This window comes from Nocardioides sp. JS614 (assembly GCF_000015265.1).
Classification (GTDB): Bacteria; Actinomycetota; Actinomycetes; order Propionibacteriales; family Nocardioidaceae; genus Nocardioides.
In genome coordinates, this window is sequence record NC_008699.1 from 2,208,236 (window position 1) to 2,263,738 (window position 55,503).

A 55,503-nucleotide genomic window follows, 5' to 3' on the forward strand; every position below is an offset into this window, starting at 1 on the left:
TCGGTGTCGGCCTGGTGCGGTCGATCCAGGTGGGGATCCCCTTCCGTGACCCGCACGGGGCGTTCCTGCTCAGCAGGGTCACGCTCACCGCCGCCATCTCCCTCGGGCTGGTGGCCCTCGACGGGCTGGTCCGTGCCGGCTGGCCCGTCGGGGTACGCCGCGTGCTCCTCGTCGTCCGGGACCGCTGGACGCCCCGGCGTACCGCCCTCGCGGCCGCGGCGCTGCTCGCCTACCACCTGACCTACTTCACCTACCACAACCTGAAGAGCTGGAACTCCTTCAACCGGCCGCGCGACGCGATGCTGCTGGGGTGGGACCGGTGGCTGTTCCTCGGCCACGACCCGGCGGTGTTGCTGCACGACCTGCTCGGCCAGCACCTGGCCGCGTGGGTGTTGATGGCGTGGTACGAGACGTTCCCGACGCTGGTGGTGGTGGCGTTCCCGGCCGCCGTCGTCCTGGCGCCGCGGCTGCGCGACGCCTTCGTGGGCATCACGGCCCTGGTGTGGGTGTGGATCCTCGGGACGGCGTCGTACTACGCGATCCCGTCGCTCGGCCCGTTCCACGCAGCGCCGCAGGACTTCGCCGGGCTGCCGCACATGATGATCCAGGACACCCAGGCCCGCTATCTCGCCGACCGTGCGCACCTGCTCGCCGATCCCGCGGCGGCCGGCGCCTTCGCCCAGGTCGCGGCGTTCGCCAGCCTGCACGTCGGCGTCACCGCGGTCATCCTCGGCATCGCCTGGTGGCACCGGCTCCGCCGGACCACGGCCGTCCTCGCGGTCTTCCTGGCAGGGACCCTGGTCGCCACGGTCTACCTCGGCTGGCACTTCGCCGTGGACGACCTCGCCGGGCTCGCCCTCGCGGCCGCGTCGTGGTGGCTCGCGCCGCGGACCGTCGGCGTCCGACGCCGCCCCTCCTGAGCGGCCGCGGCGCTTCATGAAGGCTTCATCCGGTGCGGCCTACGGTCCCGGCATGCACGCGGTCGCCGGCCAGCCCATCGAGGCCCGGTCCCTGGCGCGGACCTGGCGCCGGCTCCGCTTCGTCGGCTCCTGGGCACTCGCGCTCGGCCTGGTCGCGGTCGGGATCCCGCAGGCGGTCGACGTGTCCTGGCACGGCGTGCTGCCGGTGCTCCGGTCGCTGCACTGGCCGGCCGTCCTCGGCCTGGTGGTGCTGTGGTTCCTCGGCCTGGTCGTGCACTCCAGCGTGCTGACCGCCGCGGCGCCCAGCCTCACCCACCGCCGGGCACTGGCGCTGAACCTGACCGGCAGCGCCGTCGCGAACGTCGTCCCGCTCGGCGGGGCGGCCGGCGTCGAGCTGAACCGCCGGATGATGCGTGCCTGGGGCATCGACGGGCGCCGGTTCGCCGGCTACACCTTCCTCACCAACCTCGTCGACATCGGCGCCAAGCTGGTGCTGCCCGTGATCGCCGTCGTCGCGCTGGCGCACGCGGGCGAGTCGGTGACCGCGTCCCTGCGATACACCGCGGTGCTGGCCGGCCTGGCGTTCGTCGGCCTCGCCGCCTGCGCCGCGGCGGTGCTGGCCAGCCCCCGCTGCACGGTCGGCGTGGGCCGGGCCGTCGAGTGGGTCGCGCGACCGGTGCTGCGCGTGCTGCGACGCACCACCGACCTCGACGTGGCCGGGCCGCTGCTCGACGTACGCCGGGAGTGTGCGCAGGTCGTCTCCCGCGGCTGGCTGCGGATGTCGCTGGGCATGGGCGGGTACGTCGCGCTCCAGGGCCTCCTGCTCGGGCTGTGCCTGCACGTGACCCACAGCGGCGTCACCTGGACCGAGGTCCTCGCCGGCTTCGCCCTGGAGCGCACGCTGACGGTGCTGCCGGTGACCCCCGGCGGCGTCGGCATCGCCGACGTCGGCCTGGTCGGCATCCTGATGGCGCTCGGCGGCGACCCGGCCGGCGCTGCGGCCGGCGCGGTGCTCTACCGCGGCTTCGTCTTCGCCCTCGAGATCCCGGTGGGCGGTGGCACCCTGGGCGTCTGGCTGCTCGGCCGGCGCCGGGCCGCCCGGCGGGTGCAGCACCCGGCGCGGATCGTGGGGGCCGATCCGCGCCGGGTCGCGCACGTGACCGACGTGTTCCTGCCGCGGCTGGGCGGGATCGAGACCCACGTCGACGACCTGGTCCGGCACCAGCGCGCGCGGGGCGTCGACGCCGTCGTGCTCACGCCGACCGCGTCGGCGGGCCGCGACCCGGAATGGGTGCACCGCCTGCCGGCCGCCGCGGCCCGCCGGTTCGCCACCGAGTACGACGCGGTGCACGTCCACGTGTCGATGCTCTCGCCGTACGGCCTCGGGGTGGCGCGGGCGGCGCTCGCCGCCGGGGTGCCCACGCTGGTGACCGTGCACTCGATGTGGGCGGGCGTGGGCGGCCTGCTCCGGCTCGCGGCCCTCGCGCGGCTGCGGCGCTGGCCGGTCGTCTGGTCCGCGGTCAGCGGCGCCGCCGCCGAGACCTTCCGCGGCTCCCTGCACGGCGGCGACGTCGCCGTGCTCCCGAACGCGATCGACGTCGAGCAGTGGCGCCGGTCGCCGGCGCCGCCCCGCCCGGCGCGCCCGCAGGGGCCGGGCGAGGAGGCGCCGATCACGCTGGTGAGCGTGATGCGGCTGATGCCTCGCAAGCGACCGCTGCCGCTGATCCGCACGTTCGAGCAGGTGCGCGCGCTCGTCCCGGGCAGGGACGTCCGGCTGCTCGTCGTCGGCGACGGCCCGCTGCGCGGTCGGGTGGAGCGCTACGTCCGGCGCCGCGGGCTGGTCGGGTGCGTGCGGGTCACCGGGCGGATCCCACGGTCGGAGGTGCTCGGCCACCTGCTCTCCGCTTCCGTGTACGTCGCCCCCGCCCCGAAGGAGTCGTTCGGCCTGGCCGCGCTCGAGGCGCGGTGCGCCGGCCTCCCGGTGGTGGCGAACCGCCGCAGCGGGGTCGGCGAGTTCATCCGCGACCGGGTGGACGGCATCCTGGTCGCCGACGACGCCGAGATGGTCGTGGCGCTGGCCGACCTGGTCCTCGACCCCGGGCTCCGCGAGCGGATCGCCGAGCACAACCGGCGGGTGGCCCCGGCCTTCGACTGGTCCGACGCCCTCGACCGGACCGAGGCGCTGTACCGGCTCGCCGGCGAGCGGCTGGCCGCGCCGGCCCGCACCGCCGAGCCGCTCGTCCCGGCGCTGCTCGAGGCCCAGGCCTAGGCTCGAGCCGATGGCCACGGTCGTGTCCTTCCACGCCCACCCCGACGACGAGGCGCTGCTCACCGGCGGCTGGCTCGCCCAGCGGGCCGCGGCCGGGGACCGCGTGGTGCTGGTGTTCGCCACCGACGGGGGAGCGGGACTGACCTCCGCAGCGGGCCCGGTCGGCACCCTCGGCGTACGCCGTCGGGCCGAGGCGTACGCCGCCGCCCGCGCCCTCGGCGCTGCCGCCGTCGTCTGGCTCGGGTACGCCGACTCCGGGATGGCCGACGCCCCGAGCGGCCTGGTCGACCGGTTCGCGGACGCGCCGCTCGCCGACGCCGCCCGGCGGCTGGCCGCGGTCCTCGACGAGGAGGACGCCGACGTCCTGACCGGCTACGACGCGAACGGCGGGTACGGCCACCCGGACCACGTCCAGGTGCACCACGTCGCCCGCGCCGCGCAGGCCCTGGCCGCTCGGCCGCCGTACCTGCTGGAGGCCACCCGGGACCGGACCTGGCTGGCCCGCGGGATCGCCCTGCTCCGCCCGTTCGCCCGGGCGCTCCCGGGCCTCACCCTGCCGGGCCGCGACATCTACTCGGCGCGCCCCCGGGTGTCGTTGCGGGTCGACGTCCGCGACCAGCTCCCCGCGAAGCGCGCCGCCCTGGCCGCCCACACGTCCCAGGCCACCGGCGGCGTCCGCACCCTCGCGGTGCTGCGGCTCCTGCCGACCTGGCTCGCCCGCCGGGTGCTCGGCACCGAGTGGTTCATCGAGGTGCCTGGTCGGGCGGCCGGTGCGCCGGCGTCGAGCCCCTGACCGGGGCCTCATCCCTGCAAGTGACCTCTGTGTGCGCGGTTACAGAGCCGATCCTCAGGTGGGGGCAGGGTGGTGTCGACGGGCGGACTCGCCCCGAGTGTCCCCAGGTAGGGGCGGTACTTCCCTAGGAGAACAGGTGACCGGAACGTCATCCCACGGGCACCGCTCGGTGGCATTCGTCCGATGCAGTGCCCACGCCTGCCAGGAGTACGCGGCACCGTGGGCGCTCGTACTGGCTACGGTGGCCGATCATGCTTGACGCTCGGGTCCGTCGCGTCATCGCGCCGAGCCTCGACACGATCGCGGCCGGTCTCGACCGAGCCGGCGTCAAGCCGATGTGGCTCACCGTCGGGGGCCTCGGCGCAGGGCTGGGCGCGTGTGCTGCGGTGGCGACGGGCCAGTGGAGCGTCGGCCTGGTGTTGTGGCTGGTCAACAGGGTGTTGGACGGCTTGGACGGCCCCGTCGCCCGGAGGAACGGGGCCACCGAGCTCGGCGGCTTCCTGGACATCGTCTTCGACTTCACGGTGTACGGCGGCTTCGTGGTGGCGGTCGCTGTCGCGGTCCCGGAAGCGCGCTTTGCGGCACTGAGCCTGATGCTGGCCTACTACATCTCGGGGACCGCCCTGCTGTCGTTGTCCTCGCTGTTGGAGAAGCGTCGCATCGACGCAGGCCACGACGGCCGCTCGATCAGGTTCACCGGAGGCTTGGCCGAAGGCACCGAGACCGTTCTCGTCTACGTGCTCATCGCGCTGCTACCCGGTCGCGCCGAGACCGTGCTCTGGATCTTCACCATCGTGGTCACCCTCACCGCCGTGCAGCGCATCGCCTCGGGCATCCGGCTCCTCACGCTGACGGAGAGCACGGCGCCGGCCCCTGCTGGCGTCCCATCCCACCGCTGACACCGGACAAGGAGAACACCCCGATGCCAGGAATCACATTGCGGCCGAGCCGGCCCGTCCCGGCGCGCCGATCCCTGCGCTGGGCCGCCGTCGCAGCCGCCGCGACGTTGGGCCTGGCCGCCTGCGGCAACGGCGCCGCGTCGACGGCGCCGTCGGCGGGGGTGGACGCCACGGACTGGAGAAGCGTGGTGACGGCGGCCGACGGCCAGACCGTCAACTGGTACATGTGGGGCGGCGACTCCACTCTCAACGACTTCGTCAACGGGTACCTCTCCGACCAGCTCGCCAAGCAGGGCGTCACGCTGAACCAGGTCCCGATCGACGACACGGTGCAGGCCATCGACACCGTTCTCGGCGAGACCCAGGCCGGACGGGACGAGGGTTCGGTCGACCTCGTCTGGGTCAACGGCGAGAACTTCGCCACCGGCAAGCAGGCCGACCTGTGGTGGTGCCACTGGCCCTCCCAGCTGCCCAGTGCCAGCTTCGTCGACTTCACCGACGACGCGGTGACCCACGACTTCGGCGCGCCGGTCGAGGACTGCGAGGCTGCCTGGCAGCGAGCCGACTCCGCGCTCGTGTACCGGTCCGACCGGATCCGCGCCGCCGACGTGGCCTCGATCAGCGCGCTGTTCGACTGGGCCGCCGCTCATCCCGGAAGGTTCACCTACCCCGCGCCGCCGGACTTCACGGGCTCGATGGCGGTGCGCACGATCCTCTACGACACGATCGGGGGACCGGACAGTCTCCTCGGGGTGTTCGACGAGGACAAGTACGCGAGCGCGGCGCCGCAGCTGTGGCGGCGCCTGGACGACCTGCGTCCTTCACTGTGGCGGCAGGGGACGACCTATCCCCAGAGCCAGGCGCAGGTCGAGCAGATGTACGCAGACGGCGAGATCGACGCCTACTTCACCTACGGACCCGGAGCGATCGGGGACAAGGTCGCCAAGGGGATCTACCCCGCCGCGACCCGCGAGGCGGTTCCCTCGGTCGGCAACATCGGCAACGTCAGCTTCGTGGCCATCCCGAAGAACGCTGCGCACCCGGCTGCCGCGCTGGTGCTCGCCAATCTCCTGCAGGATCCGCAGACCCAGCTCGAGCTCTACCGCGCCACCGGGGCCTACCCCGCCGTCGACCTGGACAAGGTGCCCCCCGCCGTCCGGGCGGACTTCGCGGCCGTGCCGTCGAGTGAAGCGGTGCTGCCGCTGGACGAGCTGAGCGCCCGCGGGCAGCCCGAGCTGGCCAGCGACTACGTCACCAGGCTGGAGCGGGACTGGAAGACCGAGGTGCTGCAGAGGTGAGCTCCCAGGTCGGCAGGACCGCCCTGGCGATCCGGCTCCTTCCGGCGCTCGCGGTCATCACGGTCTTCCTCGGCGCGGGCATGTGGTTCGCCGTCGCCCAGAGCCTGGGCTACCAGCCCTACCTGCCGACGGTCCGCGGCGAGGGGCTGACGCTCGCGGCGTACGTCGACCTCCTCCACGACCCGGCCGTGGGGCCCGCCATCGCGCTGACCTTGCGGGTGGCCGTCGCCTCGACGTTCACGGCAGCCGTCCTGGGCACCGGTCTGGCCCTGCTGATCTACCGCCTGGGGCGGGGCCGGGTCTGGGCGGCCCGGCTGGTGCAGGTCAACCTCGCGACCCCTCACGTCGTCGGCGCACTGGCCATGCTGCTGCTGCTGTCTCAGACCGGGCTGGTGTCGCGCCTGTCCCACTCCGTGGGGATCGTCGGTTCGCCGGCGGGCTTTCCCGAGCTCACGTCCGATCGGCTGGGCCTCGGGATCGCCCTCGAATACGTCTGGAAGGAGACCCCGTTCATCTCCCTGCTGGTGCTGGCCGCCCTGGGCCGGGCGTCGGACGAGCTCGGCCGCGCCGCACGGGTGCTCGGCGCGCGACGCTGGCAGCGATTCCGGCACGTCACCCTCCCCGTGATCGCGCCCTCGCTGATGGCGGGCACGGTGCTGGTGTTCGCGTTCGCCGCCGGCTCCTACGAGGTGCCGCGTCTGCTCGGCCGCCCCTACCCGGCCACCGTCTCGGCGCTCGCCTACGAGTACTACACCGACGCCGACCTGGCCGCGCGTCCGCAAGCCATGGCGCTTGCCATGGTCGCGACGGTGATCAGCGTGGCGGGTGCGGCGGGGTACGTCTTGCTGTTCACCCGCCTCGTGCGGAGACCACTGTGACCACCGCCTCGCCATGGCGGGGTCGCGTCTGGGTGCTGGGAGCGGTCGTGCTGCTCTGGGCGCCCTTCCTCCCGCTGCTGCTCCGGGCCGTCGCCGCGAACTCGCCCTATCCCGAGGTCGTCCCGTCCACGTTCACCGGGCGCGGGCTGGTGCAGGCCTTCGCCCCCTCCGGGCGGGTGCTCGAGGGGCTGGTGCTCTCCGTGCTGACGGCGAGCGTGGTGGCCGTCCTGGCGTGCGCCGTCGCCTGGCCGGCCGGTCGCGCCCTGGGGCAGCACCGGTTCCGTGGCCGGGGCTTCATCAAACTGCTGCTGCTCGCGCCGGTCGTCGTGCCACCGATGGCCGCGACCATGGGTCTGCAGGTCTTCTTCATCCGCCTCGGTCTCGCCCACACCCCGTTCGGCGTGGCGCTGGTGCAGCTGGTCCCGGCGCTTCCCTACGCGATCTTCGTCCTCGAGGCGGGCTTCGCGAACTTCGACCGCTCCTACGAGCGGCAGGCCCGAGCGCTCGGCGCCCGACGGCTGCGCCGCTGGTGGTCACTGACGCTCCCGCTGATGCTGCCCTGGCTGGTCGCTGCCGCCGTGCTCGCCTTCCTCGTCTCCTGGAGCGACTACACGCTGACCCTGCTGGTGGGTGGGGGACAGGTGCAGACCCTGCCGATCCTGCTGTTCGCCGCTGTGGGTTCGTCCGACACGACCCTGGCTGCGTCGCTGGCGCTGCTGGTGATGCTGCCGCCGATCGTGCTGACCGCTGCCGCGGCCAGGCAGCTGTCCGGGGGGGCTCCTGCCGAGATCGCGATCGGAGGTCTGGGATGACCGGCGCGGTGATCGGCGCCCGGGTGCGCCTGGCCGGCCTGTCGAAGACGTACGACGGCGTGTGCGCCGTCGAGCAGGCGGACCTCGAGCTCGCACCGGGCTCGTTCACCGCGCTGCTCGGACCCTCGGGCTGCGGCAAGAGCACGCTGCTGGCGATGGTGGCCGGGCTGGAGCGGCCCGACGCGGGTGAGGTCATCCTCGATGGTGCGCAGGTCACCGCCGCGCCGGCGGAGTCCCGGCCGATCGGGCTGGTGTTCCAGAAGCCGCTGCTGTTCCCGCACCTCACCGCCGTGGACAACGTCGCCTTCGGGCTGCGGATGCGCCGCGTCCCCCGGCGCCGAGCACGTCAGCTGGCTCACGAGATGCTCGAGCGCGTTCAGCTCCGCGATCTCGGCCACCGCCGCGTGGGCGAGCTCTCCGGCGGACAGGAACAGCGGGTAGCTCTTTCGCGCGCGCTGGTGCTGGAACCGCGGCTGCTCCTGCTCGACGAGCCGTTCTCCCAGCTCGACGCGGTCCTGCGCGAGCAGATGCGGGCGATGGTGCGGGAGCTGGCCAGCGAGCTCAAACTCACCACGCTGTTCGTCACCCACGACCGGGCCGAGGCGCTCGACGTGGCTGACGAGATCGCGCTGATGCTCGACGGGCGGGTCGCCGGGCAGGCGCTGCCGGAGGTCTTCTACACACGTCCGCCCAGCCTGGCCGCGGCCAGGTTCTTCGGCGTGACCAACGAGCTGACCGGCCGCGTGGAGGCCGGGGTCTTCCGGGCGCCGGGCGTCCGCGGTGGGCTGGCGGTCGACGACTCGACACCGGGGGGCCCCGCGGTGCTCGTCGTGAGGCCCGAGCGGCTGCGGATCACCTCGGGCCCGGCACCCGATCGGGCTGTGGCCTCGAGGGGCGTCACGACGACGGGGATGGTGCTCGGGACTCGGTTCGCGGGTACTCACCAATTGGTGGACGTGCAGACCGACAGCGGAGCCGCGCTGGTCGCGCACCACCCGGTCGAGCTGCCCGTACTGGCGGGGAGCACGGTGACGATCGGGCTCGACCCCGGCGCCGGCTCCGTCTTCGCGGTGGGCCCCGGGTGAGCAGGGGCGTTTGGCTGCGCCTCGGGCTGCTCGTCAGCCTGATCGGGCTGCTGGCGGCGGCGACACTCCTGACCGACGCGCCGACCATGAGCCAGATCCATGATTGGACGGATGCGGCCGGTTGGGCGGGGGTGTTCGTCTTCGTGCTGGTCTACGTCGTCTTCGCGCTGATCCCGGTCCCGAAGGCGGTGCTCACCTTGGCCGCGGGGGCTCTCTACGGTGTGCCCCTGGGCGCCGCCCTCGCCCTGGTCGGCGCGACCACGGGGGCAGGCGTGGCCTTCGGCGCGGCTCGGCTCCTGGGCCGGGACGCGGTGACTCGGCTCGAGGGACGACGGCTGGCCTGGCTCGACGACGTGCTCGCGCGCCGCGGCTTCCTGGCGGTCCTGGGGCTGCGGCTGGTGCCGCTGGTGCCCTACACCGTCCTGAACTACGGCGCGGGCGTGACCGGGGTCCGCTGGCGGTCCTACCTGCTCGCCACGATCCTCGGCATGAGCCCCGGCGCGACGCTCTACGCGACCCTGGGCGCACATAGCGACGAGCCCGCGTCCTGGCCGTTCGTCCTGGCGGGCGCGGGGCTGGCGGTGCTCTCCGTGCTCACCGCTGGGGTGGCCTGGTGGCGGCCACGGAGGGGAACGACGAGTGGAGCCGCCGTCGCTCCGGCGGACCGCGAGTGACCCGGCGCGACCGTACGCCCGCCGCGGGCCGGGCGTCCGACCGGGCCACCACGTCCGAGGAGATTCCCATCCAGCAGAGCGTCACCGTGTCCGTCGACCTCGTCCGCTCCGACTCGTTCGGCCGGCCGGTGCGTCTGGGGGACGTCCTGGCGGGTCATCATCGGGCGACCGTCGTCGGAGGATCGGCGGACTACCAGGCTCGCTGGCTGTGCGAGGAGAAGGGCGTCACGATCCCGCTGCTGCTCGACTCGGGCCGGGCGGTCGCCTACGCCGTTCTCCGAGGTGCGAGCCGTGGCCGAGTCGCCGGGTTGATCCTGAGCCGGCGCCGGCTGGTGCCCTCACCCGATCGGCAGGTCGCGCAGGGCGTCCTGGATCCCGCGGTGGAAGGTCGGGTAGGCCCAGATCATGTGGCGCAGCTGCTCGACCGGCACCCGGCCGTGGATGGCGACCGCCAGGGCGCCGAGCACCTCGCCGCCGACCGGACCCGCGGACGTGGCGCCGACCAACAGCCCGGTGTCGGTGTCCATGACCAGCTTGATCAGGCCGTGGCTGCCGGCCTTGTGCAGCCAGCCCCGGGCGGTGTGCTGCAGGTTCGCGGTGCCGACCGCGACCGCCAGGCCCTGCTCGCGGGCCTGTGCCTCGCTCAGGCCGACCGACCCGACCTCGGGGTCGGTGAACGTCACCCGAGGCAGCGCGCGGTACTCCGCCTCGGGCGTCGGACGGCCGAGGACGTCGGCGACGACGAGGTCGGCCTGATAGGTCGCGACATGGGTGAAGGCACCCTTGCCGGTGACGTCGCCGACCGCCCAGACCCCGTCCGCGACCCGCATCCGCTCATCGACCGGCAGGGCCCGCAGGCCCGGTTCGAGCTCGAGGGCCCGGAGCATCTCGGGTGCGACCTGCGGCCGCCGGCCGGTGGCGACCAGCAGCCCTTCCGCGGTGACATCGTCACCGTTGTCGAGCCGGATCGCGAACGTACCGCCGGCGTAGCCGACCTGGGTGGCAGCTCGGCCGGCAAGGACGGTGATCCCCTCGGATCGGAAGGTGTCTGCCAGCAGCGCGGACACCTCCGGCTCCTCGGCCGGCAGGATGCGTTCGGCTGCCTCGACGACCGTGACCTCCACCTCGAACCGGGCGAAGGCCTGGCCGATCTCCACGCCGATCGCGCCGCCGCCGAGGACGACGAGGGAGGCGGGCAGGTCCTTGGCGCTGACCGCCTCGCGGTTCGTCCAGAACGGCGTGTCCGCCAGCCCGTCGATGGGCGGCGCGACCGAGCTGGTGCCGGTGGCGAGCACGATCCCACGCCGCGCCTCGATCACGCCGACGCCCTCGACGGACACGCTGCGGGGCCCCAGGACGGTCGCCGCGCCGCGCACGAAGCGGCCCCCCTTGCCGGTGAATCGGTCGACGGCGACCTGGTCGTTCCAGTCGTCGGTGGCCTCGTGGCGGATCCGGTCGGCGACCGGCGTCCAGTCGGGTCGTACGTCGACGGTGCCGGACATGCCGGGGATCCGGCTCGCCTCGGCGATCAGGTTGGCCGCGCGGATCATCATCTTGCTGGGGATGCAACCCCAGTAGGGGCACTCGCCGCCGACAAGCTCGGCCTCGATGCCGACCACGTCGAGACCGGCCTCGGCGAGGGAGCCGGCGACGGCCTCGCCACCGACACCCATGCCGACCACCACGATGTCGGCCCGGGTCGTCGGCCCGGTCACCGTGCTGCCTCGGCCGGCGCCTCGACGACCCGGACGCCCTGCCAGAAGGCGACGCGCCCGCCGATCTCCTCAGCTGCCGGCGACGGCGAGGGGTAGTACCACGCGGAGTCCGGGGCGACGGCCCCGTCGACGACGACGGAGTAGTAGGAAGCCCGTCCCTTCCAGGGACACAGGGAGTGGGTGTCGGAGGGCACGATGAACTCGTGTCGCACCGACTCCTCGGGGAAGTAGTGGTTGCCCTCCAGGACCACGGTGCTCTCGCTCTCGGCGATGACGGCTCCGTTGAAGACGGCCTGCATTCTCATGAGTTCTCCTTGATGGTGTCTGACGGTCGGAGGACGGGGTCGGGTACGTCGACGGCCGGCGGTGGTCGCGATCGGCGGCGCCGCGGCAGGAGGGCCGCCACCAGAAGCGCGCCGAGCACGAGGGCGAAGCCGGTGGTCCCGACGGCCTCGACCCGGTCGGCGAGCCACCGCTGGATCGAGGCCGCCTGCTCCACGACGGCGTCGCGGCCCGCGTCGGCGTGGAGCACGCGCAGCTCCCAGATGCCGTACCAGGCGACATAGCCTCCGGCCAGCACGAGGACGAGACCTCCGACGCGCGGAAGCACCCCGCCGATGCTGCGCACCCGGTTGACCAAGCCGCCCCTGGCGAGCGCGGTCGCCATCGCGGCCGCGCCCACCACGAAGCCCATGCCCGCGGCGTACGCCACGAAGAGGACGAGTCCCTGGGCCGGCGACCCGGATCTGAAGCTGGTGACCACCACTGCCAGGAACGGCGCGATCGTGCACCCCAGCGACGCGACGGCGTAGCTGGCACCGAACCCGGTCATCGACAGCCAGCTCGCCGTCACCGGCCGCGCGTTCGCGCCGCGGGTGAGACGGATCGCCGGCAGCCGGCGTCCCAGCAGGACCCAGAGGCCGGCCACGGCGACCAGCAGGCCCAGCGCGACCGTGAAGCCGGGGAGATAGGACTGGACCGAGGCTGCCACCGGAGCCACCGCGATCCCGAACACGCCGAAGACCACGGTGAAGCCCATCGTGAGCGCTGCGGTCGCGCGCATCGCTCGCAGCAGGGCTGTCCGGCGCGGCAGCTGCTGGTGGTCGAGCACGAACAGCGAGAGGTAGGCCGGGAGCAGGGCGAACCCGCACGGGTTGACCGCAGCGAGCATCCCCGCGCCGAGCGCGAGTCCCAACGACCCGGAGTCCACCTCAGCCCGCCAGCTGCGCGACGAGATCGTTCAGCTCGCCGTCGTCCAGGTAGCCCTCCGAGATGATCTCCCCGTCCGCCGCGATCACCGTGTACGTGCTCTGGGCGGTCACCCGGAACTGCCGCCACACCTCGCCCTGGGGGTCGACCAGGTGCGTCACGTCCGGAATCTGGTCGGCGACCCGCTCGATGGCAGCCGCGGAGTCCAGGCCGCCGACCCCGACGACAGCGACCTCGCCGTCGTACTGCTCCGCCAGCCGGGAGACGTTGACGCTCTGGGCGCGGCAGGTCGCGCACCAGGGCGCCCAGAACCACAGCACCGCGGGCTCGCCCTCGAGCTCGGCGCCATCGAAGGTCTCGCCCGTCAGCGTGGTGGCCGAGAAGTCGAGGTCAGCGAACTTGCCCATCCCGATCGGGGCGGCGTCTCCGGCCCCGCCGTCCGCGCCCGACCCGGCACCGCATGCGGTCGCGGTGAACAGGACGGCGGCGAGCACGGCGGACATCCAGCGCATGGCCCGATTCTGCAGAGGATGCGACGCGTGTTCTGTGAGCGCGCTTACCTCAGGGCGACTCGTCCCCGTCGCACGCTGTCGGGTCGATCGGCATCGGTCCGGCCTGCCGCGCGGGTGGTCCCGGGCGCGCCGTGCGGGCTGGACGGCGCACCCGGGCGCTCAATCGCGGGCGACCCGGCGGACCGTGCGAGCAAGACCGGCGACCATGGCCAGCAGGGAGCCGGCTCCGGCCAGCAGCAGCGCCTCGGCCACTGTCGACCCGGAGCCGGTCCAGGTCGGGCCTTCGAGGTGACCGATCGCGGCGAGGGCACCGGTGGCGAGCGATGCCACCGTGAGACCGGCAACCGCGGCCACCACGATCCGGCGACGTGCCGACGGGTCGTCGGGGGACTGATGCTGACCGACCACCCAGGGCCACGCGGCAGCGACCAGCAGAGGGGCCAGGTGCCACGTGGTGGACGGTTGCCACCCGGCCAGGACCAGCCAGGCGGCGGTGACGACAGCGGTCCACACGGGGCCGGCGAAGCCCGCCCCCGAGGGCCCAGCGGGAGGCTCGTCAGCCGCCGACGCCTCCTGGTGGTGCTCGGGGTACTCGGTCTCCAGTGCCCGGAGGACCTGGCGCACCGAGGGGTTTACCAAGGACTGCGCCCCGACGATGACGGTGGGCACGATCTCGTCCCCACCGGTCACCTCCCTGAGGCGCGCGGCCGCTGCGGGCGAGGCCCAGATGTCATGCTCCACGGTGGCGACTCCCGCATGTCGCAGCCCCCGACGCAGGGAGCTGCAGAAGGGACAGCCGGGCCGCCAGAGCACCTCCACCGGTGGGGGCGGCGTACGGGAAGGGTCCACGACTTCTCCTTCTGGGCCGGGGCGAGCTCGGATCCGGGCGGTGGCCGATGGACCGCCTGCATCCGGAACCCGGTGACCTGGCTGCGAGCTTCCCGACGGTTCGAGTGTCGGGCTGCGGTGAGTCAGCCGGCGAGCTCCTTGGAGGCTTGGACCGTGTCGACGACCGCGCTGGCGAGGTAGCGGAAGTTGGTCATCGCCGCCACATAGCCGTCGCCGAGCTCGGGGTGCCGGGCCGCGGCGGTCGCATCGGCGACGACGGTCACCTCGAAACCACGCTCGAGCAGGTCGCGCAGGTGTGATTCGACGCAGAGGTTCGCTGACATGCCCGCGAGGATCACACGTCCGATGCCGCGCTTGCGCAACTGCAGTGCGAGGTCGTTGTTCTGCGGGCCGTAGACCTTGTGCGGGCTGGTGACGACGGTGCCGTCGCCCTGGAGATACGGCTTGTACTGGTCCAGCCAGTCCGCTCCCGAACCCTCGAAGCCGTCGAGGTCGAGGGGGCCACGTCGGGCGAACATCCCGATCTCGTGCATCTTCTGCTCGAGCGTCCCGCCGAACTGCCAGGCGCCGTCGTACGGGTAGTAGTAGTGGGGCGAGACGAAGACGGGGACGCCCGCCGTCGTCGCGCTCTCCAGGAGGCGCTCGATGTTCGGGATCGTGCCGTTCTCCTGGACGCTCTGCCCCACCAACTCCCAGGCCACTCCGTGCTCGCTCAGGAAGTCGTTCTGCGGGTCCGTCAGGACCAGGGCGGTGTCACTGTTCACCATCAGGTGTCTCCTTGGGTCGGGGTTCCTCACTGCCGAGAGAACACGCCGGGGGTGCCGGGCGGACGACGGACTGTCAGGTCGCAGACACTCTTCGACCGGCTCGGGCTACCTATCAGCCGAAGCTGCTCCGGAAGACCGTGAAGGCCAGCAGGAACGTGACCCCGATGGTCAGGAACAGGCCGCCGAAGAACCACCGGGTCACCCGGGCGCTGACCTTGCCCTGGAGTCCCGTGCCGAGGATGGCTCCGAGCACGGCACCGGGCACGGCCCAGACGATCAGGTTCCAGGGGATGGCGGAGAAGCCGCCGGTGGCGGCGAGCTGCACCATGTGCGTGAGCGCCGCGCCGACCACGGTCCCGGCGACGACCACGGTCGAGGTCGCGGCGGCCACCGCGATGGGGAAGCGGGACCGACGAACCAGGCCAGGCAGGGTCGCCTCGCCGACGCCGGTGGAGATCAGCCCGGCGAAGAACGCGCCGATGCCCGAGAGCACCTGCTGGCCGCGGAGGCCGTGCGCGCAGTAGACGTACGCCGTGCCGTCGGCCGCGGTCACCTGGCGGGCCTCTCCGCGGGGGCAGGGGGGATGGACGGAGCCGGTGGTCGGGGCGAGTGCGGCACCGGGCGCGGTGCCGCTGCCGGGCACACCGGCCAGGGTCGGCTGGGACGAGGCAGGCACGACGGCCGGTTCGGTGGCGTGCGTCTCGCGGACCAGGAGCACGGCGAGCCCCACCATGGCCACGCCGTACCCGAGCCGGAGCGCCTGCACGGGAGCGTGCGCAGAGGCCAGGGCGCCGAGCATTCCCAGCGGCAGCGTCCGCGCGATCAGGCGCCACGCGGTGGCGGAGTCGACGAGTCGCATCCGGATGTACCGGTAGAGCCCGGTGCCGAAGCCGGAGGTCTCCAGGAAGAGCGAGGTTCCGATCGCCTCGACCGTGGTGAGCCGGGGCAGGTCGAAGAGTGGGAAGCCGATCAGGAAGACCGGGATGAGCATGGCCGCTCCGCTGATCCCGGAGAACATGGCGACGCTTGCGATGATGATGCAGACCGGCAGCATGAACCAGTAGACGGTCCAGTCCATGGTCAGGCCTCCCTGTTCCGCGGGGTCCGAGTGGCCTCGTCGAGCGCCCAGGCCGCATTGACCAGGCCGATCTGGCTGAAGGTCTGGGGGAAGTTGCCGAGGAGCTCGCCGGCGGAGGAGTCGACCCGCGGGTCGTCGGCGGGCAGGAAGCCGACGATGGGCAGGAGGAGGACAGTGGCGTCGAGGGCCCGACTGCCGAAGGACTGGGTGAGTGCCCCCAGGCCTTCGTCCCAGCCGTCGGTCTCGACCGCGGCCCGGACCCCTGCGGCCGCCGCACACGAGGCCGTACTCCGGACGGGCCCGGAACGACATGGGGCACGGTGCCCCGCCTGGTCGTCGAGGAGGGTCGCGAACACCGACGGGCTGTCGAAGCGGGGCATGCACAGCCAGTCGACCGAGACGCCCGAGGAGACCAGCGCGGCCGAGTGTCGGTCGGAGAGCAGGGCGTACCCACCGATGGGCAGCGAGGTCATGGCGCCGCAGGGTCGGCGGAGGCCGCGAAGGCGGCTTGGTGGTCGCGCAGGTAGTCCGTGGCCGCGACCAGGTCGACGACGTTGGAGCTGGGGCCGGCCAGCGGAGTGCCGAGGGGCCCGGGGAACTCGACTCGCTCACGGTCCATGGTTCTTCCTCTCCTCCCGCGAAGAGCTTCAGGGCTGACTCGGAAACCCCGGCCGGTGGTCGGTTGCTTCCCGGACCCGCGCAACCGCTGGAATGCGCCGACGCTCCGATCGCGTTCGGGGGGTTGAGGGCAGATCTCGCTCTCGCGCGTCCGCAAGTGGGCGCGCACCCACACCTAGGTCGGGAGGCATTCCATGGACGTCATCTTCCTGGTGGGAAGGATCCTGTTCGGCGCGCTCTTCTTGATGTCGGCGATGGGCCACCTCACCCAGACGCAGGCGATGGCCCAGTACGCGAGTTCCCGTGGCCTGCCCGTGGCGGCACCGGCCACCATGCTGAGCGGTGTGCTGATCGGGGTCGGGGGTCTCTCCGTGGTCCTGGGGGTGTGGGGCGACCTCGGCGCGATCCTGCTCGCTCTCTTCCTGGTGCCGACTGCGTTCCTGATGCATGCGTTCTGGAAGGAGACCGAGCCGACGTCCAAGCAGATGGAGATGGTCCAGTTCAACAAGGACCTGGCGCTGGCCGGTGGCGCGCTCGCGCTCCTCTGGGTCTTCTCCGCGGACGTGGGGCTGACCCTCACCGGTCCTCTGCTCGGGTTCTGACCGGGCGGTGGATGCGTGTCCGACGGGATCCGGGATCGTGGACCCGGTGGAGCTCCTCGCGCCGGGATACACGGTCCGGCTGACGACCGCCAGCCATCCGCTCAGCGCTGGCGGCCGGGCCCCGCGCTGAGGCGTCGGCCCTGATCAGCACCCGCTGCTCGCGGCGAAGGCGCATGCGCGGTCCAGGTCCTACCTGTTCGTCCGCCGGCTGCCGCCGTGCCAGTCCTGCTCGACGCCCACCTCGCCCTCCTCTACACCGAGACCGCGCAGCTGGGGGAGCTCGCGAAGGCTGCGCTTGAGCTCGGCGAACCCGGGGAACCCGGCCAGTCCGACCACGTGGTCCCAGAGCCGCACGGCGTCCTCTTCGCTGGGGAGCCGGGAGATGACCGGCCCGAAGAACGCGACCCCGGTGGGTGGCTGGAAGTGGATGATCGGCGTCCCCACGTCCTTCCCGGTGAGGGACAGGGCCTCGTCGGTCTCGGCACGGATGTCGGCGTCGAGCGACTCGTCGTCCAGCGCCTGCACGAGGTGGTCGGGAAGCCCCACGTGTGCCAGCACCGGCGCGAGGAACGACGACGTGCCCCGGGGGTCGGGGCCCGTGTTCCCCAGGGAAGGATCGGCGGGGGCAGAGTCGAAGATGCGCGCTCCCAGCGCCGCGTAGAGCGGGCCCACCACCTCCCGGCCGTGCTCGGACCGGGCGCGATGCACGACCCGGAGCAGCCGGAGGCCGGCGGTGTGCCCGGCCTCGTACTCCGGAGGGAACCGGCTGGCGTAGTCGACGTCGGCGTTCACCAGGCGCAGCGAGATGAGCCGCCAGTCCACGGAGTAGGCCCGCTGGGACTGGACCACCCGCACCCACTTGCTGGTCAGCCAGGCGAACGGGCAGACGGGGTCGAAGTAGAAGTTGATGTCGGCGTCGGTCACGACGGCTGCCTCTCGGTTGTGTCGGCCTTGGCTTCCGGCCCTACCCGTACCCAGGAGGCCGCGGCAGGCATCCCGGGTACGGGCGCGGACCGCATCAGAGCGCGGGTGCCTCCGGGAGGTCGAGGTCGGTCTGGATGAAGTGGTTGAAGTAGTTCGTGAACAGGTTGATCGTCACGTGCACGGACAGTTCGCTGAGCTGCTCGTCGGTCCATCCGGCGACGATCGCGTTGTCCCACGTGGCGTCCTGGACGGCACCGACGTGGCCGGTGTACTCACGGGCCAGGGCGAGGAGGGCGTCGAGCTTCGAGTCGAACTCCGCGGCGCCTCGCCGCACCGCGATCATCTCCTCGTCGGAGAGACCGGCGGCCCTGCCGCCTCCGGTGTGGGCCGCTTGACAGTACGCGCACTCGTCGACGTTCGCGACCGCCAGTGCGATGGCCTCGCGGGTGCAGCCGTCGAACGAGCCGTAGTCGGCGATGACCCGCTGGATCGCGACGTAGGACTGGAGGACGGCCGGTGAGTGTGCCATCTCGCCGTGGATGTTCATGACCTTGCCGAACCTCGCCTGCAGTGCCTTCAGCTCGTCACGGCTGTTCTCGGGGGCACTGTCGACGGTGTGGACGGGGACGCGGGGCATGGTGTGCCTTCCTGTGGTCGCGTGTGTGCCTGACATGACAGCAAGGTCCTCGCGCCCAGGTATCGTCCTCGACTGTCATCTCAGTGACACTCTTCGTCCGCGTAGTGGTGGGCGGCCCCCGGAAGGAGACGCGGATGCGCAGGTCCTCCGACCAGTCGGCCGCGCTTCGTGACGCGCTCTGGGTCTCGCGTTGCGTCGGGCGCGCCGGGACGACACCGTTGCGACTCGAGGACGTCGAGGAGCTGGCCCGCTTCATCCGTGTCCGGCAGTTGGCGGCGGGCGAGCCGCTGGCCCGGGTCGGCGAGGAGCCGGCGGCCGTCTGCATCGTCCGTGAGGGGTGCCTCGAGCTCGCCGTCCATGGCTCGGCGGGACGGCAGGTCATCCAGACGCTGCGGGCGGGGGACATCGACGGCGACATCCAGATGCTCCTCGGCCTGCGGATGCCGTACGAGACCCGCGCCATCGTGGACACGACCTGCCTCATGCTCGACCGCGCCGCGTTCGAGGAGTTGCTCGCCACCCATCCGCAGGTCTCCCGGCGCTGGTTGACTAGTGTCTCCCAACGACTCGCGCGATCTCACTCGCGGCTGACCAGCCTGCTGGGGGAGCCGCTGGAGATCCAGGTCGCCCAGCTCCTCCTCGAAGAACACGTCGACGGCGTGGTCAACCTGACGCAGACAACCGTGGCTGCGCTCCTCGGCGTCCGCCGGCCCTCGGTCAACCGGGTGCTCAGGCGCTTCGCCGCACGCGGCCTGGTGGAGCTCAGCTACGGAAGGGTGCACATCCTCGATACAGCGGCGCTCGGCAGGGTCACCTCCCCGGCTTAACGCACACTGTCATCGAGGTGACACTCCGTCATGGGTCCGTGCTCGTCCCGGACTTCTCCAGGCAAGCCCGGAGCCCACCCGGGGGAGGAGTTGCGCCATGACCACTGCGTTCGTGCTCTCCGGCGGCGCCAACCTCGGCGCTGCCCAGGTTGGCATGCTGGCCGCGCTGGACGAGGCCGGTGTGATCGCCGACCTGGTGGTCGGCAGCTCGGTCGGTGCGGTGAACGGGGCCTGGGTGGCCGGCCACGGGGACCTCGCGGCACTGGGCGACGTCTGGCGCTCGCTCCGGCGCGCCGATGTCTTCCCGGCCCGGCCGCTCGACGGCCTGCTCGGATTCGTCGGGATGAGCGATCATCTGGTCAGCGACCGTGGTCTGCGGCGCCTCCTGCGTGCCCATCTGCGGTTCGACCGGCTGGAGGACGCCGCCGTGCCGCTGCACGTGGTCGCCACCGACATCAGGAGCGGGGAGGACGTGCTGCTCTCGACCGGTGACGCCGTCGACGCCATCCTGGCCAGCGCGGCCATCCCGGGGGTGCTCCCGCCCGTGGCGGTCGACGGGCGCACTCTGGTCGACGGCGGCGTGGTCAACAACGCCCCGATCTCCCATGCTCTCGATCTGGGTGCCGGGACGATCTGGGTGCTCGCGACCGGATACTCGTGCGCGCTCGAGCACCCACCGGGCAGTGCCCTGGCTGTCGCCCTGCAGGCGGCCAGCCTGATGATCCACCAGAGGCTGCTGCGCGACGTGGAGCGGTACGCCGGCGCGATCGACCTGCGCGTGGTTCCGCCGTTGTGCCCCATCTCGGTGGGACCCACGGACTTCAGCCAGGCCGACGACCTGATCAGGCGGGCACACGAACATGCCCGGGCCTGGCTCGAGCACGGGGAGCGCGGCACGTGGGTGAGCGCGCACACGGACCACCAGCCCGAGGAGCGCTTCTCTCCGGGACAGCCCATGACCCGGAGAGCTGACGCGCCACGCCTCGACAATCACCTCTCCGCGGACGAACCGGTTTCGGCGATGCGGCCGTCGGGCGCCTGACCGCCATCTCGAAGTGTCTGTTGTCGGAGTACGACCATCGCCGACCCGTCGGCGACCGCGCTCACAGAAGGCGCCAGCGTCACTCCGTAGTCTCGTGTCGCCCCCTTGGGTGGGTCGTCCGCGACAGCCGCCCTGTCCGACAGAGTTCCGAACGCCCTGCGCACCAGCTCGGGCGACGTCGATGACCGCCGCCTACCCGACGGTCGGGTCGGTCCTCGGCGCGATGCTGTTGACGGCCGGCGCGCTTCGGTGATCAGGGCCCGGTGATCAGGGCCGTCTCGGGCTGGAACGCCACCCAGGCGAACCAGAAGGTGTCCTGGTAGGCGATGGCGCGAAGCTGTTGTCCCCGGAGGGGGCCGTCGGCGGCGCGACCGAAGACGTTCCAGCTCGAGCCGGTCTGCTCGTCCCGGAAGGTGCCGTCCTCGGCGTCGACGAAGTCGAGCGGGCGTCCCGCCGCACTGGCCTCGAAGGCCGCGACCGTGCCGATCTCCTGGCCCTCGGGGATCGCGGCGGTGTCCAGCGCCGAACGCTGTCCGGCGACGTGCCACAGCACCACCCGCTCCGACCCGAGCGTCACGTGCTGGACCCCCGTCTGCGCCAGGAGGTCGCGACGTATCGCCACCGCCTGCTCCCCATCGCCGACACCGACCACCCTGGTCTTCGCGGGCAGCCGGGCGTCGGTCCCGCCGGGCACCTCGAACAACGGATCGGAGCCCGGGTCGTCGTACCTGAAGTAGGGGTTGCTGCCGTAGGGCCGCTCGTACCCTGTCGTCCGGCTGAGGACGACGGCGTCTGGATGCTCGGCGCGGAACTGTGCCCAGCCCACCGTGCCCATCGGGATGCTCATGAGCTGGGTGCCGGTCAGGGTGCCGACCGATGCCTGGCCGGTGAGCTGGGGCCACAACGACTCGGTGAGCCGGTCGTACATGACGAGGTTGTCGGCGTACAACAGCCCTGAGGTGCCGAAGGTGGTGACGTGCCCGCGGACGGTCCGCTCGAACGCGACACCGGAGTTGCACAGCGGGCAATAGGTCACCGCGACCGGGACGCCGCCCAGGCGGTCGTTGACGATCTCGTGCCAGGTCATGATCCGAATCGGGTACGCCTTGGTCACCCCGGACACCGTGAGGGACATGACCGGCTCGTCGGGCTTGAGCCAGTCGACGTCGGCCACGGGCTCGAAGACGGGGTGGTCGATGGCAGGGATGCCGTCGGGTGGCGGCCCGCCCGACATCAGATCCTCGACGTCGATCAGGGGGGTGGGGAGGTCCGGATCGGCGGGATCGTCCAGCGCGGACGGTCCGCGGCGGATCGCGGTGCCCTGCGGCTGGACGGCCGGATCGGTCGTGACCGCAGGCGAGGGGCTCTCCGCGGGGTCGGTCTTCTCGCCGGACGTGCTCGCACAGGCCGTGAGCACCATGGCCAAGGCCACGGCGGCAGTCAGCCTTCCGGCGCGGGTCATGCGCTCCGTGCCAGCGTTCGCATGCCGCAGCGTAGGTCCGCTTGGTCCCAGCCTTCGGTGAGCGCGGTCACATAGCGGCGCGGGGAGCCTCGGGCAGGTCGTCTCCGGAGGCCGGGAAGCCAGGCGGAGCCCCGGCGGGTTACCGGGACGTGACCCGACCCGCGCCTGCTCACCGGCCGCTCAACCGACTCATCAGCCTGCTCAGCGGCTGGGAGTCGGCGACCCGGACCTCCTCACCGGAGAAGACCGCCGCGCTGGCTCTGCGCTGGGCCGAGCTGCCGGCCGCGGCCCGCACCCCGGCGCAGCTGCTCGGCCGGGCCGCAGTCGGGTGTGAGGGCACGCACGGCGTCTTTCCCCGGTGCAACCTGACCTGCTCGCCCTGCTACCACTCTGCGGACGCCAACAAGGTCACTGTCGACGGGGGACACACCGTGCGCGAGGTGAAGCGGCAGATGGCGTTGCTCCGCACCCGGCGGGGGCCCCGGGCGCACGCACAGCTGATCGGCGGCGAGGTGACCCTGCTCGACCCCGACGCCCATGCCGAGGCCCTGCTGGCGATGCGCGCCGCCGGGCGCGAACCGATGTCGATGACGCACGGGGACTTCGATCCCGACTATCTCGAGGCGCTGGTGAGCGCACCGGACGGCAGCCTCCGCCTGCCCCGGGTGTCGTTCGCGGCCCACTTCGACTCGCTGATGCGGGGTCGGCGCGGAGCCGTTCGCCCCCGGTCCGAGGCCGAGCTGAACGGCCACCGCCGGGCGTTCGTGGCGATGTTCGAGGACCTGCGCGCCCGGAAGGGGCTACGGTCCTATCTTGCCCACAACATGACGGTCACCGCCGACAACCTGCCCGAGGTAGGTCGGGTCGCGCGGGAGGTCAGCCGGATGGGCTACCAGATGATGTCGTTCCAGCCGGCGGCCCTCGTCGGTGACGACCGGCGCTGGCCGGCAGACGGGCGCGGCATCGGGATCGACGATGTGTGGGCCGAGCTCGAGGCGGGCCTGGGGCAGCGACTGCCGTGTGAGGCCGTGCAGTTCGGCGACCCGCGCTGCAACCGGACGGCGATCGGCGTCATGGCCGACACCACGTGGGTCCCGCTGCTGGACCCCTCGTCGCCACGGGACCTTGCGGCGCGCGATCTCTACTTGTCCCGCTACGGCGGACTGTCCCTCGACGCGTCGCGACCGGGGCTGATCGCGGCGACGCTGGTCCGGGCGTTCCTCCGCCGGCCGTGGCACGCGGCGCCGGCGCTCGGCTGGGCCCTCCGTGTCGTTCGCCGAGCCGGTGGTCCGGTCCGGGTCGCCCGCTGCCTGACGCGCGGCGAGATCTCAGCCCTCACCCTGGTGGTCCACGCCTTCATGGACGCGGATGTCGTCGCGGCAGCCCAGCAGGCCACGGCTGCCGGCGTGACGGCCGAGGAGCCGAACGTGCGGGCCGCCCAGGAGCGGTTGGCGGCGTGCAGTTACCACATGGCGCATCCGGACACGGGTGAACTCGTGCCCGCGTGCGTCCAGCACAGTGTCCTGGACCCCGACGAGAACAAGCGGCTCGCTGTGCTGCTGTCGATGCCGCGCCAGCGGCCCGGGATCGGCAGCAGCGGGTCGGCTTCCCTCTCACAGTCAGAGCAGGTCCTTGAGCCTGGCGCAACCGCCCTCGGTCAGCCGGCGACCGGAAATCCTGAGGTAGTCGCACGCGTTCAGCGTCCTCGGGCAGCGAGGGAAGGTGCGTCACGGTTGTCCGATCCTCACGGCGGGACTGGTGTGCCGTCGATCCTCCCACGGTCGCACGGTCGCGATCGGTCAGCTGCTGGCGCGGTTGAGCCACCACCGGCGGCTGCGGGCCAGCATGCCGAGGGCCCGTCTGGTGCCCGGGCGCGCGAGCTGATCGCGCAGGTCCGCGATTGCTGCCTGCCAGAGCCCGTCGTTCCAGGTCGGGTAGGCATGGGTGACGCCGGCGAGGTCCCGGGTGCGTAGGCCCTGGCTGATGGCCAGCGTCAGCTCGCCGATGCTCTCGCCGGCCCGCGGGCCGACGACCGTCGCGCCGACCAGGCGGCCACGTCGATCGACCGTCAGCCGGGTGAACCCGCCGGTGGCCAGCTCGGTCACCGCCCGGTCCACGCGGGTGTGCTGCCACGTCAGCCGCCGCAACCCGTCCGGCGGCGACTCGGTCCCCACCCCGACCGCGGCCACCTCGGGCTGGGTGTAGGTCACCCGCGGGATCGCGCTGAGATCGACCTTGCGGCGGACGCCGAGGACCGCGTTGCTGGCGGCCAGGCTGCCGTGGACGCCGGCGGTGTGGGTGAACTGGGGGTGGCCGGTGAGATCGCCGGCAGCCCAGATCCGCGGGTTCGTGGTGCGGAGGTGGCTGTCAGTGCGCACGAACCCGTGGTCGGTGACCTCGACCCCCGCCAGCTCGAGTCCCATGCCGTGGGTCCGCGGCGACCGGCCCACCGCTACCAGCAGCTGGCTGAACGCCAGGGCGCGGCCGTCGGCCAGTTCCAGGCGGGGCCGCCCGCCGCCTTGTCCGACCCGGGTGACCGCCACGCCGGTGATGACGTCGACGCCGTCAGTGCGCAGGCCGGTGGTGACGGCGGTGGCAGCGTCTGCGTCCTCGCGGGGGAGCAGCCGGGGCGCACCCTCGACGACGGTCACCCGGGAGCCGAGCCGGGCGAACGCCTGCCCCAGCTCGCAACCGATGCTGCCGCCACCGAGCACGACCAGGTCCTCGGGGAGCCGGTCGAGTTGCCAGACTGAGTCGCTCGTCAGGTGTGGCGTCTGCGCCAGACCCGGGATGCGCGGGACGGCCGGGGCAGCCCCGGTCGCCAGGAGCGCTTGGGTGAAGGTGGCGCGTCGATCGCCGACGGCGACCTGGTCGCGACCCGTGAACTTCGCGTCGCCGCGCCACACGGTGACACCCTCGGCCTCGAGCGCCTGGGGTGAGTCGATCGGCGCGATGTGGTCGATGGCTCCGCGGACATGGCCCAGCACGGCGTGGAAGTCGACCGAGACACCGTAGGCCTCAACCCCGAGCCGATGACCGGAGCGCGCGGTGGCCGCCACGTCCGCGGCCGCGAGGAGCGCCTTTGACGGCACGCAGCCGGTCCACAGACAGTCGCCACCGGTACGGTCGCGTTCGATCAGGAGAACCCGCGCCCCGAAGCGGGCCGCGGTCTTGGCACCCACGATGCCGGCGGTGCCGCCCCCGATGATCACCAGGTCCCAGGGGCCGTCTCCCCTGGGGTGTCCGGCGCTCATCCGGTCCGTCCCTCGGTGATGTCGTCGAGGAAGTGCCGGACCCGGTCCACCGCCGACGGGTCGACGTAGGCGCGGCTCGACCACAGCGACAGGGCCTGGTGCAGCGTGCGGTGCTCGACGACGACGCCGCTGCACTTCTCGCACGTGGACAGATGCGCCTCGAGCCGAGCCACCTCGCCTGGGGTGAGAGGAGCCGACGGGTCCGCGTCGAGGTAGCGCTGGATCCGTCGCGCCGACCAGTGGCAGCTCAGCAGTTGCCTCAGGGTTCCGCTCATGACAGCCCTCCTCGGGACAGGGTGGTGGGGCCGAGACTCCGCCGCAGCCGATCGCGGGCGCGGCTCAGTCGGGACATCACCGTCCCGACGGGGACATCGAGTACTGCGGCGGCCTCGGCATAGCTGAGATCGTGCAGGTCGACCAGGATCAGGGCGGCCCGGAATCGCGGGTCGAGTGCGGCGATCGCGTTGTGAAGCTTCTCGTCGAGCTCCTCGTCCAAGAAGGACTGCTCGGCACTCGGCAGCTCGGAGTGCCCGAACGCGGGGCGCGACGCCGCATGGAGCTGGGCGTCGTCGATGGTGATCGGCCGCCGCCGTCGGTGCAGGTTGGCGTTCGTGTTGCGCAGGATGGTGAGCAGCCAGGCGCGGGGGTGGCTGCCGTCGAAGCGGTGCAGCCCGCGGTACGCCCGCAGGAGTGACTCCTGCACCAGGTCCTCGGCATCGGCGTCCCCGGACGTCATGCTTCGCGCGACGCGCAGCATCAACTCGATCTCGGGCTCCACGAAGTCGCGGAAGGCTCGCCGACGGGCGGCCTCGTCGGGCCCGGGCGGGATGCTCATGCCGGGGGAACCCGGTGACGCGGCGCAGATCTTCCCGGGCGGACCGGTGCCGCCGCTGACCTGACCGGCCGGTCAGGCGTTGACAACCTCATCCTCACGTGCCCACCCTCGCCGATGTCCGACGTCGAGGCGCCGCGGGACGGTCACGCCGGGGCCGGTTCGCGCGTACCGTGGGCGCATGCGTGGGCCGAGCGCGTCCGGTGACGACCCCGAGCAGGTGACCGGTGGCCTGCGCGCCGACGTCGCGGCCAGCTGGCACCGGTCGGCGGCGGCCGGCGTGCAGAAGGAGGCGCCGGAGGCCCCGATCACCCTGCCCGACGACGAGCTGCGCGCCCACCGCGCCGCCCATCCGCTGGCTCGGGTCTTCCCGCTGCTCGACGACATCCTCGGCCAGGCCGCCCGCGACACCGGGTCGCTGATGGCCGTATCGGACGCTGAAGGCCAGCTGCTGTGGGTGTGTGGGACCGGCTCGATCCAGCGCCGGGCCGAGTCGATCGGCTTCGTCGAGGGCAGCAACTGGGACGAGCGGTTGGCCGGCACCAACGCGCCGGGGCTGGCGCTCCAGCTCGGCCGGCCGATCGGCGTGCTGGGGTCCGAGCACTTCCGCGAGTCGGTGCAGGACTGGAGCTGCGTGGCGGCACCGATCCACGACCCGGTCACCTCCGGCCTGCTCGGTGTCCTCGACGTGACCGGTGGCCCGCAGCTCGCCGTACCCCAGGCGATGGCGATGGTGCGGGCCGCGGCCCGGATGGCGGAGGCCGAGCTGGCTCGTGAGCAGGCCCGGGTCCGGCCCGAGGCGGCGGCACCTGCGCGCGGCACCCTGATGGTGATCGAGGCGCTGGGGCGCTCTGAGGCCCTGCTCACGGTGACCTCGGACGGCGTCGGCTCGCCGCAGCTGCGCCTCTCCCGCCGGCACAGCGAGATCCTGGTGCTGCTGGCCGGCTCGACCTCCGGGTTGACCGGCGACGAGCTGGCGGCCCTGATGTACGACGAGGACGGCGGGTCGTCCACCCTGCGAGCCGAGCTCAACCGGCTCCGCGGCCTGCTCGGGGCCGACCTGCTGGCGTCTCGTCCCTACCGGCTGATGGCCAACATCGCCGCCGACTGGCTCGCGGTCGAGGCGCAGGCGGCGGCCGGCGACGTACGGGCGGCGATGCGGGGCTACCGAGGGCCGCTGCTGGCCCGCTCCACCGCGCCCGGCGTCGCGGCCATGCGGCAGGCCGTCGACAGCACCCTCCGCCACGCGGTGCTGACCAGCGGCGCCGCCGACCTGATGTCGACCTGGACCCGCTCGTCCTGGGGCGCGGACGACTACGAGATGTGGTCGGCGCAGCGTGCCGCACTCGCGACCGGCTCACCGATGCGGGCCCTCGTCGAGGGCCAGCTGGCCCGGCTGGACCGCGAGCTCGGGTGGCGCCCACCCGGCCGCTGAGCGTCCCGTGCAACGTGGTCGCAACGTGACCGTTCCTACGGTGTGACGGCTGTCACCTCCACCCAGGAACGGAGTCCACCATGACCGTCTTCGCACCGCCGGGAACCGCCGGCTCGACCATCTCCGTGCAGGCCCGCTGCGGGCACTTCATCGGCGGGGAGTGGGTCCCGCCGATCAAGGGCGCGTACTTCGAGAACATCTCGCCCGTGACCGGTCAGCCGTTCACCGAGATCGCCCGCGGCACCGCCGAGGACATCGAGGCCGCGCTCGACGCCGCGCACAACGCCGCGCCGGCCTGGGGTCGCACCTCCCCGGCCGAGCGCTCCAACGCGCTGCTCCGGATCGCCGACACGATGCAGGCCCACCTCGAGGACCTTGCCGTGATCGAGACGTGGGACAACGGCAAGGCGGTCCGGGAGACCCTCAACGCCGACCTGCCGCTCGCGATCGACCACTTCCGCTACTTCGCGGGCGTGCTGCGCGGACAGGAGGGGACGATCTCGCAGATCGACGAGGACACCATCGCCTACCACTTCCACGAGCCCCTCGGCGTCGTCGGCCAGATCATCCCGTGGAACTTCCCGATCCTGATGGCGGTCTGGAAGCTCGCACCGGCCCTCGCCGCGGGCAACACCGTGGTGCTGAAGCCCGCCGAGCAGACCCCGTGGTCGATCCTGAAGCTGGTCGAACTCATCGGCGACCTGCTGCCCGCCGGCGTGGTCAACGTCGTGAACGGGTTCGGCGTCGAGGCGGGCAAGCCGCTCGCCTCGAGCCCGCGGATCTCGAAGATCGCCTTCACCGGGGAGACCACGACCGGCCGGCTGATCATGCAGTACGCCAGCGAGAACCTGATCCCCGTCACCCTCGAGCTCGGCGGCAAGAGCCCGAACATCTTCTTCGAGGACGTCGCAGCCGCGCGGGACGCCTTCTACGACAAGGCCCTCGAGGGCTTCGCGATGTTCGCGCTGAACCAGGGCGAGGTGTGCACCTGCCCGTCACGGGCGCTGGTGCAGCGCTCGATCTACTCCGAGTTCGTCGCCGATGCGATCGCCCGGGTCCAGGCCATCAAGCAGGGCAATCCGCTGGACACCGAGACGATGATGGGCGCGCAGGCGTCACGTGACCAGCTCGAGAAGATCCTGTCCTACATCGAGATCGGCAAGCAGGAGGGCGCCGGCGTCCTCACCGGTGGGGCCCGGCTCGAGCTCGGCGGTGACCTCGCGGGCGGCTACTACGTCCAGCCCACGGTCTTCGAGGGCCACAACGCGATGCGCATCTTCCAGGAGGAGATCTTCGGCCCGGTGGTCGCGCTGACGTCGTTCGACGACGACGCCGACGCACTCAAGATCGCGAACGACACGCTCTACGGGCTCGGCGCCGGCGTCTGGTCCCGGGACGGCTCGCGGGCCTTCCGGACGGGCAAGGGGATCCAGGCCGGCCGGGTGTGGACCAACTGCTACCACGCCTATCCCGCGCACGCGGCCTTCGGCGGTTACAAGGGCTCCGGTATCGGCCGGGAGACCCACAAGATGATGCTGGACCACTACCAGCAGACCAAGAACCTGCTGGTGTCCTACTCGCCCGACGCGCTCGGCTTCTTCTAGAGACCCGAGCTCGCACCGGTGCGGCGGCGCAGGCGCACCGCCGCCGCGTCGGTGCGACTCGGGCGGATCCGTTCCACTCCGCGGACACGACCTTGGCAACTGGTTGAAGGAACAACTAACGTTTACTTGAACCAACAAGTAAGTGTCCGCGAACAGGAAGGTGAGACCAGATGATCAATCGACGAGACGCACTGCGGGCCTCGGGCCTGGCGACGTTCGGAGCCCTGGCGCTCGGCGCCGTGGATGCAGGGCTCACGCCCGCGGAGGCGACCGCATCGGGCCAGCTCCGCGGCTGGACGCCGCTGCCCGACCCGGCCGCGGGAGGCGTCACCAGCCCGCCGTTCCCGAAGAACCTGACCGCCGAGGAGCGACGCAACCTCAAGACCTTCGACGAGCTGGACTTCACCGTCTTCTCGAGCGCGGACTGGGCGCGCCTGGGCGAGAGTCACGCCAAGCACGTGCGCGTGCACTGGCCGGACGGCCACTACACCGACGGCATCCAGAAGCACATCGACGACCTGGCGGCGCTGTTCGTCTGGGCGCCCGATACCAACATCCAGGTACACCCGCTGCGGGTCGCCAAGGGCAACCTGACCGCGGTCACCGGCGTCATGCGGGGCACCTTCTCGGACCCGATGCCGGACGGGAAGGGCGGGTACATCGAGCCGACCGGTCGGCAGTACGCGATCAACATGGCCACCGTCGGACTCTGGAACCGTCGGGGCACCATGGATGAGGAGTTCCTCTTCTGGGACAACCAGACCTTCTACTCCCAGATCGGCCTCTGACGGCTACGACCGCGGCCGCGCCCTTGCCGGCGCGGCCGCGGGAGCATCCGGATCCCGTCAGGGCACCGGGTCCGCGTACTGGCCCGCGACCTCGAGGATGGCCAGGTGCGGCTCCGCGCCGACGCTGCGGAACAGGGACGGGGCGGCCGGTGGCTCGGGGAGGGCGCGCATCGCGTCCAGCGCCTCACGGCTGGCCCAGAGCGTCTGGATCCGCCACTCGCCGTCGGCGCCGCGCAGGAGCTCGGTGCGCACCAGCCCGTCCGGCACCGGCCCCTGGAGCAGCCGGTGGAAGCCCACGAGGAGCTCCTCCTCGCGCTGTGCGTCGACCCGCGCGGCGACCTCGGTGAGGATCTGTGTGCCCATGGCGACCTCCGTCCGGTCACCACGCTAGCGAGCGCGACTACTCACGGCGAGCCTTCTGGGCATGGCGCTCGAGCCGCGCGCCGGCGACCGCGAACCGGGCCAACCGGGTCGGTCCGTCGCTGAACCAGGCCCGCATCATCGAGGTGAACAGGGCGTGCTTCCGGGCGGTGTAGGGGTACCAGTTGGCCTCGAGCTTGGTGCCGTCGGAGTCGACGACGACCGCCTGCGGGTTGGTGAACGCGCGCAGCCCGGCCACGCCCTTGTAGCGGCCCATGCCCGACTCGCCGACCCCGCCGAACGGCAGCGCGGGAGTCGCCTCGGTGGCCATCACGTTGTTGATCGACACGCCGCCGCAGCGCAGCTGCCGCGCGACCCGTTCGGCCCGCTCGGCGTCGGCGCTCCACACGCTCGCGGTCAGGCCGTACGCCGAGGCGTTGGCGCGCTCGATCACCTCCTGCTCGCCGGCGAATCGCAGCACCGGTACCACTGGTCCGAACGTCTCCTCGGTCGCCAGCAGCGCGTCGTCGGGCAGGTCGGTGACCACCATCGGCGGCACCAGCCGGAACGGCCGGCCGGACAGGCCGGGCCGGCCGTCCAGGACCGCCGCCGCATCCCAGTCGGCGCCGGTGCGCACCCGGGCGCCGCGGGCGCGGGCGTCGAGGACGTGCTCGGCGACGGTACGCACCTGGAAGTCGGTGGTCATGCAGCCGATGTCGCCGTCGCCGTCGCGGTCGTCCCCGGGCGACTCGACGAGCCGCAGCGACGAGACCACCTCGACGAGGGTGTCGACGAACTCGTCGTGGACCGACTCGTGGACGTAGAGCCGCTCGACCGAGGTGCAGGACTGGCCGGCCGCGGTGAGCGCCCCGAACGCGGCCCCGGCCGCCGTCCGGGCGATGTTGACGTCCTCGAAGACGATCATCGGGTCCTTGCCGCCGAGCTCGAGCTCCACGGGGATGAGCAGCTCGGCCGCCTGGCGCAGGATCGCCCGGCCGGTGCGGGTCGACCCGGTGAACATCACCTGGTCGGGTCGCTGCCCGATCACCTCCGCGCCGACCGACCCGTCGCCGTACACGATCTGCAGCCAGTGCGGCGCGATCGCCGCCTGCTCGGCCAGCGACTCGACCAGTCCCTCCAACGGGGTGTGCTCGCTCGGCTTGTAGACCACCGCGTTGCCGGCGGCCAGGGCGCTCGCGATCGGGACGACCGCCTGGAAGAACGGGTAGTTCCACGGCGAGATGACGAGGACGACCCCGCGCGGCTGGAACCAGACCCGCGACTTCTTGCCCATCAGGGTCATCGGTGTGGGCACCTTCTCGTCGGCGAGCGCCTCGTCGGCGTTGGCCTCGAGCCAGGCGATCGCGTCCATCGCGCCGAAGATCTCCGACATCAAGATGTCCGAGCGCGACTTGCCGGTCTCGGTCTGCACCCGGTCGACGATCTCGTCGACCCGGCCCGCGATCGCGCCGCGCAGGGCGCGCAGGTGCACCAGGCGCTCGGCCACCGACAGCGCGCCCAGCGAGCGCTGCCCGCTCCGGGCCCGCCCGACGACACCCGCGACCTCGGCGCGTACGAAGCCCTCGTTCACCGCTCCTCCTCGGTCGTGACCTCGCTGGCCGGCAGCGACCGCTCGTAGGCCGCCGCGTCGATCCGGGCGTCGTAGCCGATCACCTGGTGGATGCCCAGTCGGTGCAGGTCGGACCAGTACAGCGAGTGCACCACCCCCTTGATGCCGATGTGCGCCATCCGCAGCGCCGCCGCGGCCGGCTCCGGCGTACGCCGCCAGCCGGCGGCCAGGGCGACCAGCGCCCGGACCGCGGGGCGAGGGAGTCGGCCGCACGCGTCGAGCAGCAGCAGCAGGCTCGAGCGGTCCGCGTCGCTCAGGTAGGGCAGCATCCGGTCGGCCTCGGAGGCGGCCACGGTCCGGGAGAACGGGGGGAGCAGGTCGTCGCCGGGGATCACCACGTCGCCCAGCCGGAGCAGTCCCCGGGCCTGGGTGGCGGTCAGCTGGTGCGTCATCTCGTCCTCATCTCCGCGCCGCGGCCAGGATCGACTCGCCGGCCCGGATCGAGAGCGCGGCGATGGTCAGCGCCGGGTTGATCCCCGGTGCGTTCGGGAACACGCTCGAGTCGGCGGCGTGGATGCGCCGGCTGCCGTGCAGGGTGAAGTCGGGGTCGACGACCGAGCGGGCAGGATCGGTCCCGATCGCGCAGCCGCCCATCAGGTGCAGCCCGATCCCCAGGTCGCCCTCGACCAGCCGGCGCGCACCCATGGACAAGAAGATGTTCCGGATCGCCGCGGCGCCGGCGTCGCGGCGACGCAGGTCCTCGGCGCCGAGCCGCTTCTCGATCACCACGGCGCCCTTGCGGTTGAGCCGGATCCGGCCCGGGGTGGTGTCGCGCACGCACACCTCGATGCACCCCAGGTGGTCGTAGCGGCGCATCAGCGCCAGGTGCGCCGCGCCGAACCCCGGCATCAGCATCGCGATGGACGACGGCCCGGCGAACACGTTCTCGAGCTTGAACCCCTGTCGGCGGAACCCTGGATCGGCGGACTTGTAGTTCTGCAGCGGTCCCGAGTGCGCCCGGACCGGCTCGTCGAAGACGCCGAAGTTCATGTACTGCGGGTGGGTGAAGAAGTTCCGCCCCAGCGCGGGCAGCTCCGCGCCGAACCCGGAGGACAGCAGCAGCCGCGAGTTCCCGATCGCCCCGGCGGCCAGCACCAGCCGGGCGGCCGTCCAGGTCTGCTCGGTGCGCGTGCTGCCGGGCTTGCCGACCAGGCCGGTCACGCTCACCCGGTCGGGACGCTCGGCGACCCGGGTCACCTCGACGTCGGCGAGCAGCACGGCGCCGTGCCGCTCGGCCGCGGGCAGGGCCGTGATCGCGGTGGACTGCTTGGAGTCGATCCGGCAGCCCGAGAGGCACTCGATGCAGGAGTTGCCGTCCTCGAAGCGGCAGTCGGACTGGGCGCGCCGCAGCGGCGCGTGCCGGTAGCCGTTGCGGCTGAAGCCCTCGGCGAAGATCGTCGCGTTGCCGTTGCGGTGCCGCTCGGGCACCGTCTGCAGGCAGATGGTGGCCTCGGCACGGTCGTAGTACGGCGCCATCGCGGTCTCGGTGAACAGGTCGACGCCGCTCGCCGCCCGGAAGTCGTCGAGCGCGACGTCGTCGAACCGGTCCATCAGCGCCTGGTTCACGATCGAGCCGCCCCCGACCACCTTCGGGCGCAGGATCGCCAGCGACGCATCGGCGTTGAGCTCCAGGCCGCCGCCCCAGAACAGCTGGGCCGAGCCGTCGACCTCGGTGCGGGGGTAGGTGTGCCGGTCGTAGCGGCCACCCGCCTCCAGGACCAGGCAGTGCAGGCCGCCGGCCGCCAGCTCGCGGGCCAGGTTGAGGCCCGAGGTCCCGGCCCCGACCACGATCACGTCGTAGCGCTCGGTCATGGCTCCTCCAGGTGCGTGAGCACGGCGTCGGCGGCCCGGGCGGCCAGCCGTTCGGCGGCGGCGTCGTCGCGGTCGGCGAGCCAGGCCAGGGTGAGTCCGTCGGTCAGCGCGACCACGAGCCGCGCCAGGTCGGCGGTGGGGGAGTCCCAGCGCCGGTCGAACCGCTCCGCCACGTGGTCGAGCAGCTCGGCGGCGACCTCGTGGTAGCGCTGGTACTGCTCGGTTGCCAGCCGCGCCAGCGCCGGGGTGCGCAGCGCGTGCTGGGTGAGCTCGAACATGCCCTGCTCGCGGCCCGGGTCGACGCGGACCAGGTCGAGGTAGGCCGCGAACGCGCGGCGCACCGCGTCTGCGGGTGAGCTCGCGTCGCCGAGCACGCCGGCGAGACCGGCCTCGCGCTCGCCCCGGACGACCGACGCGACGATGTCGCCCAGCAGCTCCTCGCGCGACCCGTACGCGTAGTGGAAGCTGGCCAGCGACATGCCCGCCTCGGCCACGATCGCGCGGGTCGACAGCGCCGCCAGCCCGTCGCGGGCCAGCACCCGGACGGCGGCCGCGAAGAGCAGCTCGCGCCGGTGGGTGACGCTGATCCGTGCCATCCCGCCTCCGTCCGCAGTCCGACCGCCGACTGGGACGGTCGACCCAGTCATGAATGGGACGACTGTCCCACTCGCGCCCGGCCGACGGCAACCGGTTCGGCCCGGAAAGAGTGACCGTCGCCACTCGCCGACGAGAGTATTAACGAGTATTCTCGTGACAAATGTAATAGCCCGCGGAGGAGGAGTCGAGATGGACCCGGAGCAGAGCTTGGTGATCTACGCCGACTTCGGCTCGCCCGCGTGCCTCGCGGCGAGCGCGCGCGCCGACGCCCTGGTGGCTGCCGGCGTCCGGGTCGACTGGCGTGCGATCGAGCCCGATCCCCGGCTGCCGGTCGGTGGCGTCCGGATGAGTGCGGCCGAGCGCGAGGCGCTGGAGCGCGAGCTCGAGGTGGTGGCCGGCCTGCTGGTCCCGGGCGAGGAGCTGCCCCGGTCGGTCCCGGCCTTCCGGCCGAACGCCCGTGGCCCGGTCGCCGGCTACGCCGAGGCGTACGGCGCGGGTGTGGCCGACGACGTGCGGCGCCTGCTGTTCTCCGCCTACTGGAGCCGGGGGCTCGACATCGGGAGCACGGAGGTGCTCCGGCGGCTGCTGGCCGGCCCGGTGCTGCGTGGGCACGCGACCTCGGTGCCGCTGAGCGACTTCGGCCTGGCCGTGAGCCCCAGCCGCGGGCCGATCACGATGGACGCGTTCCGCCGGATCCGCGACTGGTCCGCTCGGTGGCGGTCCCTGAACGCCGCGCCGCTGCCGCTCCTGGTGGTCGACGGGTCGCTGCCGGTGGCCGGCGAGACTGCGCTGCGCCGGCTCGAGAAGGAGATGAACCGCGCCGGCGCCACGCCGCAGCCGGCGCTGCCCGACCCGGGCCGGTACCCACTCGTGCCGGACCCGCCGGCGCTCCCGTGGGCCTCGGCGAACGGCGGGCCCTGGCGGCACGCCTACATGGTCGGCGCCTGAGCCCTGTCGGGCGCTGGTTGGGGAGAAGAACCGGGCCGGCTCGCGATCGCGAGCCGGCCCGGCTGACTCTCAGGACGCGGCGACGCGGCCGATCCGGACCCGCCAGACCTCTGGGCCCTCCTCGAGGTAGTCCCAGGCGAACTCGCCCTTGTGCTCGGCGTCGAGCTGGTAGTACAGGGGCTTGGGGTCGTGGTCGTTGACGAGCTCGAAGCCGTCACCGGGCGCGAGGTCGTGGTACGTGCTGAAGATCAGCTCGTGCCGGCGGGCCGGGATCTCCTCGCGGACGTCCAGCTGGCGATCGGTCATGCTCATCTCTCCTCGGGTCGAATGCTGAAGCACTAGAAACGATAGCATCGTTTTAATCGAGTGGGTCGGCCGGGATCAGCGGGTCACGTGGAAGATCCCGTGGGCGCCGCGCTCGGCGTCGACCATCAGGTGCGAGACGAACGGGTAGTGGCCGGGCTCGTCGAACGAGAGCTCGACGAACCCGCCCTGAGCCGGGCCGAGCGCGAGCGCCTGGCTGCCGCCCTGCTCGGCGTTCCCGGGCCGGAGCAGGTACGCGCCCTCCGCGAACACGGTGTCGAACTGCTCGCCGACCACGTGGAACGACGTGGTCCGGTTCGGGCCGGCGTCGAGGACCCAGACCCGGACCCGCTCGCCGACCTTCACCTCGATCTGGTCGTGGTCGTACTGGTTCGCGTAGCCGTTGAACACGACGGCGTCCGGCCGCTCGCCCATCACCTTCGCGGCGTCGACCGGCCCGTCCTGGTCGCCGAGGTACAGCTCGGACTGCACCATCAGGTAGCTCTTGTCGACGCGCGGCAGGTTCGGCGGGTCGATCACCACCGCGCCGAACATGCCGTTGGCGATGTGCACCGCCATCGGCATCGTGGAGCAGTGGTAGAGCCAGATGCCCGAGCGCCGGGCGGTGAACTCGTAGACCAGCGACTCGCCGGGTGCGATCGTGCGCATGTTCTGGTCCGGCGCGGTCTCACCGGCGTGGAAGTCGATGGAGTGGCCCTGCTGGGTGTCGTTGACGAGCCGGATGACGAACCGGTCGCCGACCCGTCCGTGCAGGGTGGGGCCGGGCATGGTCCCGTTGTAGGTCCACAGCTGCTGGCGCACGCCGGGTGCGACCTCGGCCGTCATCTCCGAGACGCGGAAGGTACGGCGGTGCACCTGCGACCCCTCCAGCGGCGGGAGCGTCGGCTCGTGCGCCTCGAAGCCGGCCCCGGGGGTGGCGGCGAAGTCGAGGTCGGCGGCGGCGCCCGTCGCGGTGGTGCCGGGCGGTGCCGCGCCGGCCTGTGCAGTGCCGTGCCCGTGGTCCATGCCGGGCATGCCGGCCATCTGGTCGGTCCCTGACGCGGTGCCGTCCGGCGCCGCGGCCCGCGCCTGGTCGAGCCCGGTCACCTCGACGTGGAAGACCATGCCCATCTGCCGGTGCCCCACCACGGAGCACCAGCCTTCGATGTCGCGGCCGACGACACCCACGTCGAGGACCAAGCTCTCGCCGGGTGCGAGCCGGCCGCTGTCGATGCCGGTGTCGAGCACCAGGTCGTGGACGTCGGTGTCGTCGGTGTTCTTCAGCTCGATCACCAGCCGGTTGCCGGCCGGCACCTGCACGGTGTCGGGGGTGAACCGCATGTCCTTGGCGGTGACCTCGACCGTGGTGGTCTCGCCGGAGGCGGCGATGCCGGCCGCCGACGACTCGTGCCTGGTCCCGGCCAGTGCGGTCGGGTCGACGGCGACGCCCACGGCCACGGCGAGGACGACCAGCGCGACCCCGGTCGCGGCGAGGCCGGTGACCTGGCCGCGCGGCCGGTCGGCGGCCACCGGCGCCGGTCCCGTCCGCTCGCCCTTCGGCACCGACTCCACCGGCAGCCGCCGGGCCCGGCGCGCGGCGCGCAACGCCCGGATCATCAGCGGCAGGAAGGCCGCGAGGGCCACGAGCACGACCGCCGACACCACGACCCGCACGGGGCTGGGCGCGGGGAGCAGGAAGACCACCAGGCCGACGTTCGTGATCGCGACGCGGAGCGCGCCGCCTCGGTCCATCTCGACGTTCGCCGCCCGCGCGCCGGACGGCCCGCCGCCGACGACGACCGGCACCAGGTAGGACATGGCGCCGAGCAGCACCTGGGCGCCGAAGCCGGCAGCCAGGCCCGGGGTGATCGCGCCGGCCAGCTCGTGCGCGTCCATCCAGCTCGACGCGACCAGGACACCGACCCCGAGGACCGTGACCAGGCCGGCCAGCCACGCCACGGCGGCGGCCACGGACCAGGTGGCGAAGTGCCTCGGGGGCTTGGCCCGGGCCACGCTCACGAACGGGCGGGCGAGCAGGGCCAGGGCGCCGGCGTACACCAGCAGTCCCGCGCCCGCGACCGGCCGGAGGTCGAGGAGGCACCCGGCCACGCCGATGAGCAGGCCGGCGAGCAGCAGCGGGAGCGCGCGCCGCGCCGTCTGCTCGGCGCCCTCGGCGATCCGGGTGCGCAGCATGGTCGGCCAGAGCGTGACGACCGTGCCGAGCACGGTGAGCCCCATCCAGCCGAGCACGTTGACCATGACGTGGGCGAGCATGATCCGCTCGTGCCAGTGCTCGGAGAGGCCGCGCGCCATCAGGACGCCGAACAGCGCGCCGAGCGGCAGCAGCGCCGCCGAGGCGACGTAGTAGCGGACGGTGACGGCGAACCGGGAGCCGAGTCCGTGTCGCAGCTGGCCGACCAGGGACACCGAGTGCCAGCCGACGGCGAGGGCGACCGCGGAGGCGCCCACGGTCGCGAGGACCCACCGGTCGGTGGGCACCGCGACCAGGACCAGTGCGGCGCCGGCGTTCGACAACAGCAGCCGCACCGAGCGGGTGCGGTAGGCCGCCGCCGTGGGGGCGTTGTGCAGCAGCGCGTCGGTGAAGTGCTGACTCCAGACCAGGATCGAGTGGGTGACCGCACCGAGCAGGAGCAGGTGGATCAGCAGCCACCGCGGCGCCGGCAGCTCACGGTGCGCCAGCGACACCACGACGACGGCGATGAGCCAGAGCAGAGCGGGGAGGTCGCGCAGCGGCGAGAAGCCCCGGCGTGCGCCCGAGCCGACCGGCCGGCTCCTGGTCCCGATGACGGTCATGCGGCCCGCTCCTTGGCGGGAACGGTGCTGGGACGCCGGGCCGCGGCCAGCACGGACCACGCGGCGAGCGCGAAGAAGGACAGCAGCGCGACCACGTTCGCGGCCCCGCCGATCTGCCAGGCGAGGTGCGCCCCGAGGGCGTCACCGATCCAGAGCCGCAGCACCAGCGAGGCGTGCAGCACCACGAGCGGCGCCCAGAGCACGGTCCGGTACGGCAGCGGGCGACGCAACACGGCCGGGAGGATCACGGGCGCGTGCGCCATGATCATCGAGATCGTGAAGCCCAGGAACGTGGCGTGGATGACGACGTCGTACGGCGCGCCCGAGAGCGCGCTGCCGTGCAGCAGCCAGGTGCCGGCGGCGACCAGCAGCCAGAAGTACCCGGCCAGCATGCTGGCTGCCATGAACCGGGTCAGCCCGGCCCGGCGGACGGTCCGCCAGGCGACGTCGTGGGCGACCAGCCAGCCGGTGAGGGCGGCCAGGGCGAGGCCGACCAGCGGATAGCCGACGTCCGGCCACAGCAGCGAGCCGACTGTCGCCGCCATCACGGTGAGGCACAGCAGCACGAGCGTCGGGCCGGCCTTCGGTCCCATCGCGAGCCGGGCCAGCTCGAGCCGCTCGCCGGCGATGGTCAGCACCAGGAAGCCGGCCAGCCACGGCACCAGGAGAGCGGTCTGCGCGCCGCCGAGCCACATCGCGGCGGCGCCGGCGCCGAGCACCGCGCCGAGGGCCTGGACGAGCACGGCATCGTCGCGCTGGCGACGCCAGAGCGGCACGTAGAGGAGCGACATCGCCAGCATCCCCAGCAAGAGGCCGGTGCGCCCGACCGCGAGCGGGACCGGGGCGAGCAGCAGCAGGCCGCCGGCGCCGAGCAGCGCCGGCGCGAGGTAGCCGAGCGGGCGGCCCAGGGCCACGGAGCGCTCGAGGCAGACCAGGGTGCCGACGAAGCCGAGCACCATCAACATGCCGTGCACGTCGGGAAGCCGGTCGGTGGTCACCGGCGCCGGCACCCCGAGGAGGAGCAGCGCGGCGTCGAGCCCGGCGAGCATCGCCAGGCCGGCGGGGAGCAGGAGGAGCCCGCGTGGGGTGCCGGCGCGTGTCGAGCTCGGTCGCGGCGGGGCGGCGTTTGTCACGACAGAATCGTATCTAAGGCGCGACCGCGGAGCGAGTTCACGCCGCGATCGCGACGCCGAGCACCAGCAGCGCCAGGCTCAAGACGCCGATCCCGGCCCGCAGCACGGCCGCCCGGACCGCTCCCCGGCGCACCTGGTCGGCCAGGGAGTGCGCCGGCGCGGGGTCCGCTGGGGCCTCGAGGGCACGGCGGCGCAGCCGGGTCATCTGCCGGGCCTGCTCGACGCCGACCCCCAAGACGGCGGCCAGCGCCACTGCGACCACGACCGTGGCGACCAGGAGCGGACCCCACGACTCATCGCGCAGGAGCAGCCCGCCGGCGACGTACCCGACCGCCAGGGCCGCGGTGCCGACGACGAGGTAGACGCGGCCGAGGCCGCGGAACAGCGCGACCCGGGCGACCGGGTCGAGGGCACGGGTCGCGATCCGGGCCACGACCATGATCGCGACCAGTCCCCCGACCCAGATGCTCGTCGCGAGGACGAGCACCCCGGTCAGGACGGCGTCGAGCACCGACATCTAGGCGTTCTCCAGCTCCGCGCTCACGCTGATGCTCGCGCCGGCGAAGAGCCGGGAGATCGGGCACAGCGCTGCCGCGTCGTCGACGGCGGCCTGGAAGCCGTCGGTGTCCAGGCCGGGGACGCGGCCGCGGACGACCAGGGCGGACGAGACCACGGTGGGCTTGCCGTCCACCTCGTCGAGGCTGACCGTCGAGGAGACGGTGAGCTCCTCAGCCTCGACCTTGCGCTCGCCCAGGCACAGGCTCAGCGCCATGGCGAAGCAGGAGGAGTGTGCCGCCGCGGCGAGCTCCTCCGGGCTGGTCTTGCCGCCGGGTGCCTCGGTGCGGGCGGCCCAGGTGACCGGGAGGGTGTCGAAGGCACCACTGTCCGGCTGGATCCGGCCGTTGCCCCGGGCGAGGCCGCCCTGCCAGGTGGTCGTGGCTGTGCGTTCGGCAATCATCGGTTTGATCGGTCTCCTTCGGTCGGTTCGAACGACACCGGTGCGGTGCCGCAGCTCAGGCCACCAGGCCCTCGTCGGGGCGGGCCGCGCGGTGGGTCGCCGGCCGGTCGGCGACCCCGGCAGCCGTCGCGCGGATCCCCTCCGCGTCGACACCGAAGTGGGCGCGGAGCTCCTCGCGCGTGTCGGAGAGGCCGTAGCCGTCGGTGCCGAGGCTCACGAAGGGGGCGTCGACGAAGCGCGCGATCTGGTCCGGCAACGCGGACACGTAGTCGCTCACGGCGACCACCGGCACCGGCAGGTCGCCGAGGGCACGGCGCAGGTAGCTGACGCGGGCCGGCTCGTGGGGGTGCTCGCGGTTCCAGCGCTCGGTCTCGAGCGCGTCGTCGCGCAGCGCCTTCCAGCTGGTCACCGACCACACCTCGGCGGTGACGCCGTCACGCGCGGCCAGGTCCGCGGCCGCCTGCTGCGCGGTGCGGACGGCCGGCCCGGAGGCCAGGAGGCGGACCTGGGGGAGCCGATTGCCCTCGGTCGCGTCGACCCGGTACAGGCCGGCGACGATCGCCTCGTCCACGCTGACGCTGCGGACACCGGAGTCGACCGGCTTGACCGGCTGGACGTAGTCCTCGTTGTAGACGGTCAGGTAGTAGAAGGACTCCTCGCCGGCGTCGTACATCCGCCGGATCCCGTCGCGGACGATGGTGGCGGTCTCGTAGGCGAAGGCCGGGTCGTAGGCGTGGCAGCTCGGGACGGCGAGCGCGGCCAGCTGCGAGGAGCCGTCGGTGTGCTGCAGGCCCTCGCCGGCGAGCGTCGTACGACCGGCCGTCGCGCCGACCAGGAACCCGCGGCCCCGGGCGTCGGCGAGGGCCCAGATCAGGTCGCCGACGCGCTGGAAGCCGAACATCGAGTAGTAGGTGAAGAACGGGACGACCGCGGTGTCCCAGGTGTGCCCGGCCGTGGCCGCCGCCGTCAGCTCGGCGAGCCCGCCGGCCTCGGTGATCCCCTCCTGCAGCACCTGCCCGTCCGCACTCTCCCGGTAGGACAGCGGCAGGCCGGCGTCGACCGGCGTGTACTGCTGCCCGTCGGGCGCGTAGATGCCGAACTCGCTGTACAGCGGCTCGTAGCCGAAGGTGCGGCCCTCGTCCGGGACGATCGGCACGATTCGCCGCCCGACCTCGGGGTCGCGCATCAGCGAGTGCAGCAGCCGGGTGTAGGCGACCGTGGTCGACACGGTGCGCTTGCCGGACCCGGCGTCGAACTGGGTGAAGGGCGCGTCGGCCGGCTGGGCGGCCAGGACGGCGGGGCGCAGCGGCCGGCGGGGGAGCGCGCCGCCGAGCGTGCGCCGGTGGGCGTGGAGGTACTCCAGCTCCGGCGAGCCCTCGGGCAGCGGCAGGTACGGCGGCAGCCCGTCGGCCAGCTCCTCGTCGGTCACCGGCACCCGGAGGATGTCGCGGAAGATGCGCAGCTGGTCCGGCGTCATCTTCTTCATCTGGTGAGTGGCGTTGCGGCCCTCGAAGTTCGGGCCGAGCGCGTAGCCCTTGATCGTCTGCGCCAGCACCACGGTGGGCTCGCCCCGGTGCGCGACGGCCTCGGCGTACGCAGCGTAGACGGCTCGCGGGTCGTGCCCGCCGCGCCGCAGCCCGGCGAGGTCGGCATCGGAGAGCGTCGCGCCGAGCGCCTCCAGCGCGGCGTCGCCGCCGCCGAACAGGGTCGCGCGCAGCTCGGCGGGCTCGAGGATCGCCAGCCGCTGCAGGTCCCCGTCGTTCATCGCCTCGAGCCGGTCGAGCAGGGCCTCGCCGCCGGGGCGCTCGAAGAGCGAGGTCCACCGGCTGCCCCACAGCACCTTGAGGACGTGCCAACCCGCGCCGGCGAAGATGCCCTCGAGCTCGTCGAGGACGCGACTGTTGCCGCGGACCGGCCCGTCGAGGCGCTGGAGGTTGCCGTTGACGACGAAGACGATGTTGTCCAGGTGCTCGCGGGCGGCCAGCCGGATCGCGGCCAGCGTCTCGGGCTCGTCGATCTCGCCGTCGCCGACGAAGCACCACACCCGGGCGGCCGCCGTGTCGGCGAGGCCGCGCGCGGCGAGGTAGCGGTTGAATCGGGCCTGGTAGACGGCGTGCAGCGGGCCGATGCCGAGGCTCACGGTCGGGAACTCCCAGAAGCCGGCCATGCTCCGGGGGTGCGGGTACGACGGGAGGCCCTGCCCCGCGCCGGCTACCTCGCGCCGGAAGTGGTCGAGCTGCTCGGCGCTCAGCCGGCCCTCGAGGAAGGCCCGGGCGTAGATGCCCGGGCTGGCGTGGCCCTGGAAGAACACCTGGTCTCCGGGGACGACGGCCTCGCCCGCCGAGCCGCGGCCGCGGAAGAAGTGCTGGAAGCCGACCTCCCACAGGGTCAGCGTGGACGCGTAGGTCGACAGGTGCCCGCCGAGGCCGGCGTGGCGCTTGTTGGCCCGGACCACCATCGCCATCGCGTTCCACCGCAGGTAGGCGTCGATCCGCTCCTCGAGGGCGAGGTCGCCGGGATAGGCGGCCCACTCCTGGGTCGGGATCGTGTTGAGGTACGGCGTACGCGGCCCGGTCGCGACCCCGAGCCGGCCGGCGTGGGTGGCCACGTCGCGGAGGAGCAGGCTCGCGGCGTGCGGTCCGTGGGTGCGGACCAGGCCGCTGACCGAGTCGAGCCACTCCGCGCGCTCGTCGTGCCAGTCGATCGGGTCGTGGGGGAGGTTCGCAGTGGTCACGGTCCGATTATCCCGCGAGATCACATTAAAAACAAAGACCCCCGGGTCTACGCCGAAGCTCGTGGCTCCAGCCGGGCGACGCACAGGTGCGGGGTCACGAACGGCTGGAGCGACGTCGCAGTCACCGGTGCGTCGATCTCCTCGAGCGCACCCTGCATCAGCCCGAGGTGGATCGCGCACACGACGTCGGTGTGCTTCTCGGCGACCTCGCGGAACGGGCAGCGGTGCAGCCGCACCTCCGCGCCGGCGTCGGTGGTCTCGGACTCGGGCTGGAATCCGATGGCGTCGAGCATCCGGTCGAGGCGGACCACGGCCTCGCTGGTGTCGACGCGCTCGGACGGTGCCGACCGCTCGATGAGGTGGCGTCCCCACGCCTTGCCGAGCTCGACGGTCCCGGAGCCGGTGTCCTGCAGCGAGGAGACAAAGCCGGTGAGCATCTCCGCGAGCAGCTCGTAGCTGCGGGGTCCCAGCGAGGGGCCGTCGGAGGCGTAGAGGATCCGCGGCCGGCCGGGGGTCTCGCGCGGCTCCGTGGTCCGCTCGGCCAGGCCGTCCTCGACCAGGCCGTCGAGGTGGAAGCGCGCGGTGTTCACGTGCAGGCCCATCGCCTCCGCGACCTCGGCGACCGACAGCGGCTGGTCGGCCTGGCGCAGCATCGAGAGCACCTCGGTGCGCCGCACGCGGGCCGGGAGCTGGGCGGGCTGATCCGCGAGTGTCGGTCCCGTCATGCCGAGATTGTCACACGCAGGATTGTTAGAAACAAGAACGCCGCTCTCGGGCGTGCTCAGCCCTCCCGGGGCAGCGAGTCGGCGATGTCGGTGAGCTTGGCCCGGTAGCCGGCCCAGTCGAAGTCGTCACCGGGGAGGTTCGGGGAGGACGGGTTCAGGCCGGCCGCGCCGTCGATCGCCTCGCGCACGACGTCGGCCTGACCGGCGTGGCGCGCGGTGTCGTCGATCACCCGGACGAGCATGTGGTGCAGGGTCACCTGGTGCTCGGCCGGGTCGCCCCACCAGGGCGGCGCACCGACGGCGTCCAGGGCCAGCTCGTCGATGCTCCGGTCGGCGAACTCCCACACCCGCCGGTAGAACGCCACCAGGTCGGCGCTCGAGACGTCGACCGACAGGTACCAGTCCGCCTGCGGGTCCGCGTCGTACGCCTCCAGCGGGACGTAGCAGGCGTCCTCGGGCGTCGGCCAGGGCCGGCCGAAGGTGGTCCCGAAGTAGCCGATCTCGACGTTCGCGCAGTGCTTCACGATGCCCGCCAGGGTGAGCCCGGTCGGCGTCCGCGGCAGCCGGCGGTCCCGCTCGGACAGGCCCTCCAGCTTCCACACCAACGCCTCGCGGTTGCGTTGGAGGTAGTGCTTCAGGGCCGCCTTCGGGTCCGCGAGGTCGTCGGTCACCCGGCCAGTCTGGCGCCCTGTGGTCCGCCTTCCTAGCCCCGGCCGGGCTGGTTCTCGAACGGCACGTAGTCCCGGCACGGCTGGTTGCGCAGGCTCGGGCACGGGGGCGCCTCGGAGTCGATCGTGACGCCGGGGACGACCGGGAGGATCAGCCGGGACGGGTGCCGCCGCGACGACGCGACCTGGACGGTTGCCGCCCTGCCCTGCGGACGGGCCTCGGCGAAGGACCAGATCGGCTGCTCGCCACCCGGCGCCGAGATCGTGACCCGGATCTGCGAGCCCTTCCGGTAGGCGTGGCCCTGGTAGTAGAGGGGGATCACGACCTTCGTCCAGCGGTGGGCGGGCAGCGGCCGGACGTCCGCGGCGCGGAACGTGGGGATCGGCTGGAGCAGGCTGGGCTGCTGCTTCATGATGTTGTCGGCCGTGGTGGCGAGCTTGCGCTCGCTGCCGCGCAGCCAGCCGCTCTGCACGAACGTCTCCTTCCCGTCCCGGACCTCGCTGACCGTCGCCTGGAAGTCGACGTCGCGGGCCGACGAGCGCACCCACAGGTGGACCGCGCCGGCGCCGACGGTCGTCAGGTCCTCGGTCAGCTCGGGTGAGACGTAGGAGACCGCGGTGCCGTGGGCCCGCTGCTGCCAGTCCCAGCTCCACTGGGCGGCGTTGCCCCAGAGGCCCCCGCCGCTGGTGCTGCCGGTGAAGTCGTTGCCGGCCAGGGCCCGCGGGTCGGAGGTGTAGCGGTCCACGCTCGGCCGGGTCGGCGCCTTCGCGCTCAGCGCGCTGCCGCCGCCGAGGTACCACGACGTCGCCTTGGTGCCGGGCACGGGCAGGGACTCGAAGGACTTCTCGTAGGCGGGGTAGGGGTCACCGGGGCTCTGGGTGCCGGTCGGGGAGGCGCCCGCACCGTTGTCGAACAGCACCCGCACGGGCGGAGCCTTCTCGAACTCCGCGAGCGCCGCGTCGTACGTCGGCTGCTGCTGGACCGGGTCCGGTGGCAGCGTGATCGGGTCGCTCGAGATGCCCATCGCCTGCTGGTAGACGGCCGGCGCGGCGAGCTGGATCAGGGCGGAGTTCTGGATCGGCGCCGCGTCGGCGACGTAGAGCATCAAGAAGTCGTAGAGGCGGTTGAGCGTCTCCGGGTCGAGGGAGTCGATGTGGGCGCCGTTGGTGAACGTGAACCACAACTTGTCGGTCCCGGTGAAGTTCCGCACCAGTGCCGGGCAGTGGCCGCCGGTCTGCTCGTCCTGGAACTGGCAGGCCATGAAGGTGGGCACGGTGATCTTGTGCACGAACGAGACCGGGTCGAGCGGGTCGGCCACCCGTGGGCGGTAGTGGCTGTTCTGCTTGATCTTGGTCATCAGGTCGGCGGCCTCGGGGTGCAGCACCTGGTTGTCCTGGCAGGTCTGGTCGCCGTCGGTGATCCGCTGCTCGGCGTACGCCTGGGTGCCCTCGGCGCCGGTGCCGGCCGGCTGGGCCTGCTGCTGGCGCTCCTTGGCCCAGGCGACCGCGAAGCCGGTGTTGAGGATGCCGCCGGGGTAGAGCGTGGTCGCGGTCGCGTCGATGACCGACAGTGGTGAGATCGCGGCGAGGTGCGGCGGCCGGGTCTGCGCGGTGAACAGCTGGCTGATGCCGCCGTACGAGATGCCCACCATCCCGACCTTGCCGCCCTGGACCCACGGCTGGCGCGCGACGGTCTCGACGATGTCGTAGCCGTCGATGGACTGGAGCGGCTCGAAGAAGTCGAAGGCGCCGCCCGAGCAGCCGGTGCCGCGCATCTGGATGTCGACGACCGCGAAGCCCATCGCGTTGGCGACCGCGGCGATGCCGCTGTCGGGGCCGGCCGGGTTGGCGTACCCGTAGCCGGAGTACTCGATCAGGGTGGGGAACGGCGCGTCGGTCGGGAGGTCCGGCAGCGTGCCGCCGCCCGCGACGCCGCCGAGGTCGGTCGGCGGGTGCACGGAGTAGGCGAGCTTCGTGCCGTCGCGGGTGGTCAGGTAGCCGTAGCCGTCGCTGGGGATCGTCTGGTCGTAGATGCTCTCGTTCCACTGCTTCGCGCTGTTGCCGTGCACGGTGAGCGGGTCGGAGGCCGTCCCGGACGCCGCCCGCACCACGTAGCCGGAGCCCGGCCTGACGTGGCGGAACAGCACGCCGCCCAGCTCGTTGACGGCCTGGGTCCGGACCTCGTCACCGGCGCCGTCGACCAGGGTTGCCTGCGACCCGGCCGGCAGCCCGACGGCGTACACCTGGCGCGCGCTGCCGGCGACGGTGAAGGTGTCCTCCGCGGCCTGTGCGCCGGAGCCGGTGGCGACCAGGCCGGCGACGACGAGCGAGAACGCCGCCGCCAGGACGGCGGCGAAGCGGGACGGGCGAGCGGGTGCGTGCACGGCGGATCTCCTGTGGGCTAGACCGAGGCGCTCAGACGGAGCGTGCCGTCGACCAACCGCCCGAACTGGGGAGGCCGGCAGACGCGGCAGGCCTCGAGGTTGCTGCCGGCGACGTCGGCCAAGGGGATCATGTGCGCCTCGGTCCGGGCCTCGGGCAGCGTGCAGTCCGGCTGGTGGTACGACGAGCCGCCGGCGACGACGTACCCCGCCAGGCTGGTCGGTGTCCCGGCGGAGGTCCCGCCCTGCCGCTCCACGGCGAGGGCGACGCGTTCGAGTGCCGCCTCCAGCCGGGCCATGTCGGCGCGCTGGTTCTGGACCAGGACGAGCGCGGAGCCGAGCACCACGACCCCCAGGCCGACCATGCCGCCCGAGATCAGGAACGGGAACTGCGCGGGCACGAAGTTGTGGCTGGCGGCGCCGTTCCAGCCGAAGAACATCACGAGGAACCCGACCAGGCACAGCAGGACGCCGAGCTGGCCGCCCAGCTTGCCCAGATGGTTCCGGCCGGGCAGCGGGGGCAGGGAGAGGTTCGGGGACAGGTTCGACATGGTGGCTCCTAAGCTCCGAGGTAGGCCTCACGGAGGTCGACGTTGCGGATCTCGTCACCCACGGCGGTGTGGACGAGGGTGCCCTTCTCCATGACCAGGGCGCGGTCGGCGAACGGCAGGGCTCCGGCGTTCTGCTCGACCATCAGCACCGTGGTGCCGTCGGCCCTGATCCGGGAGGTGACCTCCCAGACCGTGCGGGCCAGGGTGGGGCTGAGCCCGAGCGACGCCTCGTCGATCAGCAGCAGCCGCGGGCGCGACATCACGGCCCGTCCCACCGCCAGCATCTGCTGCTCGCCGCCGGACAGGGTCCCGGCTCCCTGGTCCGCGCGCTCGGCCAGCCGCGGGAAGTAGTCGAGCACCAGGTCGAGCTGCTCCCGCACGGTGCGCGGCGACCGGCGTCGGCTCCAGGCGCCCAGGCGCAGGTTCTGCCGCACGCTCAGCTTGGGGAACACCCGGCGCCCCTCCGGGCAGAGGGAGATCCCCTGGCGCACCCGGGTCGACGGCGCGCGGCGGCCCAGGGACCGTCCGTCGAAGCGGACCTCTCCCGACTGCGAGCGCAGGAGACCGGCGATCGTGGACACGGTCGTCGTCTTGCCGGCGCCGTTGAGCCCGAGTAGCACGCAGACCTCGCCCTCGTGGACCTCGAAGTCGATGCCGTGCAACACGGGGTGCGGGCCGTAGCCGACGACGAGGTCGCGGACCTCCAGGAGCGCGGTCATCGCACCGGCTCCAGGTCGACCAGGGTGGGCGCGGCCGCGGCAGCTGCGTGGTCCGGCTCCTCGCCCAGGTAGGCGCGGACGACCTCGGGGTGCCGGCGTACGTCGTCGGGCCTGCCTTCGGCGAGCACCTCGCCGAAGTTGAGGCAGTAGACGTGATCGGACACCCGCGTCACCAACGGCACATGGTGGTCGATGAGGACCATGGTCAACCCGAACTCCCGGCGCAGGTGGAGCAGGGTGTCGCCCAGCGAGCGCGCCTCCTCCGGGCCCATCCCGGAGCCCGGCTCGTCGAGCAGCAGGAGGTCGGGGTCGGTGGCCAGCACCGCGGCGATCTCGACCCGCTTGAGCAGCCCGTAGGGCAGGTCCGCGACCCGCTCGTCGATCACGTCGCGGAGATCGAGCAGGTCGAGGATCAGCTCCCCGCGCTCGGCCACCCGACGCTCCTCGGCGAACGACCCGGGGCTGCCGACGATCCCGGCCCAGGGGTCGTAGTCGATCGCGAGGTGCTGGGCGGTGGCGAGGTTGGTGCGGACCGTGGCGTTCTTGACCAGGCCGACGTTCTGGAACGTCCGGGCGATGCCGAGGGCCGTGCGCCGGTGCACCGGCAGGCGGGTGATGTCGGCGCCGCGGTAGCGGATGCCGCCGGACGTGGCGGTGTAGAAGCCCGTGATGCAGTTGAACAGCGTCGTCTTGCCGGCGCCGTTGGGGCCGATGATCCCCACGATCTCCCACTCCCCGGCGCGGATGCTGACGTCCCGCAGCGCCTGGATCCCCCCGAACGAGATGCTCAGCCGGTCGATCTCAAGCACGGACATCGGACACCTCCACGTCGTGGGCCGAACCGGCGTGGCGGTCGAACCGCCGGCCCGCGAGCCAGCCCCGGATCGGCGCCACCTGCTGTCCGATCCCGCCCGGATAGAGGGTGAGCGTGAGCACCAGCAGGATCGGTCCGACCACCAGCGAGACGAACTCGGTCGGCAGGCCCAGGGTCCCCTCGAAGAAGCCTCCGAGGTGGAGCATGCTCACCAGGGCGCCCTCCTCGAGGAGCGCGAAGAACACCGACCCGATGACCACGCCCACCCGGTTGCGCAGGCCACCGACCACGGTCATCAGGACGAAGAGCAGGGCCAGCCGGAAGTCGAACGAGCTGCCGACGATCACCTCGTCGTGATGGGCGATCAGCGAGCCCGCGATCCCGGCGAAGATCCCCGAGACCGCGAAGGCGAGCAGGATGTAGGAACGCACCGCGATTCCGTACGACGCGGCGACCCGCGGGTTCTCGCGCAGCGCCGCCATCGCCCGTCCCGCCTTGGACGAGGTGAGCCGCCAGTCGAGCCACAGCACCAGGGCGAGGAAGCCGAGGCACAAGAAGTAGAAGCGGTAGCCGCTCGCGAAGAGCTCCGGGCGCGGCGCGGGCTTGCCACCCTCGCCGCCGGTGATCGCCGTGATGCCGAACAGGGTCTCCTGGGCGAACGTCCCGTACGCCAGGGTCACCAGGGCGAAGTAGAGCCCGGTCAGCCGTAGCGACACCGCCCCCAGCAGCACGGCCTGGAGCCCGCCGAACACGGCGGCCGCGGCGACGGCCAGCCAGAAGCTCAGGCCCAGGTTGGTGACGATGTACGCCGAGGCGAAGGCACCGATCCCGACGAAGGCCTGGTGGCCGAGCGAGATCTGGCCGCAGTAGCCGAGGAGCACGTTGAGCGAGAGTCCGCCGATGGCGTAGATCGCGGCCAGCGATGCGATGTCGATGTCGGCCACCCCGACGTGGAACGGCGAGAGTGCGTTGACCGGGTACGCCAGCACCACCCACGCGAGGAGGGCCCACACCGTGCCCCGGGCCAGCCAGCCGGCCGTGCCCGGGCGGAACTCCTTGTGCAGACCCCCCGGCTCCACCTCGACCGGCTCGTGGACAGGCACCGACACGGCGGTCATGTCGCCACCCCTCGGCGTACGAAGATCCCTTGCGGCCGTACCAGGAGCACCGCCAGCAGGAAGCCGAACAGCAACATGGCCCTGGCGCCGGGGACCTCGATCATGATCGACAGGGTCCCGAGCTGCTCGACGACCCCGACGGCCAATCCGCCCGCCACGGCGCCGGGCATGCTCCGCATCCCCGCCAGGACGGCCGCCATGAAGCCGGGCAGCAGGGCCCGTCCGGCGCCGAAGGTCAGGAAGCCGGCGGTGAAGGTCGTGTTGGGTCCGGAGAGGATGCCCGCGAGGCCACCGAGCAGCGCCGCGATCGCCCAGGTCAGCATCGAGACCCGGCGCACGCTGATGCCGACGAGCTCGGCTGCCGTCGGCTCCTGCTGGGCGGCCTGGATCGCCAGCCCGGAGGCGGACCGGAAGAACAGTGCCAGCCCGATACAGGCCACGATCAGCACGCCGAGGGTGATCAGCTGCTGCACCGTCACGGGCGCGCCGAACGGTGGCACCAGGAAGAAGCCGTCGTCGATCTTCGGCATGCTCATGATCAGCGTCTCGTTGAAGCGCCAGAACTGGAAGCCCACCGCGGCGAGTGCCACCCCCGCCGTACCGACGAGGACCGTCACCCTCGAGGCGTTGCGAAGAGGATGGACGACCAGTCGCTCGGTGACCAACCCCATCGCGACCGCGACGCCGAGCCCGAACGCGATCGCGGCGGGGTAGCTCCAGCCCCACAGCACCAGGGCGGAGTACGTCGCGAACAGCCCGGTGGTGCCGAACTCCGCCTGGGCGAAGTTGAAGACGCCGGAGGCCCGGTAGACCAGCACGATGCCGAGCGCCACCAGCGCGTAGACGCTGCCCTGGAGGACGCCGGTCACCACGGCGATCCCCAGCTCGTTCGGCAGCCCGGTCATGGCTGCTCGTTCCTCCGCACCGTCACGTACTCGCTGCGACCGCAGTCGGCCTGGAGCAGGTTCATCGCCGTGCCGCCGAACCTGCTGGTGAACCGGGTCGGCGGGTAGACGCCGGTCTGGAAGGTCTTCACCCGGGCGATGGTCGCCATGAACGACTCGCGGCTGAGGTCCTTGCCGGTGGCGTCCAGCATCGCGCCGACGAGCTTCTCCACGCCGTAGATCGCGGCCCCGATGTCGTCGGGGTTGGCGTTGTCGTTCTTGGCGCGGTAGGCCTTCACGAACGCCGCGTCCTGGCGCATCACGTCCATGCCCGGGAACGGTGAGTAGAACAGCGCGCCGTCGACGTTCGGGCAGCCGACCTGGGTCACGATGTTGAGGCCGTTGGTCAGTCCGGGCCCCAGGAAGGTGACCCGGCACGGCATCGACTTGGCGACGTTGAGCAGCGAGCTCGGACTGGCGTTCCAGACGACGGCGGTCGCGCCGCTCTGGCAGATGGCGGTCCCGATCGCAGGGGCGTCCGACGTCGTGTTCTTGGGGATCCGCCGCGCCAGCACCAGGTCGTCGCCGGCGACGTCGCCGACGGCGGCCTCGGCGTGCGCGTAGAAGTTGTCGAGGCTGTCGTTGTCGGCCACGATCAGGGCGACCCGGTCGCCGTCGAACTCCGAGCCCACCAGGTTGGCCAGCAGGGGGACCTGTTGCTCGTAGGTCAGCGACAGCGCGAAGTACGTCGAGAGGTCGCTCAGCGCGCCCAGGCCCGGTCGGGTCTCGTGGACGCCCGCCGAGAGGTACGGCACGCCCGCCGCCGCGGCGTACCGCGCACACGCGTCGATCTGGTCCGCGCCCGCACCGCCGATCAGCAGGAAGACCTGCTCCTGCTCGGCCATCTTCTTGCACTCGCTCCGGGCCCGGTTGGGATCGAAGCCGTCGTCCTCGAACAGCACCTCGACCTTGCGTCCGTGGATGCCGCCGGCGCGGTTGACCGCGTCGAAGTACACGCCGACCGCTCGCTCGAAGGAGGCTTGCGGGATCGCGGCCGCGCCGGTGACCGGCGCGTGCACCCCGATCTTGATCAGGCTGTCGGTCACCCCGGTCGTGTCGCCGCCGGCGGCGCTCGAGCCATCGGGCGCGCTGGCGCCTCCGGACGGGTCCGGGCCGGACAGGCTGCCGGTCCCGGCCGAGCCGGATCCGGAGCCGCCCGTTCCCGAGAGTGAGCCCGACCCGCCTCCACGCCCCAAGCCGCCACCGCCGGCACCCGGACCCCCCAGCCCGTCCGCAGCGGGGCCGACAGCGGAGCCCGTCTGGCCCGGTTGCCCGGCGCCGGCGTACATCTGGTCGACGCCGGCCTTCTGCCCGCAGCCGGTGGTGACGGCGAGGGCCGCGCAGAACGCGACCGCGACGACGCGTCGTCCCCGCGCGCTCATCGGCGGGCCGCCAACCGGTCGAGCGCCCGGCTCACGCCGTGGCGTCCGGTGGCGGGCGCCGGCCGCCCGGCCGGCCCGAGGGACAGCATGACGAGGTAGGCCAGCGCAAGGGCGAGGGGCACCAGTAGGAACGCGGCTCGAGGCATCCCGGAGTACCACGCGGGCACGGCGGCCACGGAGGCCACCGGGCTGACCGCCGACGGCGTCGTCTCGTCCCCAGCAGCCGGCTGCTGGTCCGCCACCGGAGGGGCATCCGCGGCCAGGGGAGCGACGTCGACACCGCCGCCGTCCAGCGACGGCCCACCGTCGACGAACGAGGGACTGCCCTCACCACCTCCGAGGCTCTCCGATCCGGGAGCCGGCGGCGTGCCCTCCGGCAAGGCCGGCGGCTCGCCTGCCTTCAGCGCCAGGCCCACTCCCTTGTCCTTGATGCCGTCGAACGTCACCTGGAAGGACTCCGGCGCGGCCACGTCCTCGACGAGGACCACCGACTGCGAGGCGGTGCTGCCTTCGGCCAGCCAGCCCGATGCGACCTCTGAGAGGTCGAAGTGCCACAGGCCTTTCTCGGTCCGCTTGCCCTTCGCCGACGCGAGGTCGCAGTCGTAGCTCGGCTGGTCCTTCCATGCTGCGGCGGCCCCGTCGGCCCAGAACAGCTCGGTCACCGGGCAGGCCAGGATCTGCGCCGCCTCGGCGTTGGCGTTCGCTCCCGGCACGGCGCTCTCGCGCAGCACCATCTCGAAGGCACGCACGCTCGACCCGGGGTCGGCCGCCAACCGCACCTCGACGGCCGCGACCTTCTCCGGATCGCCGGCCACGGCACCGACCGGGATCGCCCCCTTGGGCACATTCGGCGACGGAGGCTGCGGAGCCGCGAGCAGGCCGGTGTCGGGCGGTGGCTCGTTGGCCACCCACCACCACCCGACCTTGACCGCCTCGGCCCGCCGGGTGTCACCCGGGCGGACCGTCTCGCGATGGTTCCCCCGTTCCGCGGGTTCCTGCCGGTCGGTCGCCTGAGCGGCCGCGCTCGATGGGATCACGACGCTCAGCACGAGGGCTGCGAGCGCTGTCCAGGCTTGAGACATGGGTTCTCCTGGAAGGCCGAACCCCCTGGATGAAGGCCGAACCTCCTTGGCGCGCCTAACGATCCGCCACTCAGCGCGTTACGCGCGTCGGCCAGGAGTGGCAGCGAGTAGGTCGTGCGCTGCGCCATCGTGCCGGGAGAATTGGTTCCGCTCGCGATGTCGAAGGCGGAGGATGCCGATCGACGTGAGGATGAGTCGGCCACCGAGCAGCGGTGGACACCAACGGTGAGGAGCGGGTCAATGCCGCGGTTCATGGGATTCGTGAGGATGGAAGAGGGACAGGGCGCACCGCCGCAGGCGCTCTTCGACGCGATGGACGAGTACATCGGCGCGCAGGCGGCGGCCGGGACGTTCCTCGACGGAGGCGGCCTCTTCGGCACCGACGACGCCGTGAACTTCCTGGTGCGCAAGGGCGAGGTCACGCGGGTGGACGGCCCGTACGCCGAGGCCAAGGAGGTCGTCGGCGGGTGGGCGATCCTGCAGTACGACAGCCTGGAGGACGCGGTCGCGGGGCAGCAGGAGTTCGCCGACCTGCACGCCAAGTACTGGCCGGAGTGCAGCATGGTCGCGACGCTGCGCCAGATCTCGGACGCGCCGCCGGAGGCTTCCGGCGCCTGATGATCCTGGCGTGCGGCGAGCCCTAGGCTCGCCGCATGGCCGGGAGCAGTGGAGGGAGCAGCGCAGCGACAGGGGAGGCGATCACCGCCGCGTGGCGTGCGGAGTCCGCGCGCCTGGTCGGTGCGCTGACCCGGATGACGCGGGACCTCGGCCTCGCCGAGGACCTGGCCCAGGACGCGCTGGTGAGCGCGTTGGAGCAGTGGCCGTCCCGCGGCATCCCCGCCAACCCGGCGGCGTGGCTGATGACCACGGCGAAGCGCCGCGCCGTCGACGGGTTCCGGCGGGCCGAGACCTTGCGCCGCAAGACCGAGGAGCTCGGTCACGGCCTGAGCGAGGAGGACGCGATGCCGGACCTCAGCGCGCAGGTGGACTTCATCGAGGACGACGTCCTCCGGCTGATCTTCCTGTCCTGCCACCCACGGCTGACCCCGGAGTCGCGGGCCGCCCTGACGCTCCGCCTGGTCGGCGGACTGTCGACCGCGGAGATCGCCCGTGGCTTCCTGGCTGCCGAGTCGGCGATCGGCCAGCGCATCTCGCGCGCCAAGAGGACGCTCAGCGAGGTGCGTGCCGAGTTCGAGCTCCCGGTGGGTGCCGAACGCACCGCCCGGCTCGAGGACGTGATGGCCGTCGTCTACCTGATCTTCAACGAGGGCTACACCGCCACGGCGGGCGAGGACTGGATGCGCCCCGAGCTGACCGGCGAGGCGATCAGGCTGGCGCGGATGCTGGCCGAGCTGATGCCGGACGAGCCCGAGGCGCACGGGTTGCAGGCGCTGCTGGAGCTGCAGGCCTCCCGGGGGCCGGCGCGGGTCGACGCCGAGGGCCGGCCGGTGCTCCTCGACGACCAGGACCGCAGCAGCTGGGACGCCCTGCTCATCCGTCGGGGGCTGGCCGCGCTGGAGCGCGCCGAGGTGCTCGCCCGCGGCGGAGCCCCGGTCGGCCGGTACTACCTGCAGGCCGCGATCGCGGCGCAGCACGCCCGGGCGGCGAGCAGCGAGCACACCGACTGGCGGGCGATCGCGGCGCTGTACGACGTGCTCGCCGAGGCCGCGCCCGGCCCGGTGGTGGAGGTCAACCGCGCGGTCGCCCACGGGCGGGCCTTCGGTCCGGCCGCCGGGCTCGCCGTACTCGATGGCCTGCCGGAGGGTGCGCTCGCCGGATCGCACCTGCTGCCCAGCGTGCGTGGCGACCTGCTCGCGCGGGCGGGACGCCACCCCGAGGCGGCTGCATCGTTCCGCGAGGCAGCCTCGCTCACCCGCAACGAGAGCGAGCGGGCGCTGCTACTGCGCCGGGCAGAGGAGTGAGCCACGACAGCCGATCGGGTCGGCGATACTCCCGCCGCTGGTGGGTACCGGAGGAGTGGTCCGGCGCCCCCGAACTAGGCTGAAAGGACGCAGAGATGACCACTCCGACTCCCACACCGGCATCG

Annotated in this window: 55 protein-coding genes (2 of these 55 only partly in view); 19 read left to right on the top strand and 36 right to left on the bottom strand. The window is 72.5% G+C overall.

The genetic code is table 11. From position 1 onward, the window contains the following. The 9 genes from NOCA_RS11910 to NOCA_RS11950 all read left to right on the top strand — a co-directional run. Positions 1–920 carry the 3' portion of a phosphatase PAP2 family protein gene (locus NOCA_RS11910; protein WP_041546499.1) on the top strand. The gene continues 121 nt to the left of window position 1, outside the view, so only the last 920 of its 1,041 coding nucleotides appear in the window; its start codon lies beyond the left edge, outside the window; its stop codon occupies positions 918–920. 52 nt (positions 921–972) lie between these two features. After that, a complete protein-coding gene (locus tag NOCA_RS25775) occupies positions 973–3,189 on the top strand; it encodes a glycosyltransferase (RefSeq protein ID WP_049774324.1) in 2,217 nt (738 codons plus the stop codon). 10 nt (positions 3,190–3,199) lie between these two features. Further along, positions 3,200–3,982 carry a PIG-L family deacetylase gene (locus tag NOCA_RS11920; protein WP_011755521.1) on the top strand — a complete coding sequence of 261 codons (783 nt, stop codon included), beginning with the start codon at positions 3,200–3,202 and terminating at the stop codon, positions 3,980–3,982. 251 nt (positions 3,983–4,233) lie between these two features. Further along, positions 4,234–4,881, top strand: coding sequence for a CDP-alcohol phosphatidyltransferase family protein (locus NOCA_RS11925; protein ID WP_011755522.1), 648 nt, complete (start codon positions 4,234–4,236; stop codon positions 4,879–4,881). Between the two features lie 23 nt (positions 4,882–4,904). Continuing rightward, positions 4,905–6,179: an ABC transporter substrate-binding protein gene (locus NOCA_RS11930; RefSeq protein WP_011755523.1), complete on the top strand. Its 1,275-nt coding sequence runs from the start codon at positions 4,905–4,907 to the stop codon at positions 6,177–6,179. Continuing rightward, complete coding sequence (locus tag NOCA_RS11935) at positions 6,176–7,057, top strand: ABC transporter permease (RefSeq protein WP_011755524.1); 882 nt, start codon at positions 6,176–6,178, stop codon at positions 7,055–7,057. The genes NOCA_RS11930 and NOCA_RS11935 overlap by 4 nt, the downstream gene beginning before the upstream one ends. Further along, positions 7,054–7,869 carry an ABC transporter permease gene (locus NOCA_RS11940; RefSeq protein ID WP_011755525.1) on the top strand — a complete coding sequence of 272 codons (816 nt, stop codon included), beginning with the start codon at positions 7,054–7,056 and terminating at the stop codon, positions 7,867–7,869. The genes NOCA_RS11935 and NOCA_RS11940 overlap by 4 nt, the downstream gene beginning before the upstream one ends. After that, a complete protein-coding gene (locus NOCA_RS11945; protein ID WP_011755526.1) occupies positions 7,866–8,954 on the top strand; it encodes an ABC transporter ATP-binding protein in 1,089 nt (362 codons plus the stop codon). The genes NOCA_RS11940 and NOCA_RS11945 overlap by 4 nt, the downstream gene beginning before the upstream one ends. After that, positions 8,951–9,628: a TVP38/TMEM64 family protein gene (locus NOCA_RS11950; RefSeq protein ID WP_011755527.1), complete on the top strand. Its 678-nt coding sequence runs from the start codon at positions 8,951–8,953 to the stop codon at positions 9,626–9,628. The genes NOCA_RS11945 and NOCA_RS11950 overlap by 4 nt, the downstream gene beginning before the upstream one ends. Before the next feature lie 338 nt (positions 9,629–9,966). On the opposite strand, the gene NOCA_RS11955 is transcribed toward NOCA_RS11950, so the two are convergent. From NOCA_RS11955 to NOCA_RS27555, 9 genes are all read right to left on the bottom strand, one after another. Next, on the bottom strand, positions 9,967–11,343 hold the full coding sequence (locus NOCA_RS11955; RefSeq protein WP_011755528.1) for a dihydrolipoyl dehydrogenase family protein: 1,377 nt from the start codon (positions 11,341–11,343) through the stop codon (positions 9,967–9,969). After that, positions 11,340–11,648, bottom strand: coding sequence for a DUF427 domain-containing protein (locus NOCA_RS11960; protein ID WP_011755529.1), 309 nt, complete (start codon positions 11,646–11,648; stop codon positions 11,340–11,342). The genes NOCA_RS11955 and NOCA_RS11960 overlap by 4 nt, the downstream gene beginning before the upstream one ends. Continuing rightward, positions 11,645–12,538 (bottom strand): cytochrome c biogenesis CcdA family protein, encoded by an 894-nt coding sequence (locus tag NOCA_RS11965; RefSeq protein ID WP_011755530.1) that lies wholly within the window; start codon positions 12,536–12,538, stop codon positions 11,645–11,647. The genes NOCA_RS11960 and NOCA_RS11965 overlap by 4 nt, the downstream gene beginning before the upstream one ends. A 16-nt stretch (positions 12,539–12,554) precedes the next feature. After that, positions 12,555–13,064: a redoxin family protein gene (locus NOCA_RS11970; RefSeq protein WP_011755531.1), complete on the bottom strand. Its 510-nt coding sequence runs from the start codon at positions 13,062–13,064 to the stop codon at positions 12,555–12,557. Positions 13,065–13,223: 159 nt separating this feature from the next. Next, a complete protein-coding gene (locus NOCA_RS26525) occupies positions 13,224–13,913 on the bottom strand; it encodes a glutaredoxin family protein (RefSeq protein WP_011755532.1) in 690 nt (229 codons plus the stop codon). A gap of 122 nt (positions 13,914–14,035) precedes the next feature. Further along, positions 14,036–14,680: a cysteine hydrolase gene (locus NOCA_RS11980; RefSeq protein ID WP_011755533.1), complete on the bottom strand. Its 645-nt coding sequence runs from the start codon at positions 14,678–14,680 to the stop codon at positions 14,036–14,038. 112 nt (positions 14,681–14,792) lie between these two features. Next, positions 14,793–15,758, bottom strand: coding sequence for a sulfite exporter TauE/SafE family protein (locus NOCA_RS11985; protein WP_011755534.1), 966 nt, complete (start codon positions 15,756–15,758; stop codon positions 14,793–14,795). Between the two features lie 2 nt (positions 15,759–15,760). After that, entirely contained in the window at positions 15,761–16,231 is a 471-nt protein-coding gene (locus NOCA_RS27075; protein WP_011755535.1) for a trehalase-like domain-containing protein, read from the bottom strand. Continuing rightward, entirely contained in the window at positions 16,228–16,377 is a 150-nt protein-coding gene (locus NOCA_RS27555) for a hypothetical protein (protein ID WP_158305664.1), read from the bottom strand. Before NOCA_RS27555 ends, NOCA_RS27075 begins: the two co-directional genes overlap by 4 nt. Before the next feature lie 193 nt (positions 16,378–16,570). On the opposite strand from NOCA_RS27555, the gene NOCA_RS11995 reads away from it, so the two are divergent. Next, complete coding sequence (locus NOCA_RS11995) at positions 16,571–16,978, top strand: DoxX family protein (RefSeq protein ID WP_011755536.1); 408 nt, start codon at positions 16,571–16,573, stop codon at positions 16,976–16,978. Between the two features lie 189 nt (positions 16,979–17,167). Here NOCA_RS11995 and NOCA_RS12000 read toward each other — a convergent pair whose 3' ends face one another. Both NOCA_RS12000 and NOCA_RS12005 read right to left on the bottom strand, forming a co-directional pair. Next, entirely contained in the window at positions 17,168–17,902 is a 735-nt protein-coding gene (locus tag NOCA_RS12000; RefSeq protein WP_011755537.1) for a mycothiol-dependent nitroreductase Rv2466c family protein, read from the bottom strand. 94 nt (positions 17,903–17,996) lie between these two features. Beyond that, positions 17,997–18,539: a carboxymuconolactone decarboxylase family protein gene (locus tag NOCA_RS12005; protein ID WP_041546501.1), complete on the bottom strand. Its 543-nt coding sequence runs from the start codon at positions 18,537–18,539 to the stop codon at positions 17,997–17,999. A gap of 134 nt (positions 18,540–18,673) precedes the next feature. Here NOCA_RS12005 and NOCA_RS12010 point away from each other — a divergent pair, with 134 nt between their 5' ends. Both NOCA_RS12010 and NOCA_RS12015 read left to right on the top strand, forming a co-directional pair. Next, the gene (locus tag NOCA_RS12010) at positions 18,674–19,366 is read left to right on the top strand and encodes a Crp/Fnr family transcriptional regulator (RefSeq protein WP_011755539.1); all 693 of its coding nucleotides are present in this window, start codon (positions 18,674–18,676) and stop codon (positions 19,364–19,366) included. Between the two features lie 97 nt (positions 19,367–19,463). After that, positions 19,464–20,408 (top strand): patatin-like phospholipase family protein, encoded by a 945-nt coding sequence (locus tag NOCA_RS12015; RefSeq protein WP_011755540.1) that lies wholly within the window; start codon positions 19,464–19,466, stop codon positions 20,406–20,408. Between the two features lie 253 nt (positions 20,409–20,661). On the opposite strand, the gene NOCA_RS12020 is transcribed toward NOCA_RS12015, so the two are convergent. From NOCA_RS12020 to NOCA_RS12040, 4 genes are all read right to left on the bottom strand, one after another. Continuing rightward, positions 20,662–21,840, bottom strand: a complete 1,179-nt coding sequence (locus tag NOCA_RS12020; RefSeq protein WP_238383462.1) for a DUF3179 domain-containing protein — start codon at positions 21,838–21,840, stop codon at positions 20,662–20,664. A gap of 1,829 nt (positions 21,841–23,669) precedes the next feature. Next, positions 23,670–25,124 (bottom strand): dihydrolipoyl dehydrogenase family protein, encoded by a 1,455-nt coding sequence (locus NOCA_RS12030; protein WP_011755543.1) that lies wholly within the window; start codon positions 25,122–25,124, stop codon positions 23,670–23,672. Beyond that, complete coding sequence (locus NOCA_RS12035; RefSeq protein WP_011755544.1) at positions 25,121–25,399, bottom strand: zf-HC2 domain-containing protein; 279 nt, start codon at positions 25,397–25,399, stop codon at positions 25,121–25,123. The genes NOCA_RS12030 and NOCA_RS12035 overlap by 4 nt, the downstream gene beginning before the upstream one ends. Continuing rightward, positions 25,396–25,959 (bottom strand): RNA polymerase sigma factor, encoded by a 564-nt coding sequence (locus NOCA_RS12040; RefSeq protein ID WP_011755545.1) that lies wholly within the window; start codon positions 25,957–25,959, stop codon positions 25,396–25,398. The genes NOCA_RS12035 and NOCA_RS12040 overlap by 4 nt, the downstream gene beginning before the upstream one ends. 178 nt (positions 25,960–26,137) lie before the next feature. On the opposite strand from NOCA_RS12040, the gene NOCA_RS12045 reads away from it, so the two are divergent. From NOCA_RS12045 to NOCA_RS12055, 3 genes are all read left to right on the top strand, one after another. After that, positions 26,138–27,391: a GAF domain-containing protein gene (locus tag NOCA_RS12045; RefSeq protein WP_011755546.1), complete on the top strand. Its 1,254-nt coding sequence runs from the start codon at positions 26,138–26,140 to the stop codon at positions 27,389–27,391. A gap of 80 nt (positions 27,392–27,471) precedes the next feature. Next, positions 27,472–28,995: an acetaldehyde dehydrogenase ExaC gene (gene exaC / locus NOCA_RS12050; RefSeq protein ID WP_011755547.1), complete on the top strand. Its 1,524-nt coding sequence runs from the start codon at positions 27,472–27,474 to the stop codon at positions 28,993–28,995. 170 nt (positions 28,996–29,165) lie between these two features. Beyond that, the gene (locus tag NOCA_RS12055) at positions 29,166–29,783 is read left to right on the top strand and encodes an ester cyclase (protein WP_011755548.1); all 618 of its coding nucleotides are present in this window, start codon (positions 29,166–29,168) and stop codon (positions 29,781–29,783) included. Positions 29,784–29,840: 57 nt separating this feature from the next. Here the strand turns inward: NOCA_RS12055 and NOCA_RS12060 are convergent, their stop codons facing one another. Genes NOCA_RS12060 through NOCA_RS12080 form a run of 5 tightly spaced genes read right to left on the bottom strand, consistent with a single transcriptional unit; the run spans position 29,841 to position 34,181 of the window. After that, positions 29,841–30,146: a hypothetical protein gene (locus tag NOCA_RS12060; RefSeq protein ID WP_011755549.1), complete on the bottom strand. Its 306-nt coding sequence runs from the start codon at positions 30,144–30,146 to the stop codon at positions 29,841–29,843. 37 nt (positions 30,147–30,183) lie between these two features. After that, a complete protein-coding gene (locus NOCA_RS12065) occupies positions 30,184–31,734 on the bottom strand; it encodes an aldehyde dehydrogenase family protein (RefSeq protein ID WP_011755550.1) in 1,551 nt (516 codons plus the stop codon). Then, a complete protein-coding gene (locus NOCA_RS12070; protein WP_011755551.1) occupies positions 31,731–32,165 on the bottom strand; it encodes a hypothetical protein in 435 nt (144 codons plus the stop codon). Before NOCA_RS12070 ends, NOCA_RS12065 begins: the two co-directional genes overlap by 4 nt. A 7-nt stretch (positions 32,166–32,172) precedes the next feature. After that, entirely contained in the window at positions 32,173–33,585 is a 1,413-nt protein-coding gene (locus NOCA_RS12075; protein WP_011755552.1) for a GMC family oxidoreductase N-terminal domain-containing protein, read from the bottom strand. Next, complete coding sequence (locus NOCA_RS12080; RefSeq protein WP_011755553.1) at positions 33,582–34,181, bottom strand: TetR/AcrR family transcriptional regulator; 600 nt, start codon at positions 34,179–34,181, stop codon at positions 33,582–33,584. Before NOCA_RS12080 ends, NOCA_RS12075 begins: the two co-directional genes overlap by 4 nt. 190 nt (positions 34,182–34,371) lie before the next feature. Between NOCA_RS12080 and NOCA_RS12085 the strand changes: the two genes are divergently transcribed. Then, positions 34,372–35,130 carry a DsbA family oxidoreductase gene (locus tag NOCA_RS12085; protein ID WP_011755554.1) on the top strand — a complete coding sequence of 253 codons (759 nt, stop codon included), beginning with the start codon at positions 34,372–34,374 and terminating at the stop codon, positions 35,128–35,130. A 69-nt stretch (positions 35,131–35,199) separates the two neighbouring features. Here NOCA_RS12085 and NOCA_RS12090 read toward each other — a convergent pair whose 3' ends face one another. From NOCA_RS12090 to NOCA_RS12165, 16 genes are all read right to left on the bottom strand, one after another. Continuing rightward, the gene (locus NOCA_RS12090) at positions 35,200–35,436 is read right to left on the bottom strand and encodes a DUF2249 domain-containing protein (RefSeq protein WP_011755555.1); all 237 of its coding nucleotides are present in this window, start codon (positions 35,434–35,436) and stop codon (positions 35,200–35,202) included. A gap of 75 nt (positions 35,437–35,511) precedes the next feature. Continuing rightward, positions 35,512–38,247 (bottom strand): multicopper oxidase domain-containing protein, encoded by a 2,736-nt coding sequence (locus tag NOCA_RS12095; RefSeq protein WP_011755556.1) that lies wholly within the window; start codon positions 38,245–38,247, stop codon positions 35,512–35,514. Further along, the gene (locus NOCA_RS12100) at positions 38,244–39,380 is read right to left on the bottom strand and encodes a hypothetical protein (protein ID WP_011755557.1); all 1,137 of its coding nucleotides are present in this window, start codon (positions 39,378–39,380) and stop codon (positions 38,244–38,246) included. Before NOCA_RS12100 ends, NOCA_RS12095 begins: the two co-directional genes overlap by 4 nt. A 37-nt stretch (positions 39,381–39,417) precedes the next feature. After that, positions 39,418–39,897, bottom strand: a complete 480-nt coding sequence (locus NOCA_RS12105; RefSeq protein WP_011755558.1) for a hypothetical protein — start codon at positions 39,895–39,897, stop codon at positions 39,418–39,420. Further along, complete coding sequence (locus NOCA_RS12110; protein WP_011755559.1) at positions 39,898–40,338, bottom strand: OsmC family peroxiredoxin; 441 nt, start codon at positions 40,336–40,338, stop codon at positions 39,898–39,900. 55 nt (positions 40,339–40,393) lie between these two features. Then, complete coding sequence (gene aceE / locus NOCA_RS12115; RefSeq protein ID WP_011755560.1) at positions 40,394–43,072, bottom strand: pyruvate dehydrogenase (acetyl-transferring), homodimeric type; 2,679 nt, start codon at positions 43,070–43,072, stop codon at positions 40,394–40,396. A gap of 47 nt (positions 43,073–43,119) precedes the next feature. Continuing rightward, positions 43,120–43,797, bottom strand: a complete 678-nt coding sequence (locus NOCA_RS12120; protein ID WP_011755561.1) for a helix-turn-helix transcriptional regulator — start codon at positions 43,795–43,797, stop codon at positions 43,120–43,122. Between the two features lie 56 nt (positions 43,798–43,853). Further along, on the bottom strand, positions 43,854–44,468 hold the full coding sequence (locus NOCA_RS12125) for a DinB family protein (RefSeq protein ID WP_011755562.1): 615 nt from the start codon (positions 44,466–44,468) through the stop codon (positions 43,854–43,856). Positions 44,469–44,500: 32 nt separating this feature from the next. Then, a complete protein-coding gene (locus tag NOCA_RS12130; RefSeq protein ID WP_011755563.1) occupies positions 44,501–46,849 on the bottom strand; it encodes a CocE/NonD family hydrolase in 2,349 nt (782 codons plus the stop codon). Positions 46,850–46,866: 17 nt separating this feature from the next. After that, a complete protein-coding gene (locus tag NOCA_RS27080; RefSeq protein ID WP_011755564.1) occupies positions 46,867–47,397 on the bottom strand; it encodes a hypothetical protein in 531 nt (176 codons plus the stop codon). A gap of 8 nt (positions 47,398–47,405) precedes the next feature. Next, positions 47,406–48,116, bottom strand: coding sequence for an ABC transporter ATP-binding protein (locus tag NOCA_RS12140; protein WP_011755565.1), 711 nt, complete (start codon positions 48,114–48,116; stop codon positions 47,406–47,408). After that, positions 48,113–48,931 (bottom strand): ABC transporter ATP-binding protein, encoded by an 819-nt coding sequence (locus NOCA_RS12145; RefSeq protein ID WP_011755566.1) that lies wholly within the window; start codon positions 48,929–48,931, stop codon positions 48,113–48,115. Before NOCA_RS12145 ends, NOCA_RS12140 begins: the two co-directional genes overlap by 4 nt. Continuing rightward, entirely contained in the window at positions 48,918–50,048 is a 1,131-nt protein-coding gene (locus tag NOCA_RS12150) for a branched-chain amino acid ABC transporter permease (protein WP_011755567.1), read from the bottom strand. The genes NOCA_RS12145 and NOCA_RS12150 overlap by 14 nt, the downstream gene beginning before the upstream one ends. Beyond that, positions 50,045–50,953: a branched-chain amino acid ABC transporter permease gene (locus NOCA_RS12155; RefSeq protein ID WP_011755568.1), complete on the bottom strand. Its 909-nt coding sequence runs from the start codon at positions 50,951–50,953 to the stop codon at positions 50,045–50,047. Before NOCA_RS12155 ends, NOCA_RS12150 begins: the two co-directional genes overlap by 4 nt. Next, positions 50,950–52,374 carry an ABC transporter substrate-binding protein gene (locus NOCA_RS12160; protein ID WP_011755569.1) on the bottom strand — a complete coding sequence of 475 codons (1,425 nt, stop codon included), beginning with the start codon at positions 52,372–52,374 and terminating at the stop codon, positions 50,950–50,952. The genes NOCA_RS12155 and NOCA_RS12160 overlap by 4 nt, the downstream gene beginning before the upstream one ends. Further along, the gene (locus tag NOCA_RS12165) at positions 52,371–53,456 is read right to left on the bottom strand and encodes a hypothetical protein (protein WP_011755570.1); all 1,086 of its coding nucleotides are present in this window, start codon (positions 53,454–53,456) and stop codon (positions 52,371–52,373) included. Before NOCA_RS12165 ends, NOCA_RS12160 begins: the two co-directional genes overlap by 4 nt. Before the next feature lie 267 nt (positions 53,457–53,723). Between NOCA_RS12165 and NOCA_RS12170 the strand changes: the two genes are divergently transcribed. The 3 genes from NOCA_RS12170 to NOCA_RS12180 form a co-directional block, all read left to right on the top strand. After that, positions 53,724–54,074 (top strand): YciI family protein, encoded by a 351-nt coding sequence (locus NOCA_RS12170; protein ID WP_238383463.1) that lies wholly within the window; start codon positions 53,724–53,726, stop codon positions 54,072–54,074. Between the two features lie 35 nt (positions 54,075–54,109). Continuing rightward, entirely contained in the window at positions 54,110–55,378 is a 1,269-nt protein-coding gene (locus NOCA_RS12175) for an RNA polymerase sigma factor (protein ID WP_011755572.1), read from the top strand. A gap of 95 nt (positions 55,379–55,473) precedes the next feature. Beyond that, positions 55,474–55,503 carry the beginning of a DUF2231 domain-containing protein gene (locus NOCA_RS12180; protein ID WP_011755573.1) on the top strand. Its footprint extends 492 nt past the window's final position, so 30 of the gene's 522 nt are visible here — the first part of the coding sequence; it begins with the start codon at positions 55,474–55,476; its stop codon lies off the right edge, out of view.

Bases quoted from the DNA above. Each gene is read 5' to 3' on its own strand.
- NOCA_RS12110 (WP_011755559.1), bottom strand. From the start codon at position 40,338: ATGATTGCCGAACGCACAGCCACGACCACCTGGCAGGGCGGCCTCGCC.
- exaC (WP_011755547.1), top strand. From the start codon at position 27,472: ATGACCGTCTTCGCACCGCCGGGAACCGCCGGCTCGACCATCTCCGTG.
- NOCA_RS12105 (WP_011755558.1), bottom strand. From the start codon at position 39,897: ATGTCGGTGCTCGACGCCGTCCTGACCGGGGTGCTCGTCCTCGCGACG.
- NOCA_RS12040 (WP_011755545.1), bottom strand. From the start codon at position 25,959: ATGAGCATCCCGCCCGGGCCCGACGAGGCCGCCCGTCGGCGAGCCTTC.
- NOCA_RS12005 (WP_041546501.1), bottom strand. From the start codon at position 18,539: ATGCCCCGCGTCCCCGTCCACACCGTCGACAGTGCCCCCGAGAACAGC.
- NOCA_RS11970 (WP_011755531.1), bottom strand. From the start codon at position 13,064: ATGCGCTGGATGTCCGCCGTGCTCGCCGCCGTCCTGTTCACCGCGACC.
- NOCA_RS11920 (WP_011755521.1), top strand. From the start codon at position 3,200: ATGGCCACGGTCGTGTCCTTCCACGCCCACCCCGACGACGAGGCGCTG.
- NOCA_RS12175 (WP_011755572.1), top strand. From the start codon at position 54,110: ATGGCCGGGAGCAGTGGAGGGAGCAGCGCAGCGACAGGGGAGGCGATC.
- NOCA_RS12015 (WP_011755540.1), top strand. From the start codon at position 19,464: ATGACCACTGCGTTCGTGCTCTCCGGCGGCGCCAACCTCGGCGCTGCC.
- NOCA_RS12010 (WP_011755539.1), top strand. From the start codon at position 18,674: ATGCGCAGGTCCTCCGACCAGTCGGCCGCGCTTCGTGACGCGCTCTGG.
- NOCA_RS11995 (WP_011755536.1), top strand. From the start codon at position 16,571: ATGGACGTCATCTTCCTGGTGGGAAGGATCCTGTTCGGCGCGCTCTTC.
- NOCA_RS12080 (WP_011755553.1), bottom strand. From the start codon at position 34,181: ATGGCACGGATCAGCGTCACCCACCGGCGCGAGCTGCTCTTCGCGGCC.
- NOCA_RS12085 (WP_011755554.1), top strand. From the start codon at position 34,372: ATGGACCCGGAGCAGAGCTTGGTGATCTACGCCGACTTCGGCTCGCCC.
- NOCA_RS11930 (WP_011755523.1), top strand. From the start codon at position 4,905: ATGCCAGGAATCACATTGCGGCCGAGCCGGCCCGTCCCGGCGCGCCGA.
- NOCA_RS12120 (WP_011755561.1), bottom strand. From the start codon at position 43,797: ATGACGGGACCGACACTCGCGGATCAGCCCGCCCAGCTCCCGGCCCGC.
- NOCA_RS27080 (WP_011755564.1), bottom strand. From the start codon at position 47,397: ATGTCGAACCTGTCCCCGAACCTCTCCCTGCCCCCGCTGCCCGGCCGG.
- NOCA_RS12030 (WP_011755543.1), bottom strand. From the start codon at position 25,124: ATGAGCGCCGGACACCCCAGGGGAGACGGCCCCTGGGACCTGGTGATC.
- NOCA_RS12070 (WP_011755551.1), bottom strand. From the start codon at position 32,165: ATGACGCACCAGCTGACCGCCACCCAGGCCCGGGGACTGCTCCGGCTG.
- NOCA_RS12160 (WP_011755569.1), bottom strand. From the start codon at position 52,374: ATGAGCGCGCGGGGACGACGCGTCGTCGCGGTCGCGTTCTGCGCGGCC.
- NOCA_RS12035 (WP_011755544.1), bottom strand. From the start codon at position 25,399: ATGAGCGGAACCCTGAGGCAACTGCTGAGCTGCCACTGGTCGGCGCGA.
- NOCA_RS27555 (WP_158305664.1), bottom strand. From the start codon at position 16,377: ATGGACCGTGAGCGAGTCGAGTTCCCCGGGCCCCTCGGCACTCCGCTG.
- NOCA_RS11985 (WP_011755534.1), bottom strand. From the start codon at position 15,758: ATGGACTGGACCGTCTACTGGTTCATGCTGCCGGTCTGCATCATCATC.
- NOCA_RS25775 (WP_049774324.1), top strand. From the start codon at position 973: ATGCACGCGGTCGCCGGCCAGCCCATCGAGGCCCGGTCCCTGGCGCGG.
- NOCA_RS12165 (WP_011755570.1), bottom strand. From the start codon at position 53,456: ATGTCTCAAGCCTGGACAGCGCTCGCAGCCCTCGTGCTGAGCGTCGTG.
- NOCA_RS11925 (WP_011755522.1), top strand. From the start codon at position 4,234: ATGCTTGACGCTCGGGTCCGTCGCGTCATCGCGCCGAGCCTCGACACG.
- NOCA_RS12095 (WP_011755556.1), bottom strand. From the start codon at position 38,247: ATGACCGTCATCGGGACCAGGAGCCGGCCGGTCGGCTCGGGCGCACGC.
- NOCA_RS12060 (WP_011755549.1), bottom strand. From the start codon at position 30,146: ATGGGCACACAGATCCTCACCGAGGTCGCCGCGCGGGTCGACGCACAG.
- NOCA_RS12090 (WP_011755555.1), bottom strand. From the start codon at position 35,436: ATGACCGATCGCCAGCTGGACGTCCGCGAGGAGATCCCGGCCCGCCGG.
- NOCA_RS27075 (WP_011755535.1), bottom strand. From the start codon at position 16,231: ATGACCTCGCTGCCCATCGGTGGGTACGCCCTGCTCTCCGACCGACAC.
- NOCA_RS12075 (WP_011755552.1), bottom strand. From the start codon at position 33,585: ATGACCGAGCGCTACGACGTGATCGTGGTCGGGGCCGGGACCTCGGGC.
- NOCA_RS12150 (WP_011755567.1), bottom strand. From the start codon at position 50,048: ATGACCGCCGTGTCGGTGCCTGTCCACGAGCCGGTCGAGGTGGAGCCG.
- NOCA_RS12170 (WP_238383463.1), top strand. From the start codon at position 53,724: ATGGAAGAGGGACAGGGCGCACCGCCGCAGGCGCTCTTCGACGCGATG.
- NOCA_RS12055 (WP_011755548.1), top strand. From the start codon at position 29,166: ATGATCAATCGACGAGACGCACTGCGGGCCTCGGGCCTGGCGACGTTC.
- NOCA_RS12155 (WP_011755568.1), bottom strand. From the start codon at position 50,953: ATGACCGGGCTGCCGAACGAGCTGGGGATCGCCGTGGTGACCGGCGTC.
- NOCA_RS12140 (WP_011755565.1), bottom strand. From the start codon at position 48,116: ATGACCGCGCTCCTGGAGGTCCGCGACCTCGTCGTCGGCTACGGCCCG.
- NOCA_RS11960 (WP_011755529.1), bottom strand. From the start codon at position 11,648: ATGAGAATGCAGGCCGTCTTCAACGGAGCCGTCATCGCCGAGAGCGAG.
- NOCA_RS12145 (WP_011755566.1), bottom strand. From the start codon at position 48,931: ATGTCCGTGCTTGAGATCGACCGGCTGAGCATCTCGTTCGGGGGGATC.
- NOCA_RS11945 (WP_011755526.1), top strand. From the start codon at position 7,866: ATGACCGGCGCGGTGATCGGCGCCCGGGTGCGCCTGGCCGGCCTGTCG.
- NOCA_RS11980 (WP_011755533.1), bottom strand. From the start codon at position 14,680: ATGGTGAACAGTGACACCGCCCTGGTCCTGACGGACCCGCAGAACGAC.
- NOCA_RS12045 (WP_011755546.1), top strand. From the start codon at position 26,138: ATGCGTGGGCCGAGCGCGTCCGGTGACGACCCCGAGCAGGTGACCGGT.